This is a genomic window from Robertmurraya mesotrionivorans, assembly GCF_050971805.1.
Classification (GTDB): Bacteria; Bacillota; Bacilli; order Bacillales; family Cytobacillaceae; genus Robertmurraya_A.
The window spans coordinates 1-57,671 of the sequence record NZ_JBPCCH010000005.1 but is presented as its reverse complement, the minus strand read 5'-3'; the positions used below and the strand labels follow the sequence as shown (position 1 = coordinate 57,671).

Below are 57,671 nucleotides of genomic sequence, written 5' to 3'. Positions count from 1 at the left end.
ACACCTTGGGCTTTCCAAGAAGCGCCTGAGCGATTCCTAATCTTTGTCTCATTCCGAGTGAATAGGTTTTAACAGGATCATCGATTCGATCCTGAAGTCTGACTAATTTAACGACATATTCTAAATGTTTGGAATCGAAATTCGGTATCATCCGAGAAAAATGTTGAAGATTTTCCATCCCGGTTAAATACGGATAAAGCTCCGGATTTTCTACAATGCACCCTAGGTGACTCATAGCTTTTACAAAGTCCTTCTTTACATCATATCCACAAACATGAATGCTTCCTGCTGTTGGGCGGATTAACCCTACTAACATTCGAATAGTTGTAGTTTTCCCTGCTCCATTAGGTCCTAAAAAACCAAATACTTCACCGCTTTTAAGCTCAAAGTCTAGTCCTTTTATAATTTCTCTTTTCCCTATTCTTTTTCGTAAACCTTTAATAGATAAAGTTATCTCCGTCATTATAAAACTCCTACCATGTTATTAGTGATGCTACTCTTTCCGCAATTAATTGATACCCTTTGCTATTTGGGTGAAACTTGTCTGAAAACAAGTAGTCATTCACCTTAAGCTGAAATAAGTCAAAGGTTGGTACAAAAACTGAATTCGGGTATTGATCAAGAAGCTGATTGGTTGAATAATTCCAATCTCTTACAACAGCCGTTGTCGTTGCAGCATCCTCGAGGTCAATAAAGGGATTGTATAAGCCCACTAGAAAAATGACGGCATCTTGATTTATTGATTTAATCATATCAATGGTTTCTTTGAGGTTTTTTACATATTGGTCTTTTATAACCGATATCTCGTCTTGCTTTGGACTAACGAGGGTTTGTCCGCCTTGAAACAAGTCATTTCCACCGATTGTCATTAAAATGAAATCTGCATCTTTGATTTGATTTTGAATCGTTTCCCCTTTTACTTGAGTTAGAAGTTGATCTGAACGGTACCCTTTCACTCCATAGTTATGAAGAGTAAGCTTTTCATCTGTTTTTTCTTCTAATTCCTCAACTAAATAACCAATATATCCTTTTCCTTCTTCATCACCTGTTCCCCTAGTAAGAGAATCGCCAAGTGCAACAATGGTTTTTCCTTCCTTTTCGTTTACAATTCCCTCAACTTGAGTTTGTTGCCTTACAGTAGATTCTTTTTTACTCAATTGATTGTGAATGGTCCATGAAAACCCAAATAGCAAAACCAGGAATGCTCCAATTGATAGGAACGAGATAATGGTAACATACGTTTTATTCATAAATTTTCTCCTAATAGCAGTATCGGTCTTACTCATATTTTACTGACTGAAACTGCTTTGTTCAAATTTGACCTTCTTATTATAAAAAATCTTTACTAAATTATGGATATAATATCTAATTTTGGACAAATTAAAAAGGAAAGAAAGTTACCATTAAGGAGTATGAGAAATGGATTTAACGAACAATATGTCATTTGAAATGACAAAGAGTTTCATCCCAAATATCAGCAAATCTGACAAACTGAAAATTGTAGAGTTAACAAGAGATGGCGTCGTGATTCAAATGGAAAACTCTAACTGTAGGGGTGTTTTTCCACTTGATAGCTTTCAATATTGGATAAAAAAGGGTTCCCTTATCCATTTAGAGGAACAACAAAAATCATCATAAAAATAAAAAAATACTTCAATACGGAGACCATCACTTCCCCTTCAATAGTCTCCTAACCATCGTTAGAATAGGAAAAAGCCGTAAAAACTCATGGGAGTTAGTTATGTACTCCCACTGTTTTAACGGCTTCTCCAATTCTCATAGCCTAATAAATATTATGTTGTATCTTAATCTTAGCAAAAATTAGTAAAATGAAGGGTAAGTTAGGTTGACAATTTCATGAATTTTCATTTAGATACTCTTCATTTGTCTTTTTATCTTCAGCAACAAGGAAATGATTAACTACTTCAGGATAATCCTTCAACTCTTTTTTCCCTAAATCAGTAATGGTATACACACCTCTGCCTACTTTTACAAACCAGCCATAATAATTTTTTGAGAGAATCGAGAGTGTCTTCTCACCCGTCCCTTGTTGTCGGAGTGCCTTTGGAGTCATCTGTCCGTTTCTATCTAACAAACTGGCAATTTGTATACAGTTCTCTTTGTATGCGGTCATAATTTTTGTTTTTGAACTTCCACCAACATTGTAATTAACGTTTCTTCCCTTCATTTCCTCAATCAACTTTTTCCGGTTTCTTACATGATAATTTTTACTTCTCTGTCTGTTAAATGGTTGTGGGGAAAAACAGACTTCCATTTTTGCACCGCTTTTTAAAAAAGAAACAACAATTAACCCTAATTCGAGCCTTTTTAATAAGTGACAAAGATCGTGCCATTTCTTCGAGTTCATCTTATATTTGGGCTTAGGAATTGCTATATACACTTGATCCGTTAGCTTCTGCCTTTTTGTTGCCTGCATCAGGAGGTCAACCGTTAAGGATAATTTCAATTCGACAACGATTAATTCATCATCCTTTAGTGCCACTACATCACAATGATGAACTTCTCCATGTACCTCATAGCCAAGCTTTGTAAAAAACTTTTGTATCGGTTTATATAAATCTACTTCGTAGAGCTTCTTTTCCTTACTCACCATTCCCGTTCCCCTTCAAGCCCTTTTCCGAAAAGTATACCACACCGGGTAGGTGTCAGACACCCTTCGTGGACACTTTTCCCTTTTTGTCCTCCTCAGGTGGACAGTTTATTAAATAAAAAAACTCATATCAATTTGGTGTAATGAACATCTACCAAATCAATATGAGCTTAAGTAACTGCTTATTTACTTATTGTTTTACTACTTTCAAAATCTTTTCTAGTTTCCTCGTGATCTCCTAGGTACACATAATCCTTTTCCCAGAATTCTGCGTTTTCAATTCCGACTTTAACTGGGTCGAATACAGGGTCTTTTCCAGCTTTCTTTTGTTCTTCGTAATCACGAAGAAGTTTTAATGCTGGCTTCGTTAGTAGAACGATCGCAATAATGTTAAGCCACGCCATACTTCCTACCCCAATATCACCTAGCGTCCAAGCAAGACCCGCTGTCTTCACACTTCCGTAGAACACCATAAATAAGAACACAACACGTAATACATAGTCCATCCATTTACGGCTCTTCTTGCTATTTATGTAAGCAAGATTCGTTTCTGCCATATAGTAGTATGCCATGATTGTTGTGAATGCAAAGAACAATAAAGCAACTGCAACAAATGGACCACCAAATCCTGGCATTACTGACTCAACCGCAGCTTGAGTATATTGAGGACCAGGTTCTACTCCTTCTAAATTCATACGAATTGGGTCAGCCCCTTCAGGAGTAACATTGTACATGCCTGTAATTAAAATCATAAACGCTGTTGCTGAACAAACGAATAATGTATCAATATACACCGAGAAAGCTTGAACAATCCCTTGCTTCGCGGGATGCGAAACTTCAGCTGCTGATGCCGCATGCGGTGCTGTACCTTGACCCGCTTCGTTTGAATAAATCCCACGCTTTACCCCCCAAGCGATAGCAGATCCAAGTATTCCACCAAAAGCAGCATCTTGGCCAAAAGCACTTGAGAAGATTAATGAAATAACTCCTGGTAATTGAGAAATATTTAATACAATAATTGCTAAAGCTACAATAATATATCCTACTGCCATAAATGGTACGATAATCTCAGCTGTACGAGCAATACGCTTAACTCCACCAAAGATGATAACAGCTAAGACGAAAACAACAATTGTTCCCGTAATTGCTGGACTAATACCAAAAGCGTTGTCCATACCCGCGGCGATGCTATTTGCTTGAACTCCTGGAAGCAAAGCACCTGTTGCAAGCACCGTAACAAATGCGAATAAAACTGCATACCATTTCATTTTCAAACCTTTTTCAATATAGAAAGCAGGTCCCCCACGGTATTGACCATTTTGTTTTACTTTGTACACTTGACCTAGCGCAGCCTCAACAAACGCAGATCCCGCTCCTAAAAACGCAATTAACCACATCCAAAAAACAGCACCAGGTCCACCGTAAGCAATTGCAGTAGCCACCCCTGCGATATTACCAGTACCAACACGTCCAGATAGAGCTAATGATAAAGCCTGAAAAGATGTAATACCATTTTCTGATGAATGCTTTTGGAACATTAATTTTCCTACATCACCCAAATGACGAACCTGTAAAAATCTAGTCGCAAGTGAAAAATACAATCCTACTCCTAAGCATAAATAAATAAGTGCTGGACTCCATATAATTCCATTCAACCAGTTTACGAAATCTTCCAAATAAATTCCCCCTTTAGTATATTATTTTCTTATTATAATAAGAGTTGTCACAATTGAAAAGAATTATTTTTAATTTTTTAAATATTTCGATTTAGTATGTAAGATTATTTTACAATAGAATTTCTTCCCACTGTCCATTCCACACGGACAAAAATGCCCATTTTGTCTTTTTAGAGTGTCTGACACCCTCTCTGTGGTACACTATTGACGGAGAGTTAATAAGATAAACAAGGCGGAAAATAGTCTAGATAAAGGGGAGCAGTGGTTGAATATTTGTATCACCCACTAATGTAACTTATATGAAAGATCGAGCTATAAGCGGGCTATTGATTAATTGGAGAAATGTAGTTTTTGTTCTTATCATTTTAGGTATTTTTATTTTTCTGAAAAATTCTACTCTGTTTGAATCGATCCTTGAGGGTGACTTACAGAAGATAAAAACATTTGTTGGAAACAATCGAATCAGTATTTTACTATTTTCAACTTTTGTCATGATCATTCAAAACACCTTCACGATCATCCCATTACTAATAGTAATAACCATAAATATAACTTTTTTTGGCTTTTGGTTAGGATTTTTATGGAGCTGGTTAACAAGTATTCTTGCAGCCATCATTATCTTCTTCCTTGTTCGGTATTTATTTCAAAGCTGGCTTCTAAGTAAGGTAGATGAAAAGCTAGTAGAAAAAGTTGAAAATAAAGGATTTCTTTATGTGTTTGAAGCAAGAATAATTCCTTTTGTACCGACTAGCTTGGTGAATATATTAGCGGGGGTCAGTTCTATTAAGTTTTCTAGCTTTCTACTCGGAACCCTGATTGGAAATTTCATTTACTTTTTTGTTTTAGCACTTATTCCTGCTGGTTTTTTATCCTCCACTATTAACGAATATGTACTTGGGGGAATATTCCTCCTATTTCTCACCTTTTATTATGTTTACAGTAAAAAAAGAGCAGCAAAAAAAACTTCTTTTAAAATGGAGGAATAAAAAAGTCTATTCAATTGATCCTAGTTGTACTACTAGGATTTTTCCTGCGTTCTGAAAATTATCAAATTTCACATTAAAAAAATATTTATGTACAAAACTACTATAGTGTGTAGTATGATTGGACAATATTATTACAACGAGGGGGATTACCTTGCAACACGGCTTAAAAGAAAAAAGAAAACATCGTGGAATCCTACTAATCAGCTGCCCTGATAGACCAGGCATCGTTTCGAAGGTTTCAACGACATTATTTGAACATGACTGCAATATTATCGATTCAAACCAACATTCAACTGACCCAGAAGCCGGTCATTTTTTCTTACGAATTGAATTCGAATGTTTAGATTTAGAAAATAAAAAACGATCTATTGAAGACTCATTCGATCTTCTATCCGAAACATTTGATATGAAGTATTCCTTTAATTATGGAAGTGAATCACAAAACTTAGCCATTTTTGTTTCAAAGGAGAATCACTGTCTCCTCGAATTATTACTAGAATGGCAACGTGGTGATTTGTTAGGTGATATTAAATTAGTTGTTGGAAATCATGAGGATTTAAGAGAATATGTTGAGAATGTTAATATTCCTTTTTACTATCTACCATTTACTCGTGAAACAAAAGAAGAAGTTGAAAAGAAGCAATTAGAACTATTAAAAGAATATGAAATAGATACCATTGTTTTAGCAAGATACATGCAAATTTTGTCTCCCGAATTTATCGAGCATTATCCATATCAAATTATTAATATTCACCACTCTTTTCTTCCAGCATTTATAGGAGCAAATCCTTATAAGCGTGCCTATGAAAGAGGAGTTAAATTAATTGGTGCAACAGCCCATTATGTAACGGATGATCTAGACGAAGGACCTATTATTGAGCAAGATATCGAGCGCGTCAAACATCATCATGAACTTTCTGACTTAAAGAAAATTGGAAGTCAAGTTGAAAGGAAGGTACTATTAAAGGCGGTAAAATGGCATAATAGCCATAGAATTATTCCGTTTGGAAACAAAACAATCGTCTTTGACTAAAACACTTCACCAAAAAACCGGCACATATATACACATGCCGGTTTTTTTTCAATTATTCTACCAACGGATTTTCTCCCCTCTGAACTCCACTATATTTATTGTGGAGGATTAAGTAGGAATCCTTCTTGGCAAGCCGCTGTTCGGTTCGTACTTTTAAAATGGCTGTTTGCTGTTGCTTGTTAATTAATCTTGCGGCTTTCTTGTTAATGATAATGGATATCCCCGTTTTAAAGGAAACAAGGGACTGCAGATAACTATATTGTACAATGTCCTCAATATGTACAAGAGAGATCCATATACAGTGGTCACTAGAAGGAGATTGGGTTGGAAACCAATACATGTTCAACGGTGCACTAATAACTATTGGAACCATATGATAATTACCTAATACTGCTTTTGCCCCATTAATCGCCCCTTCTAAGGTAAATCCATAGTATTTCATGGTTTCCTCTAAAATTCTTTTAGGAGTTTTCGAAACGTAAAAGGATTTCTTTCCTTCCTGAACCATCGTACATACATTATCGTATGGATCGATTTCAGGAATCATAAACAGTGTTTCACTTGTTAAAATATAGCTATCAATTATCTTCATCAAGTACTCCTCCTACGGTCTCATATTACATAATGAGTTATTTATAGAAATATTATCCATAGCAAGTTCGTACTCTTCAATAGTTGTTTCTATAGTTTAAAAATTCGCCTTAATTCATGTTACATTTCCTAACATAGCCAATTTGACAAAATCAAATTAACCATTATAATATACTTTTTTCCTACTACTAAATTACTATTCCCACCAAATCATCATGTAAAAGAATGGATCATCTAATATAAGAAATAAGATTAGAGCTATTCACAAAACGTTCATAATTTCTCTTTTTGATTAATTAGTGATAATACTCACAACGTTTAGTAATTACAAAGTAGATTTTTACCTATAATAATGATAGTATCAATGGAAGAATAGGAAGTGAATACATATGATAAAAATTGAAATACCTAACCCAGATGTCGTAATTACTAAGAAGCGACAAGCAGGAGAGCCAGTTGAAGCAGTAATAAGCAGCGAATACGGTTTTACTGATTATCACAAAATCCCAAGAGATAAAGGTGGAATAATCCTTTTCTTTAATGCAAGCGATGATTTACTGTTTGTTGGTAAAGCAAGGAAGCTTCGCCCAAGAGTGAAAAAGCATTTTGAGGATCAAGTTTCTCCTATTAAAAAACATCGGGATGAAGTATACAAAATTGCTGTTATCACTGTTGAAGATGCGATGGAAAGAGAAATTTATGAAACATATATTATCAACACAGAACAGGCAAAATATAATATTGATAAAGTTTTCTTTAAGTAAAATAAGCAAAACAAACCCCTTCATTTCTAAAAATGAAGGGGTTTTTCTATTCCAGTTCTTCTTTATTATTTTTCTTTTTTACAAAGCGATAGGCTAAATATGCGATGTAAAGCGGAGTTGCTATGTAGATTAAATATGGGAATTGCTTATATGTACCTTTATAGATAACAAATAACAAACACCCGATAAAGAGAGTAACAATCGTCCCGTATTTCGGTAAAGGAATTTCCTTAAAACTTGGGATTCTTATCCGGCTTACCATTAAGAAACATAATCCTGTAAATACAACGGTTGTTATTACGTTCGGAATATAATTACCAAATAGCGTTAATAAGGCCAGAATTCCACCAGCTGCAGTAATTGGTACACCTATAAAATAATTTAAGCTAGATTTCGAGCTGCTTATATTAAATCTTGCTAGTCGATAAGCACCAAACAATGGGAATAAACCAGCAACCATAATCCCTAACTTACCAAGTTGATTTAAATATGTATAATACACTAAAAATGACGGAGCGACTCCAAACGTAACGATATCTGCTAATGAGTCCAGCTCTTTTCCCAGTGAGCTATCTGCCTTAAGCATTCTCGCTAAGCGTCCATCCATGCTATCTAACATCATTCCAATTAGTATTAAAATGGCCGCATTATTATATTCACCTTCCGCTGCAAAACCGATGGATAAAAAGCCGCAAAATAAATTTCCTAATGTAAACATATTAGGAATACTTTTTGTAAACCGCACTAGCTCCTTCAACCTCCTTCTGAGCCTTTAAATACATTACCAACCTATTATACCATTTTCTTCTTCTATTCCTAGCGGCTATAAAAGATAATGCCTAACATCCTTTTTGGAAGTTAGGCATTTCCACAAACAAGGTCATTTATTCAACTGAGAATTCAATTGACGAGCTATACGCCTTACCCGTCCTTGGTGTCATCCAAGCATTTAACGTATATTTTCCTTTACTTAACTCAACATCTTTCACGTTAATGTTATAAGATAGTTGGTCCCCTGGAGCGAGTACCTCTTTTCCTATCACTTGTAAAAAGGAGCTGACACTTGAAAATAAGAACACCTCTTCTCCGTTTGAATTTACTATTGAATAATCAAACCTTTGCGAGGAAGTAAAATCGAGTGTAATTTCCTTGCCTGAGTCATTTTTCACATGATACTGAAACAATAGAGGACTAACTTCAATAAGCTTTGATACTACTTCTCCTTGAACTGTATCCATATTTCCCTCCTCTTTACCTGATGATACTACCGGTTCTGCTTCCCTTTCAGCACCACACCCACCTAAAATAAAAATTGCTATTAAAAACACAAAGATTTTCTTCACATAAACACCTCATTTTGTAATCCTTTTACCTTATTAGTCGTCTTGATTTGTATTGAAGTTACAAACTAACACTGTTGGAATAAAATTATCTGTAGCTTGATTCTCTGTATTCCTCTTCCTTTTTTGAAAAAAACATGGTACTTTTACAGATAGAACTATCATGAAATTTTATTGGTACTTTTTTACTATTTTTTGTATATAGGAAGAACAGGAGAACACTCATTGAAAAAAATGGTTATTGTCTATATCTTTTTTTGTTTAATTTATGTTTTAGGTGATGTTTATATAACAGGTGATGTTACTTCTAATAAGTTTTCACACCTTTTAAAAGATATTCTATTTGTTATTTTTAATTTGTCCTTTTTCTTTATAATCGTTAAGAAAAGCCATAAATTAAAAACGGTAGAAAAAGAGGAACAACAATTATCTACATTGATTAATTCAATGGTTGACTTTGTTTGTTTTAAAGATGGAGAAGGACGTTGGCTAAAAACAAATAGCTTCGGACTAGAACTTTTTCAATTAGAACATGTGGATTATAAAGGAAAAACGGACACAGAATTGGCTGAATACAGTGAGTTTTACCGTGATGCCCTCATTTACTGTGAAGAATATTCAGACCGCATTGCCTGGGAAAGCCGAACGGTTACTAGATGCGAGGAAGTAATTCCTCTTCCTGATGGAGGAACAAAAACATTTGACACCATTAAACATCCATTGTTTTATGAAGATGGCTCGAGAAAAGGTCTAGTAGTTATTGGAAGAGATATTACAGAAAAAAAGCTTGCTGAAGAAAGATTAGTACGTTCGGAAAAACTATCTGTAATTGGAGAACTAGCTGCTAGTGTTGCCCATGAAATACGAAACCCACTAACTTCTCTTAAGGGCTTTGTTCAATTTATCCGTCCTGCTGATCAGAAAAACGACAGATATTACGAAATTATGCTCAGTGAACTAGAAAGAATAAATGATATCGTTAGTGAGCTCTTGCTTTTAGCAAAGCCTCAAAAAGTAAATTTTTCAAAAACCGATGTTAGTAACACGATTGAACATGTTATTTCCTTATTAGAAACGCAAGCAAATATGGTGAATGTAAATATAAACTTCTATAAAGTTCACTCTCCCACCATCAATTGTGAAGAAAATCAAATCAAACAATTGCTCATTAATATCATTAAAAATGCTATTGAAGCGTCTAGTAACGGCGGTACAGTGGATGTCATACTTGATGTAAATTCTGATGGGATGACAGTTATTCGTGTGATTGATAGTGGAGAAGGAATATCTGAGCAAGCGAAAAACCGTCTTGGTGAGCCTTTTTATAGTTCAAAAGAAAATGGAACTGGTCTTGGATTAACCGTTAGCTTTAAGATTATTGAGCAGCATGGTGGAGATATTTCCTACAGTAGTGAACCAAATAAAGGCACAACTGCAACCATTCTTTTACCCAGTTTTCCTTCACAGGTAGAAAATGTAATGACATCTTAGTATATTTTTGAATACTTCAACTCAAACTATATTTGAGCATAATTCATGCTCAAAACTTGTGCCGGGAGTGGATAGCCATGAGTAGAAACAAGCTATTGGTACCTGGGTCAGAAAATGCACTGAATCAGATGAAAGAAGAAATTGCCAATGAGTTTGGAGTTCAACTTGGTGCAGATACAACCGCACGTGCAAATGGCTCTGTTGGAGGAGAAATGACTAAACGCCTCATCCAAATGGCAGAGCAACAATTACGATCTTAATCGAAGAGAAGCTCAGGAAAATTATCCCTGAGCTTCTCTTTTTATAACTTAAAATGAAACTTTAAGAATGTTATGATAGTACATAGCCACGCAAAATTTAGAAATAATAACTTTGGAGAAGTTTGATGTTCAGGAGGAAATGATGGAAAATTACCCACTTTTAGAAGTTGAAAAGCTTGCCTTAAAAAAATTAAAAACATATAAACAAAGCATCCTGCGATATCTATTACGTAGTATGCTCGCAAGTATGTTCATTGGTTTTGGAGTAATTGTTGCCTTTAAAACAGGCGGCTATTTTTACAATGAGCATTCTCCTGTTGCATATCCAATGGCAGCTTTTACATTTGGAGCAGCTATTATCCTAATTGCCTATGGTGGTGGGGATTTATTTACAGGTAATACCTTTTATTATACTTATACAGCACTAAGGAAAAAAATGAGTTGGAAACATGTTTGGACACTTTGGGGGTTAAGTTACATAGGAAATATATTAGGTGCAACAGCATTTGCTTTATTAATTTATGTGACAGGTTTATTTGCGGAGGCTTCGGTAAATAGTTTTCTGTTAAGTGTTGTTGAGAAAAAGATGCATGTTCCAACAATGGAACTTTTCTTTAGAGCTATTCTTTGTAACTGGCTTGTTTGTCTAGCTTTCTTTATTCCTATGGGAATGAAGGAAAATGGTGCAAAGCTATTTGTAATGATACTATTTGTTTTTTGCTTCTTCATCTCTGGATATGAACACAGTATTGCTAATATGTGTACCTTTGCTATCGCACTTGTACTGAATCATCCTGGAACGATCTCTTTTTCAGGAGTCATTCATAATCTCATTCCGGTGACCATCGGCAATCTCATTGGAGGTAGTATCCTCATGGGGGCCATGTATTATTACGTTAACCTTCCTTTTCTTGATGATGAGCAATAGTACTCAGGTTATAACCTACTGTTTGAATAGGAGTTAATATGATATGACACATTATTTAACTGTTGGATCGGAATTGTTACTCGGTTTTCTCTTGCTTTTTCTATTAGCAAAATCACTTGGTAAAACTCAACTATCACAAATTACACCATTTGATTTTATTTCAGCTCTTATCCTTGGTGAATTAATTGGGAACGCCATTTATGACCATGAAACAAGCTGGGTGGAAATTGTATTCAGCACTATTGTTTGGGGCGGTTTAATTTATGGGGTTGAAATTATCACTCAGAAATTTAAAAAGACTAGAAAAGCGCTTGAAGGTGAACCAAATATCGTTATTCGGAATGGAATAATAAAATATGAAACGTTAAAAAAGGCTAAACTCGACATAAATCAATTGCAAAGTTTAGTTCGTCAACAAGGGTATTTTTCTCTGCAGGAAGTTCAGTATGCAATCCTTGAGACGAATGGAATTGTTAGTGTACTACCGAAATCCCAGAATAGACCACCCACTTTAGATGATTTAAACATCCAAGCAGAGCAAGCTTCTATTCCTACAACATTAATACTTGATGGCGAAGTCCTGTATGGAAATCTCCAAGAAGCAGGACTAAATGAACAGTGGTTAAAAACCGAACTATCGAAACAGAACTTTCATTCGTATAAAGAGGTTTTATATGCTGAGTGGAAAAAAAATCAGGAACTATTTGTAATGTCGTATCAATAAATCAGGCTTTGGTGAGCCTGATTTTTATTTTGTCCTCATCCCTTTTTGCTCTTATATTATGTAATCGTTTTCCTCTAAATATGAATGAATTGTGACATCGTGTCACAAAATTGTCGAAATTTAAAACAGATAAAGATATACTAAAAAACCCTTGATATATCAACATTCACCCTCATTTTTTCACCCTAACATTATTTTCCTTACTATTTTTGTCACAAATTAATCTCTTTTAACATGTTATTATCATCTACATAGTGGTAATTAGGAAGTAGATAGATTTTTACCTTAAGAAATAATGACAAAATGTCCATTGTGAAAACACGAACATTTTGTTATACAAAAATATCTTTTTGTGGTAAACTCTAATTTTCCTTGTGAAACAAAACACAAACCTGATTTCATATAAGAAGGAGATGAAACAATTGAAGTTGAAAATGCTATTTCTATCCCTTGTAACAGCCGTACCATTATTATTTTTAAGCGGTTGTGAAATGGTTGTATTTCAGCCTCAAGGGCCAGTAGCTAGAAGTATCATGGAGTTAATTAATTGGTCTCTAATGTGGATGCTTTTAGTAGTAGTTGTCGTATTTGGCTTATTTGGCTATATTGTTTGGAAATATAGAGAAAAGCCAGAAAACATGGGTTATGAGCCGCCAGAAGAACACGGTAGTACCGTATTAGAAATCGTCTGGACAGCTATTCCTATTTTAATCGTTATTGCTTTAACGATTCCAACAGTAACAACATTGTATGACTTAGAAGATGTTCCTGCAGGGTATGAGGAAAAAGAACCGATCGTTATTCACGTCACGTCTGCAGACTGGAAATGGATATTCTCATATCCAGAAGAAGGAATTGAAACCATTAACTACGTGAACATTCCAGAAGATACTCCTGTACTGTTTAAATTAACATCGGCTGGAACGATGCAATCTTTCTGGGTGCCAGCTTTAGGTGGACAAAAGTACTCAATGAATAAAATGGAAACGGAACTATATTTAGTTGCTGACAATCCTGGTTCATATATGGGTAGAAACACAAACTTCAACGGACGCGGATACGCTCAAATGGAATTTGAAGTACTTGCTCAGACCGATGAAGAGTATGATGCATGGGTAAAAGAAGTAAAAGAAACTGCTCCAGAGCTTACAGAAGAGAAGTACATGGAACTACTGAAACCAACACATCTTGGTCGTTTAACTTATTCCAACACACACTTAGCTTGGATCAACCATGCGGATCACGATTCTGAGCTTGTGACAGACCCTGAAGACTATCGTTACCATGGGTACCAAGGAAAGATTTTTGATCAAGAAGATGAAGAGTCAAATGAAAAAGATACTACTGATGTAGAAAATAATGAGGAAGACCATGGAGGTGACCATAGTGGGCATTAAGTGGGATGAAATTCTGATTACGGGAGATCCAATTATCCTAGGTTCACAGATTGCTATTTTATTAACTTCTCTAGGAATTATTGGTGGTCTTACGTATCTAAAAAAATGGAAATGGCTATGGCGAGAATGGATCACTACCGTTGACCATAAACGCATCGGAATTATGTATATCGTAGCAGCTGTTCTTATGTTCTTCCGTGGCGGTATGGATGGACTAATGATGAAAGCTCAAACATCTCGTCCAGAAATGGGCTTATTAGACGCACAGCACTATAATGAAGTATTTACGGCTCATGGTGTTATCATGATTTTATTCATGGCCATGCCATTCTTAATTGGTTTAATGAACGTTGTTATTCCGCTTCAAATTGGAGCAAGAGACGTAGCGTTCCCTCAGCTGAATGCATTAAGTTTCTGGTTATTCTTCAGCGGTGCGATGCTGTTTAATATCGCATTCGTTGTAGGTGGTGCTCCAGATGCAGGATGGACTTCTTACTTCCCTCTTGCAGGTAAAGAATTCAGCCCAGGAATCGGGAATAACTACTACGCAATCTCATTACAGATTGCTGGTCTAGGAACTTTGATGACTGGTATTAACTTTATCGTAACGATTTTAAAAATGCGTACAAAAGGCATGACATTAATGAGAATGCCTATGTTCACATGGACAACTCTAATCACTTCCGTTATTATTGTAGCCGCATTCCCTATTTTTACGGTTGCACTTGCGTTAATGACATTTGACCGCTTGTACGGTACACACTTCTTTACAGTAGCTGCTGGTGGATCTGACATGCTTTGGGCTAACTTGTTCTGGTTATGGGGACACCCTGAAGTATATATCGTTATCCTCCCTGCTTTCGGGATGTTTTCTGAAATTATTTCGACATTCTCTCGCAAACAGCTCTACGGTTACAAATCGATGGTCGTTTCAATCGTTGCCATCGCAGTACTAAGTATGCTTGTATGGGTTCACCATTTCTACACAATGGGATCTGGCGCTTTAGTCAACTCATTCTTCTCTATCACAACGATGATGATTGCCGTTCCGACGGGTGTAAAAATGTTTAACTGGTTGTTTACGATGCGTAAAGGTCGAATTAAAATGACTACGGCTATGCTTTGGTCTTTAGCATTTGTTCCTAATTTTGTTATTGGTGGAGTAACAGGTGTTATGCTTGCGATGGGTGCTGCTGATTATCAGTACCATAATACTTTATTCTTAGTTGCTCACTTCCACTATGTATTAATTCCAGGTGTGGTATTTGCAGTATTCGCTGGACTTTACTACTGGTGGCCAAAAATGTTTGGTTTTATGTTAAATGAAAAATTAGGAAAATGGCATTTCTGGTTGTTTGTAATCGGATTTAACGTAACCTTTATGCCAATGTTCTTCCTAGGTCTAAATGGAGCTGTTAGACGTGCTTATACCTTCTCTGTTGAGTCAGGATTTGCGCCTCTATTCTTACTGTCTGCAATCGGATCAGTTATCCTAGCAGCTGGTTTTGCAATGTTCTGCTACAATATTTATTGGAGCATTCGTTATGCGGACCGTAACATTTCAAGTGACCCATGGGATGCTAGAACACTTGAATGGGCAACAGCTTCACCTGTTCAACACTATAACTTTGCTAAACTACCAGAAGTGAAATCTTTAGATGCATTCTGGTATATGAAAAAGAATAATGAAGGTCTTACATTAAAAGACGAAGAAATAGAAGAAATTCATATGCCAAGCAACTCTGGTCTGCCGTTCTTAATGTGTGTGGCCTTCGGAATTGTTGGATTCTTCCTCATTTTCGAGTGGCATTTATTAGCTGCAATATCTGCTGTGCTTATTATTGCAGGATTGATTTATCGTTCATTTGATTACAATGATGGTTACCACATTCATAAGGACGAAATTAGAAAGACAGAAAGCGCTTGGAAGAAAATGGAAGGTAAGGTGAATAATCATGTCAGCTAATGTGAACACTTCCCTCCCATTAGAATATCAAACAGAACAAAGCCGTATGAATATTTTAGGGTTCTGGATATTCCTCGGGGCCGAAATTGTATTATTTGCTACCCTCTTTAGTGTTTACGGTGTACTTTACAAAAATTACGCAGGTGGCCCTACTCATCAAGATATTTTTATGATCAAAGAAGTAATGATTCAGACGGTCCTTCTTTTAACTAGTAGTTTTACGATGGGTGTTGCTATTTGGGAAATGCGCCGCAACAATAAGAAGGGCTTAATTGGTTGGTTTATTTTAACCCTGCTATTAGGTGCAGGATTCCTGTTCATGGAGATTAATGAGTTTATTCATTACGTTCATGAAGGTGCAACCATGCAAACAAGCGCTTTTCTTTCAAGCTTGTTTGTCCTTTTAGGAACACACGGTGCTCACGTTACCTTCGGGATTTTCTGGGCAACAATGGTTATCATTCAAATTGCTAAGCGTGGATTAACACCTGTTACTGCTAGAAAGACGTTTATTATTGGTCTTTACTGGCACTTCCTTGATGTTGTATGGATCTTTATCTTCACGTTTGTTTATTTAAAAGGGATGGTGTTATAGATGGAAAAAAGTACAGAACGTTTTCCGCTAGCTCACGTCTTTGGATTCGTATTGTCACTAGTACTCACATTCGTTGCTGCATGGGTGGCACTTGAGATGAACTTGTCCTTTACGATTGTCATGTGGATTATAGGGACACTAGCTGTCATTCAAGCAGGTCTTCAATTGTTCATGTTTATGCATATGACAGAAGGAGAAGATGGCAAAGTAAATATCATAAATATTGCATTTATGGTATTCTGTGCTGTTGTAATCGTAGTTGGTTCTATCTGGGTGTTAACATCAGGGCATGCTGCTCATTAATAAAAACAAAAATCCGGCTTAATAGCCGGATTTTTTTATTTGCGCAATTCTCCCATTAAGGAAATAAATAAACCAAAACCGAACACCAACATGGATGAAGCCATAATACTAATGCTAATAGAAAGTGTATAACTCATTGTGATACCGCTTTCAAAAAAGCTGTATAAAAACAACAATGCCCCCATTACTAAACCAAATTTAGCAATTGTACTAATTGGTCCTAACGCTCTACGTTGCATCTCATTCATATTATTTCATCCCCTTTATTTATATTTTAATAAAGTTCACAAATTTGTCAAATATTTTTTGAAAATTAGACACATTTAAGGCTTGTCTTACTTAAAAATTACATTCTTGTGAATGTTTTTCCCCTCCACTCGCATAAGATGTACAAGTTATCCCCTTTGGACAATCCTAGTGAGTGGAGTGATCATGTGATTTACCTAAGTTATATCGTTCTTGGCTTAACACTGGCTGCCCCAATTGGGCCTGTAAATGCAGCAAGATTAGATAAAGGTTTAAAAAATGGATTCTGGCATTCATGGGCTGTTGGAGCTGGTTCGATGATTGCAGATGGAATATTTATGTTAACCGTGTATATGGGCATTGTACATTTTCTTGACAATCCATTAATCCAGGTTTTTTTATGGCTTTTTGGAGGATTTATTCTTATTTATAGCGGGATCGAAAGTATTGTGACTGCTAACAAGTTCACCTTTGACTATCAGCGCAATAACGAATCTATTTTTCGTTGCTTTTTGATCGGATTTATCATGTCTATATCAAGCCCTCTCTCTATTTTGTTTTGGCTTGGTATTTACGGATCGGTCCTGGCAAAAACAGCATCAAGCTTCGGAACAGCTGATTTACTTCTGTATAGTTCAATGATATTTCTCGGACTTGCTCTGTGGGATGTATTTGTTGCCGGCCTTACAAGCCTTTTTCGGAAGTGGCTAAGTTTGAAGTACATCATTCTCACCTCTATCCTCTCAGGCGTATCATTATTAGGCTTCGGTCTTTATTTTGCGTTTCAAGGGATAAAAGTATTATTTTTTCAGGAGTAACTACATATGATTTCGAAATGAGGAATCAAAGGAAATTAACCATTAGGAAGGACGGGTGAATCATTTGAATTTTCCTCCTATTTTATCCGGTCCGATTTTGAGAAGAGTAGATGAATATCAAATTACCATATGGCTAGCAACCTCTAAGAACTATGACATAACAGCAAGCCTTTATATCACTGATCAAAATCATAAAATCCTTCCCATTTCAGTTAAAAACCACAAACTACCATTAGGAAAACAACTTTATATACACCTAATGACAATCAATCCATTGAAGAACGTCTTCCCCACCGATCAATTATTAGGCTATAATTTATTTTTTTCAAAGGGCAACCATACATTTGACTTGCAACAGCTAGGATATTTAGATCATAAAAGTCCTTCTCGGATCGTTTATTCGTCTTTAAAATACCCGTCCTTTTTTATAACAAGTACAGAATCCTCCTCGTTCTTGTATGGCTCATGCAGAAAAATACATGGCAAGGGCGAAGATTGCCTTCTTTTAGGAGATCAACTACTGGAAAAACACCAATTGGATTTTACAAAACGTCCTGCAGCTCTTTTTTTAACGGGTGATCAAATTTATGCCGATGATGTTTCAGAACTCATCTTTCCATTTATACGCAAAATCGCAGAGATATTGATGGGATACGAGGAAGACTTACCTACTATTGATAAACGAATAACAAACTACACTAATAGAAAACAGATTTCTAAATACGTTTGTAAATTCACGTCAAGAAAATCTAGTTATCACTTATTTACTCTCGGAGAATATGCAACCATGTATTTGTTAAGCTTTGGCCCAGCCCTCTGGAAGGACATTCTGCCTCAATTTAGTAATACCTCCAATAATGCAGACATTATAAACTTTGCAAACTCTACATTTTCAACCCAAAGACTACTAGCAAATATACCAACGTATATGATATTTGATGACCACGATATTACAGATGATTGGAATATAACGAAAAAATGGAAGGAAAATGTGGAAAACTCTCCACTTGGAAAACACGTCCTTGCAAATGCCTTAACAGCCTACTTTGCCTTCCAAGGCTGGGGAAATGACCCCTCGCGTTTTTCAAGTGACTTCTTCCTCCCTTTAGCTGAGTATGTAAATAACAAACACTACAATTTACACACTTATAAAAGGTGGATCAACTCCATAATTGGCTTTGGGCCTTGGACATACATCGCACCTACTAAACCAAAAGTGTTATGTTTAGATACACGCACAAGCCGAGAATGGAGTTATAGTAAGAATCAGTCAAGTAGGTGGATACCTCCTTCTACTTCAGGCCCTGAACTAGTCAATGAGCAGGGCTGGACCTTTGCTACAACCAAATTATTTGAAAGTGGTTGGCGAAAGAAAGATCCATTAGTCATCGTTTCCCCTGCCCCTCTGTATGGCATGGAGGTAATTGAATCTTTCCTTGAAAAGTATATTTCTCCATTAAGAAATAAAGGGATACCTGTGACGACTTCCTTTGATTTAGAGGCATGGAGAATGAACGGAAAAGGCGTGTATCATTTTTATGAAGTGCTTATGAAATTGGATCCCTCTGAAATAACGATTCTATCAGGAGATGCTCATATGGCATCTGCGGTAGAAGTATGGACACAATTCGGTAACCAAGAGGAAATCAAACTACTCCAACTTACAAGCAGCCCATTAAAAAATGAAACCTTTAGAGGCGTGTCTGGATTAGCACTAAAAGCTGCCATTGTTCTTTATACCATTTTTCAAACAGAAGACAGGATTGTCCGTGTTTGTGACGAAAAGCAAAATTTCCATTACGATTCAATTGCTGAAACCAAAGCAGTGACGTTAGCTGAAAGTATTCATTACCAATATGTAAATAAAAAGAGCATTACAGAGTTATCGAATAATCTAGGTTTAGTATCTTTTTCGACAGGGCAAACATATCATCAACTTTTAACAGCACATATAACAAAAAAGGATGAAGCATAACCGCTTCATCCTTTTTTGAACTACAGGGGAAGTAACTCAATCGTTTCTCTTTTCTTCAGATCTTCTACCATTTGGACCCACTGAGCAGGCTTATTTGATAACACACTGTAATATGTTGTAATAAAATCAACCACTAACTCTGAAGAAATCTCTTCAAGTTGATCATCTAATGGCATAAAGCATAAATCAAGACCGGCTACCGCTTCCCCATCATTTTTCCAAGAGGGGTGCACATATGTAAAGTTTAACTTTTTGTATCCAAGATGGGAAAGTACTTCCCTTCTTACAAACGGATCCATTGCTTTTACTCCGCCAAATTCGAAATCACCGCGCTGATAAGGATCATAAATCTCAGCAAACATTCCGAACAGTTCTTTCCCATTTTCTTTCGCTAATGCAGAAAGGTCCTTTAAACGGTTTTGAGCTAGAAAGCGTCCTAAACTAAGACCTTGGCGACCAATAATTGTAAAGTCTGTCATTGCAATGTTCCAGTTCGGATAGTAACGATATTCTGTTGAACCAACTACATCACCATTTTGTACCGCAACGAACACACGAATACTTGGATCTTCTAAAGGCTCCTTCCATAATTCAAATTCTAACACCTCTTCAGGTGGGAAAACTTCCTTCATTAACTCATGCATCTTAACAAACAAAGGATCTTCAATGCTTGTAATACGAACGTAATCCATTCCTGTCACTCCTTTTTAAAAATTTATTTCCAGTCAGTATAAAGATCTATTCTACGATCGCGCCATGTCGTAACTGAACCCTTTTCCCTCACTTCATAAAGAAGGTCTAAATCAAGGTCAGCGGTAACGATCATGTCATCATTAATTTCCCCCTGAACCATAATTCCTTGTGGTGGAAACGGAACATCATTTGGTGTGATAACCACCGCTTGACCGAAATTGCCACGCATAAAGTCAACTGTCGGCAAGGATCCAACTGTTCCAGTAAGTACGACATAGATTTGATTTTCAATGGCTCTTGCATGGCTTGTATAGCGTACACGATGAAACCCGTGACGGTCGTCTGTACATGACGGGCAAAAAATTACATCTGCCCCTTTTGCTTTTGCCATTCGAACGATTTCAGGAAACTCTATATCATAGCAGGTAAGCATCGCAATTCTACCTTTATCTGTATCAAACACTCGTAGTCCATCCCCAGCAGACATATTCCATTCTTCCACTTCAGTAGGAGTAATATGAAGCTTCGCTTGTTCTTCTACACGGCCATCTGGGTAAAACAAGTGAGCAACATTAAAGAGCTTACCCTGTCTTTCTAACACATGCGTTCCCCCAATGATATGCATTCCTGTCTCTGAGGCAAAATTTTTGAATAAATCTATATATTTTTCTGTAAACTTGGGAAGGTCATTTATGGATAAAGCTTTCCCACTTTCATCACCGATGGATAATAGTTGGGTTGTAAAAAATTCCGGAAAGAGTATAAAATCTGATCCAAATTCCTGTGCTGTTTTTATGTAGTGCTCACACTGAGCGGCAAAATCTTCAAATGATGAAATCGTATGTAAGTGATATTGAACAGCAGACACTCGATATTTCAAAAAGCAGCAGCTCCTTTACTGATTACATATCAAATAGTATGGATGAAATTTTAGAAAATCACAACTTTCACGCTCTATTTATTGTTATTATTTATAAATCGTAAAAAGCATCTTTACAGACCTTCATGAAAGTGCTAATTTATTAATAGTTTTATAAAGATAGTGTATACAAGAAAAACATAGGTGATTAGGAGTTTCGTAAAGAAGAAGAGGTGAATCTATGGACAGCCAAATCATTCGTTTTATTAGGGAAAGCTACAGCATGACCCAACGAGACTTTGCAAAACTTGTTAACTGTAGCTACTCACTTATCGCCTTAGTTGAACTAGGAAAACGCAATGTTACTAAAAATCTCGAAAATAAGATTGCAGAGGCACTTGATCTCGATCAAAAGCAAATTGAATCCATATCACTAATTGTTAAGGAAATGGGTAACGGTCTTCCTCCATTTATGTAATACACAAATAAACAGTGGCTTCCTCCCAGAAGCCACTGTTTTTATTGTTGTTGAAATTGTACTTGGTGCAGATTCGCAAATATTCCACCTTTTTCAATTAATTCATCATGAGTACCTTGCTCAGCAATTCCTTCCTCTGTTACAACGACTATTCGATTGGCATTTCGAATCGTTGCTAATCGGTGGGCAATGATAAGTGTCGTGCGATTTTTTGCAAGCTCAGATAGGGCTGTTTGAATAATCATTTCCGTTTCCGTGTCTAGTGCTGATGTAGCTTCATCTAAAATTAAAATAGGTGGATTCTTTAAGAACATTCTAGCAATCGCGAGTCGTTGCTTTTGTCCTCCTGAAAGCTTCAATCCTCTTTCCCCTATTTGTGTCTCGTATCCATTTGGCAATGAAGCAATAAAGTCTTGAAGATGAGATCGTCTCGCTGCATCTTCAATTTCTTCCTGACTGGCATGTAATTTTCCATAAGCAATATTTTCTCGTATTGTACCTGTGAAAAGAAACACGTCTTGTTGAACAATACCGATATTAGATCGAAGAGACTTTTTCGTCATGGATCGAATATCAATGCCGTCTATAGAGATTGCCCCACTCGTTACATCATAAAAACGAGGAATAAGTGAGCAAATCGTTGTTTTCCCTGCTCCTGAAGGACCAACGAATGCAACCGTTTCTCCTTCATTTATTTGTAAATTAATGCCTTGTAAAATGGATTTTGAGCTGTCGTAATGGAAATTTACATTCTTGAAGCGTATATTTCCCTTTAATGTATCCATCTCAATAGCGTCATCTTGATCCAAAACATCTGGAGTCGTGTCAATCAGTTCCAAAAAGCGTTTGAACCCTGCCATTCCCTTTGGATAAAGCTCCATAATCGCACTGATTTTATCAATTGGCTTAAATAGAACATTCACATACAAAATAAAACCTACAAGCTCTCCATACGTCAGTTCCCCTGAAAAGCTTAGCCATGCTCCATAAACCAACACAATAAGGACAAAGAAACGGGTCATCATATAAATGCCTGATAAACTAAAAGACATCACTTTATAGGCAGATAGTTTTGATAAACGAAAACTTTCATTATTTGATTTAAATCGATTAATTTCAAAAGCTTCATTGGTAAATGATTGTACAACCCTCGCTCCTGAAACACTATCCTCAACCCTTGAGTTTACGTCAGCAATATCACTATACATATTACTCCACGCTTTATTCATGCGAAGATTACAAAATGTAATTAACCAGATTAATAGAGGCACCATAAACACAGCAATCAGCGCCAGCTTGACATTAATAGTTAACATAATCCAAAACGCACCAATAAATGTCATACACGCAATAAAGATATCCTCTGGTCCATGATGAGCCAGCTCCCCAAGGTCGAATAAATCGTTAGTTATTCTACTCATGATATGACCCGTCTTTGTATTATCAAAGAATCGGAACGACTGTCTCTGAACATGGGTAAACAGCTGTTGTCTCATATCTGTCTCAATATTAATTCCTAGCATATGACCTAAGTAATTAACGATGTACTGTAAAAAAGTCGAGATAATATAAAACGCTAGCAATCCTAGGCTGACAGAAACAATCATTGACCAGTTTCCACTAGGCAAAAGAGAATCAATAAACCATTGAACAGCGAGCGGAAAAGCTAGCTCTAATATTGCAACAATTACAGCCGCAGTAAAGTCCATCGTAAACAACTTTTTATGTGGCCCATAATAAGTAAAAAATCGGCGAATCATAGATAGTCTCCTTATACAAAAGCTTTTGGCTATTATTTCTAGATACGAATTATTATAGAATAAGACTATTGACATAGCAACGAAAAAAGAGAGCATAATAGCTCCCTTCACATTTACTTTAATTCTAATTCTGAAATGAATTCATAGTTTTCTAAACTGTATGAACTTATTTTTGAATGAGATAGGGCATAAAGCTGTTCATCAATATATACCAAGCGTTGAATTTCATTGTCCCATTCCTCATACAGTTCTTTCCCCTTCATATGAGAGATCTTTGACTTCAAGGAGAAACCTTTATCGACACTTACATTATATACATAAGCACCTTGGAAAATAAATTTTTGCTCGTACTCATTTCCTTTCACACTCTCATACACATTGATTGGAAAAGCAAAGAGGCCATTTCCCCTATTATATAGCAATGCTTTATGATCGTAATTTAAAGGCGAATACGTTCCTCTTCCCCCTATGATCTCAGTAAACTTTTCTTTTGGATTACTAACATCGGTTATATCAAATAAGGAAAGTTTTACACCCTCTGTTAAAACTCTAGGCTCCTTATCTCCCTCCATAGTCACTAGCTTTGTATCGTAACCAAAACCAATAATATGATTCTCATCGTAAGGATGCAGATAATTACTGAATCCTGGAATTTTTAGTTCTCCAAGGATTGTTGGATTACTTGGCTCTGACGCATCTATGACAAATAAGGGGTCCGTTTCTTTAAAAGTCACAATATATATGCGATCACCCATAAACCTTGCTGAGTAGATTCTTTCTCCTTTTGCAAGATCAGAAAGCGCACCGACCTGTTTTAGATCTTTATCAAATACGATCAAGTGGTTTTTGGATGGCTTGCTTTCATCCCAACTATCTCCTTCGGTTGTTGCCACTCGGAAATAACCATTATGTTCATCCATGGAAAATTGATTTAGAACTGTTCCAACCACCTCTGTATTGCCTTGATAAGTAACATCTAACTGATTAATCCCAAATTTATATATCATTGTACTTGGTGTGAACGCTTCCTTTCGCTCTTCTGCTGATCTCCAGTTCGTAAGGGCTAAATAGAGGTTCTCTTTCGACATATACAGCTGACCTCCACTCCCCAGGTAAGTAGTAATTTTCGCTTCCTGGGAAGGTTCAGCAAGATCAAAAGCAGCAATAGTGGTAAAATTTGCTTCCTTTGATCCAGGAATATATTGTATTTCATCATAAGATGCAGAAGTTGCTTCCTCTTTATTTACAGAGTCTGAGTATCTTGGGCGTAAATCAACTCCATCCCCATCTTCCAATAACCAATATTGTGGAAAGTGATTTGCGATTAAATAAACCTTACTCCCTATCTTTCTAGCACTTGAAAGATATCCTTCCAGTGATATTTCTCTTTCCAAAGTTGGCTTTGTTGGATCCTTTACATCATAAACAAGAGCACTTGTCATTTCATTCATAGGTGCATACAAACTGTCTGCCGCTATTTTCTTTCCAACTGCTTTAGGCTCATAACTATAGCCTATTATTAATAACTGTCCTTTATCCAAGAACAATTGTGAAGGAGAAAATGACTGTTGAAATTGTATGGACGCCATATGTTCCATTTTTTCAGCTGATTTGGCAGAAATGATATTTACCCTACCATCTACTACTTGATATATATATTCACCGTCTGTTTTAACAATATCTGCTTCATCAATTCCTTGAACTTGAACATTTGTACTTGAGACCTCTTGGCCACTTGCTTTTGAACTTGTGTCAGAAGCAGCATTATCCATGGAGGATACCTCCGAAGCTTTCTCTTCTTTTATTCCAGTAAAAAACTTTTGATTTTGTTTTTCTTCTTTAATAATTTGATAAAAATACTTGTTTAACTGCGTTTTATCTTCAATAACGGGTAGAGTACCGTTAACCATCTCACCCACGAGTTCATTTCCTAATTCATACTTTGCTGCAAGACGTGTTTCTTTTGTGTACATGACAATCGATGCTAATAACAATCCAAGTAGAATAGAAAGTCCAATAACCCATTTTCTTTTCATAGCAACCACCTTTCTGAAAAGCGACTCTTTATATGATTGGACTCCTATGGTTACAAAAAGGTTACAAATTCAAAAATATGAAACAAAAAAGTGCGTTTGACCTAGGTTACTCGTCCAACCACCATGACCTTTTCTTCATAGGATAAATAGACAGTAATACAAGCTGTTCACTTTTTAAGTGGAGGTGAAAAAAATGGGCGAAAGCTATAACGGAGGTTTTAACAACGGATTTGCTCTACTTGTTGTATTGTTTATCTTGTTGATCATTGTCGGTGCTTCTTATTTTAACTACTAATAATTAACTAAAAAACACCTTTGCTTAACTGGTTTGCTTCTAAACAAAAAGACCTTGCTTCTATTTATGAAGCAAGGTCTTTTTTATTTAATCTATATATTTTAATTACATGTGTAACGAGTACCTTAACTATTGAATACACCGGGATAACAAAAATAATCCCCAACAATCCCATTAAATTTCCTGCGGTTAAAATCAGAACAATAATCGTTAACGGATGAATATTCAAGCTTTTCCCCATTACTTGTGGCGAGATGACATTGCCTTCTACTTGTTGAGCAATTACTGTTATGATGGCAACATAGACTAGCATGATGGGATCTTGAAATAACGCAACAAAAAGGGCAGGAACTACGGCTAAAAATGGGCCTAAAAAAGGTATGACATTCATTAACATTGCAAACAGAGCTAAAACTAATGAATAATCAAGTCTAATAATTAAATATCCAATATATAGTAAGATCCCAACACATAAGCTTACAATCAATTGTCCTTGAATATATGTAGAGATGGTTCTATCTGTTTCTTTTAAAATTTGTAATACATCTTGTTGTAAATCCTTTTTAAAGAAACTTGCCACTCTTGGTGCAAAATTGTTGCTATCCTTTAACATATAAAACAGGATAAAAGGAACTAGCACCAAATAAAAGATGGTATTAATAAAACCTCCAATAAATCCAAAGATAGAAAAAATCCCATTGGCAATATTACCGGTATTGTTTTTTATTTGTGTCTCCAGTTGATTACTTCCATCAATAATAGCCTGTTGAATAAATTCTGGAAACGTGTCACGATTTTCTTGTATATATTTGATTCCGTCAACAACTGAAGTTACCATGTTTGGTACATTGTTGATAAAAAGGTCTAATTGATCAGATATTATTGGTCCAATTAACCGAATGACGCCATAAAAGACTAGTGTAATCGCTAAATACGCAGAAAGAATTGCCATCCATTTTGGAACCTTTTTCTTTACTAACCAAAAAATTAGAGGCCTACATAGGTAAAATAATATTCCTGCAACTACAAATGGCAAAAATATCGTCTGCAGCAATACGATCAGAGGTTGAAATAAGAAAGCATTTTCCCTAACTAATAAAGAAATAATTAGTATGAAGATAATAGCGATCATCGCTTGAAACCATTTTTTATTTGTTAATGACATTTTACACTTCCCCATAATAATTGATATATTTGATGATAGCAGGAAATGAAATAAATGCCAAACATTTCTACCTTATGTTTTAACTACATGTAAATTCCCATTAATAGCAAATGTAATGCGGCCCGTTTCCTCTGAAACTACAATCATTATTGCGTCAGTTAACTCAGATAATCCCAATGCGGCTCTATGTCTGGTACCGAGCTTTTTACTTTGAAACGTTTGATTACTTACAGGTAAAATATTTCCCGCAGAGTGAATAAAATCATTTTGTATTAGAACTGCCCCATCATGCAATGGGTTCCCAGGATAAAATATAGTTTCAAGAAGAGTTTGACTAAATTTCGCACCTATTATGACGCCATTGTGTAGAATTTCTGTTAATGGCTGCTTTCTTTCAACAACAATTAATGCTCCGTGCCTCTTCTCTGAAAGTTTGGATGCAGCCTTTGCAATTTGGTTGTATTCCGTTGTATATGGTGATAAGTATGACTCTAAATAATAAGAGGATGCAACAGTTTGAGCGTCAGAAACAAGCTTAAGTAAAAGATCGAACTCAGAAAGAATACAACAATCTTCTTCAGAAATAGTGTCTTGTATTGATTTTGTTTTCTCCTGTATGGTAGACAACATAAGCTTTACATCCTGTTGATATCTTTTTTGTTCATACAACTTTCCCACCTCCTACAACATACTTGTGACATAAGAGACGCCCTAGTAATTATTACTAAGGCTAACCTTTAATGCACATATTTTTCATTCCCCACCATTTCTCTTTCGAAACGTCGTATAAGAAAATCTAGACCTTTTTTCAGTTCCATCTTCTCCATTGGCTTTCCATGGCCAGTATAAATGAGCTCTGGGTTAAGGTTCTGTATTTTCTTTATCGAATCAAAAGACTGATCCCAATCTTGAGTAAAATATGCTGGTGGAGCATGAATCTCTTTCTTTTGGGTTAAAACAGCTAATGCCGACTCCTGCTTCACGGTAATCAGTGCGTCACCCGCGATTACGACACGGTCCTTTTCACGAAACAATGAAATATGGCCTTCTGTGTGTCCAGGGGTATGAATCCAGTTCCAACCAGGCATTTCTGGAATGGAACCATCTGTTGGAAGCAACCGTATATATGAATGAATATTTATCGCTTTTCTTGGATAAAGAGGTGATAACAACGCCATAAGCCCTTTTTCTATGAACGGATGTGGTGGTGGATAATCTTTTTTACCTGTTACATACTCTTGTTCCTGTTCATGAATATATACAGGTACCTGCCACTCATTTAATAAGTAGGAAAGACCACCAACATGGTCAAAATGAGCATGCGTCAAGACGATAGCAATTGGTTTCTTTCCACCACCTAATACTTGTTCAGTAAAATGTTTAATATAACTCCCTGAGAAAGGAACGCCAGCATCAATTAATACCCAATCGTTCCCCTCAGCTCCACATCCACCTACTAGTGCTATATTTGCAATAGCTGTACGATAGCCGTAAATATCTTGCGTTATCTGATTTCTTCGTGCATCCAAGTTCATTCACCTCCTATGAATAGGATGTGATAGTTTCACCATATTCATGTGAGGAGATTGATTACAATTTTTTATGATACGTCTGCAGTTTTGGATGCTTGAATTAAATGTTCAATTTCAGTTAATTTCTTTTCATGGAAGTATTGGACAATTTTACTGCCAACAACTACTCCATCGCAGTAAGAACCTAATTCTACCACTTGTTCAGGAGTGGATATCCCAAATCCAGCAAGCACTGGGATAGGACTTACGCTCTTTATATCCTTTAAGTATTCGGAAACACTATTATTAAATTCTGTACGAGCACCTGTTATTCCTGTAACTGTGACCGCATATAAGAAACCTCGACCTTTCTTTGCGATTTCTTCTATTCTTTCAAGAGGGCTTGTTAAAGTAACTAGACGTATTAACTCAATATTTGCATCTTGTAAGTGAGGAGCAATTAATTGTTCCTCTTCAATTGGCAAGTCAGGAATAATACAGCCGTCTATTCCAGCCTTAACCGCGTCATGAATAAACGAACCAATTCCGTAAGCATAAATCGGGTTCATATAAGTCATTAAAATAAGTGGGGTTGATACAATCGGACGAATTGTTTGAATCGCTGACAATACTTCCTTTAAGGTTGTACCCGATTGTAATGCTCGAATCCCAGCTTCTTGAATAGCTGGTCCATCTGCTACTGGATCTGAAAAGGGAATTCCAATTTCTATTGCCGTTGCTCCGCAATTTTCTAAAAAGATCAATTGATCCATTAACTGATCTAATCCTCCGTCCCCTGCCATCAGATACGGCACAAATGCCTTCCTATTGTTCTCTTTTAGGCTATGGAACGCCTTTTCAATGCGATTCATTATTACAATGCCTCCTTCATATTTGCTTGAATAGTTTGTACATCTTTATCTCCACGACCTGAAAGGCAGACGACAATTGACTCATTTTCTGTCATTGTTTGCGCATGTTTTATGGCATATGCTACTGCATGTGCGCTTTCAAGAGCAGGAATAATTCCTTCAAGCCTACACAACAATTTCAATGCTTCTAATGCTTCTTGATCAGTAATGCTTTCGTACTGCACTCTTCCGATATCTTTTAAGTAACTATGTTCTGGCCCCACTCCAGGATAATCTAAACCAGCAGAAATGGAATGAGCCTCTTGGATTTGGCCAGCATTATCCTGTAACAAATACATAAGAGCACCGTGTAATACTCCTGGCTTTCCTTTTGTTAGTGAAGCTGCATGCTGCTCCGTATCAATCCCATGACCAGCAGCTTCTACACCTATTAGCTGTACTTCACTATCCTCAATAAATGGATAAAACATCCCCATCGAGTTACTCCCACCACCAATACATGCTACAATTGCTTCTGGGTTTTTACCAAATTTCTCATTATATTGCTGCTTCGTTTCCTTTCCGATCACACTTTGAAAATCTCTTACCATCATCGGAAACGGATGTGGTCCCATTACAGATCCTAAAATATAGTGAGTATCTGTCACATTTGAAACCCAATAGCGCAGTGCTTCGTTACATGCATCCTTAAGCGTTCGGCTTCCGGAGGTAACAGATACTACCTTTGCACCTAGCAACTCCATGCGAAACACATTCAGTTGCTGTCTTTTAATATCTTCCTCTCCCATAAATATAACGCACTCCAGATTTAATAGAGCACAAACCGTTGCAGTAGCTACCCCATGCTGACCAGCACCGGTTTCAGCAACAATTTTCTTTTTTCCCATTCTTACTGCTAACAGCGCTTGACCGACCGTGTTATTAATTTTATGAGCGCCTGTATGATTTAAATCCTCTCTCTTTAAATAGATTTTTGCACCTTTCGCATGCTTTGATAAATTTTCAGCAAAATATAAAGGTGTTTCTCTTCCTACATACTCTTTTAGTAGGTAGGCTAGATCCTTTTGGAAGCTTTCATCATTTTTTGCTTCCTCATAAGCCTTGCCTAGCTCTAAAACTGCTTGCATTAACGTTTCTGGTACAAATCTGCCCCCGTATATACCAAAATGGCCTTTTTCATCCGGCATTACATATGTCGTCATTTACAACTCTCCCCTGTTCCCATTTTTGCTTCCTTAAGAAAATGAATCATTTTCTCATCGTCCTTTTTGCCATTCGTCTCCACTCCACTACTAACATCAACCATATATGGCTGAAGTGACTGAATAGCTAACGAGACATTATTGATGTTAAGCCCACCTGCTACAATAAGCTTCTTCCCTTTTATAGCCATTGAGTCCACGACCTCCCATGGAAACGTCTCCCCGTTACCACCTCGGTATTTTCCTTTAGGACTATCTAAAAGAATATATTCACATGGATATTCCTGAATTTTCTCACAATCCTTCTTTGATGATACACCTAATGCCTTGATGACTGGTACTGAAAATTTTTTACAAACATCAGAATTTTCATCACCATGAAGCTGAACCATTGTTAATCCTGTCTTTTTAACAATATCTTGGATGGTATCTACATCCTCATTTACAAACACACCAACTTTTAATACATGATCTGGAAGGGTGTCAATAATGGTTTTGGCTTGTTCAATCGTTACCTTTCGTTTGCTTTCTGCAAAAACAAAACCAATTGCATCTGCTCCTGCTTCCACAGCAACTTTTGCTGCATGTATGTCAGTGATTCCACATATTTTTACTTTCAATTAGAAGCCACCCTTCTTAACGGAAGCTTCATCGACCGTAATGCTTCTTCCGGCTTTTCATGCCTCATAAACGTTTCACCTACTAAAATACCTGAAGCACCAGCCGCTACCACTCTTCTTACATCCTCTGTAGTAGCGATACCACTCTCACTTATTAAGTATCTATTGGACTGAATAATTATAGGTGCTAATTTTTCTGTTGTTGCTAAATCGACTTCAAATGTTTTTAGGTTCCGATTGTTTACACCAATTAAGACGTTATTAGTAGTTAACACTTTTTCTAATTCTGCCTCATTGTGTACCTCCATGAGTACCTCAAGACCTTTGCTAGTGGCGTAATGATATAGCGAATGCAAAGTCTCTAAATCTAAAGCAGCAGCTATTAACAAAATAAGATTAGCACCCGCATGCTTTGCGTAATCAATTTGAATAGGATCAATAATAAAATCTTTGCAAAGAATAGGTGCCGTGATCGTCTTTCTCACTTCTTCCAAGTCTCGGAAATCTCCTTTAAAGAAAGTACGATCTGTCAAAACACTTACCGCATCTGCACCTGCTTGAACATATTGTAGGGTCTGTTCAGACGGATCACAATCTAAATTAATTGCTCCTTTGGAGGGAGATGCTCTTTTAAACTCTGCAATAATTTTCACTTCTTCCGCTTGTTGTAACTTTTGAATAAAAGACACATGCTTTCTGTCAACTTCCTTTAGCACTGGTTGTTCTTTTAAAATAAGTACTTCCTTCTGTTTCTCAGCAATAATCCTGTCAAGAATCGTCTCCATACTTACACGACTCCTTCCTTTTTGAATTTTTTCCCTTTTGCAATTAGACTTTCAAGTTTCTGTTTCGCCGAACCGCTATCAATACTCTCTTTTGCTTTTGCGATCCCTTCTACAATGGAATTCGCTTTTCCACTTGCATAAATCCCAATCCCTGCATTGAACAACACGGTATCTCGGCAGGCTCCTTTTTCTCCATTCAGAACAGATAATAATATTTCCCCATTTCTCATGGCATTTCCACCGATAATTGCTTCGTTAGGGTATGAAGATAAACCAATCTCTCCAGGGCTAATTATCTTTTCTGAAATCGAACCGTTATCAACAATGATTAAATGATTTTCCCCTTGTAATGATGCTTCATCCATAAATCCTGCTCCGTTTATTACAACAGCCCTTTTTCTTCCTAAGGTATGAAGAACCTCACCAAAGGTCTGAAGCAAATCTCTTCTATATATTCCTAGTAATTGATAATCAAGTTCCATTGGATTTGTTAATGGTCCAATTAAGTTAAATATCGTAGGTATTTTTAACTCTCTTCTCACTTTCATAATGTTTTTTATTTTTGGATGTACATGTGGAGCAAATAAAAAGCTAATCCCAACCTCTTCTAAACATTCTTCTGCTTCTTCAGGGGTTAAGGTTAAATTAATACCTAAATACTCCAGAACATCAGCACTTCCTGTTTTACTAGAGATACTTCTGTTTCCATGCTTTGCAACTGGAATACCAGCGCCAGCAATAACAAATGCAGAGGTAGTACTTACATTGAAGCTTTTCGAACCATCCCCACCTGTGCCACAATTATCCATTACATTCTCCACTTTTTTGGTAAAGGTGAGTGAATTTTCACGAACTGCCTGAACTAAACCAGCAATTTCCTCCACCGTTTCTCCTTTTGTCTTCAATCCGATAAGAAATGCAGCAATTTCACTATCAGTTACTTCGTCGGAAAAAAGTTTCCTTACTGCATCTTTCATCTCTATTTGCGACAATGATTTGTTTTCAGACAGTTTTTGTAGATACTCTCTCATTTAGAAACTCCTCTCCAATTGATGTTAGGAATGCTTGAATTAGTTTCTTCCCACTTTCTGTCCCAACTGATTCGGGATGAAATTGAAACCCATATAAAGGTGCCTCTTTGTGTTTAATCGCCATAATCTCGCCATCATCAATGGAAGTAGCAAGTACTTGTATCGTGTTTGGAAGTGTCCCTTTTTCAATAACAAGGGAATGATATCTCATTACCTCCAAAGGTTCTTCAAATTCTTTAAAAAGCTCTGTCTTCTCATGAGAAATCTTCGAAATTTTACCGTGCATAATTTCTTTCGCTTTTGAGACCGTCGCTCCAAAAGCATGACCAATTGCCTGATGTCCTAAACATATGCCAAGGATAGGTATCTTTGTGTATAACTGTCGAATGACTTCAATACATATCCCAGCTTGTTCTGGGCGTCCTGGTCCTGGAGAAATCACAATTGCTTTTGGAGATAGCTCAATAATGTCTTCTACTGTGAGACTATCATTTCTTTTTACAACCATTTGTTCTCCCAGTTCACCTAAATATTGATATAGATTGAAGGTAAAGGAATCATAATTATCAATTAGTAAAATCATTTTTCAACCTCCAAGAAAGCTTTCATTTTGTGAATGGTTTCTTCGTATTCTTTTTCTGGAACCGAATCATACACAATTCCTGCCCCAGCTTGAATATATGCCTTTGAATCCTTAACCACCATTGTTCGAATAGCAAGAGCAAAGTCGATATTTCCGTTAGCAGAGTAATAACCGACTGCTCCTGAGTAAATGCCCCTCTTGACATCCTCAAGTTCGTTTATGATTTCCATCGCCCGAATTTTTGGTGCTCCTGAAACGGTACCTGCCGGTAGGCATGCAATCAATGCATCGATTGGATGAAACTCTCTCTTCAACGTTCCTTTTACTTCTGACACAATATGCATCACATGCTTGTATTTCTCGATATCCATGTACTTGCTAATCTGCACACTACCAAATTCACAAACTCTACCTAAATCATTTCGGCCAAGGTCAACGAGCATTCGATGCTCAGCTAATTCTTTTTCATCTTGAATCAATTCCACACTCAGTTGCTCATCTTCCTCCGGAGTTTTCCCTCTAGGTCTCGTTCCTGCAATTGGATTCGTGTAGACGGTTTCCCCGACTGCTTTCATCAAGCTTTCTGGTGATGCCCCTGCGACCACATACTCATCAAAATCGAAATAATACATATAAGGCGAAGGATTCTGAACTCTAAGTTTACGATAAAATGAAAAGGGATCCCCCTGTATTGTTGCTCTCATCCTTTGGGAAAGGACGACTTGGAATATATCGCCTTCTACAATGTACTCCTTTGCTTTTTTCACTCTATCAATGAACTCTTCTTTTGAGATTGATGCTTCATAGGAAGAAATGGAAACTGGTGAAGGTGCTTCTTCCCTTTCGTTTAAAATCTGATTCTTTGTTTCTTCGACCAAACCTTTTATATTCTCCAAAGAAGATTGTTCGACGATCGGAATTCCAACAATGAACACCTTTTGAGTTAAATGGTCAAAAACAACGATTGTTTCAAATAATAGAAAATGAACTTCTGGGATGATCATTTCGTCTCTCGGTATTTCACCGATTTCCTCGTAATAACGAACGATGTCATAGCTTACAAAACCTGCAGCACCGCCAATAAAAGGGATTTCTTTCATAAAATCATTTTCAATATTCGGTACAATCTTTTTCAGCACCTCGAGAGGGTTAGCTCTGAGGGTTTCACTGCTTTGTTTTTTTATAAGGATCGTGTTATTTCCGCTGCCCTTTAGCTCCACTGCAGGATTAGCTGCTATAAAGGAATATCTGCCTGAGTGCTCGTGCTTTAACGAGCTTTCTAATAAACATTTCTTCACACCTTTGAGTCGCTGAAATATAGAAATGGGTGTTAACGTATCACCAAGAATTTCTTCAATAATAATGTTTTGAACATTGGCGTTCATGGTTTTTCCCTCCTTATAAATAAAAAAAGTCCCCTATACGCAGAAAACTACGTATAGAGGACGAATATCATCGTGGTGCCACCTCAGGTTCAGAGCATATATGCTCCCTTAAGTTCCTTGTAACGGTGGAATTCCGTTGGTCCCTACTCCACGTTCAAGACCACTCTCATAAGTCCATTCAGCCAAGGGTTTGATCGGTTCTCAGCAATCCCGACTCTCTGTTTCAAACAAACTTAGCGTACTACTCTTAATCGACGATTTTCTTTTATGAAATACAAAAAGGGCTTCTCTCCTGAAAAAGGACGAGAAACCCGTGGTGCCACCTTTATTAGCTAAATTTATTAGCTCACTTTACAGATATCTTTGCTTTTTATGAAGCAACAAATATCTGTCTCTTGTAACGATGAGACTTTCGCCAAGGCCTACTACTTTTTATAAAGGTTCGGTTTGGAGGCTCCGAAGTCCATTCCCTAATACTTCCACACTGATTTGCACCAACCATCAGCTCTCTATAGTTTCTGTAAAAGGTACTACTCTTCATCAACGCCGTAGTCTTTAATTGTTTATTATCATATAAGATTTACCTAAAAAAGTCAATAATAAAAACTGAAAATTTTTAAAAATGAAATTAAACGGTTTTTGCTAACAGTTTTTCTACATTTTCTCTCCACACATGTGCCAATTCATTTACTTCTAATAAGTCTTTTAAACCCTCTCTATTTTTCTTATCATGAAGGAAAATTTGATTGGCATAAATGATAGAAACTTTTTCTTGAGTTCTTTCTAACAATTCAAGCTTCCCTTCACTATGTACGGTTCCTTCCTGCAGCACCTTAAAGAAATAACCCGTATAGTTTGTCTCGACAATTCTTTTTAAAAAGAGATCTATATCATTGAACTTCGAAATTTTGGAGCAAGGAACACGACCTTGCGTGACTTGAACAACAGCATTCCCAAGGGAATATACATCTCCTATGTAAACATCCCTTTCAAGCATACCTGTTACACATAGGTTTTCTCCAAGGGCTGGTGGGGAAAGCTTAACTCCAAACTCCTTTTCCCATTGCTTATAATGTTCAAAAGAATAAACACATACCGCCCGCTCTGGTCCCCCATGGTATTCTAAACTTGCGACACCATCTCCAACAAATCCATCTTTTGTTAACTCGGCTACAGATACCTTTCCTTTTCCAATTCCTGAGCTTTCGTTTTTCCCTTTCCACATAAAAGCTTTCGGTTTACCAACACTAAGCGTTATTATTTCTCCCATCTTGTCACCCCATACACTTCATCTAATGATACATATTTTAGCCTACAATGTTTGGAAAATCCATTTTTATGTAATGAAAAAAACTCATGAGTTTTGATTCTTAGGTCCATATTATAGTTATGCGAGTAATTACCTAATTAGGTGAAAAGGTCCCTTTCTTATAAAAAATGAATGAAGGCGGGTCGAAATGTCAAATTCTTATAAATCTAGAAACGGGAAAAAATATAAAAAAAATAAAAAGAAGGGGGATGGTAAACACCATAATCAAAGGTGGGCAGTGCTTTCTTTATCATCTATTCCTCTCGTTATGACACTTGGTAACTCCATGCTGATACCGGTACTTCCCGTTATGGAAAAGAAAATTAATATTTCTCCCTTCCAAACAAGTATGATTATTACTGTTTATTCAATTGTTGCTATATTACTGATCCCAATCGCCGGTTATCTTTCTGACCATATTGGAAGAAAAAAGGTAATAATCCCAAGTCTTTTCATCGCTGGAATCGGGGGGCTTATTTCTGGATGGGCCTCTTGGAAGATCGATGATCCTTACTGGATAATTCTACTGGGCAGGGCTTTGCAGGGTGTTGGTGCAGCAGGGGCATTCCCTATTGTTATGCCACTGATTGGAGACATGTTTAAAAGTGAGGAAGAGGTTAGTAGCTCTCTTGGCGTGATTGAAACATCAAACACTTTGGGAAAAGTATTAAGCCCCATCCTTGGAGCCTTTTTAGCAAGTTTTTTCTGGCATCTCCCATTCTGGGCTATCCCTGCATTTTGTATCATATCTATTCTTTTAACTCTCTTTCTCGTTCAAAATCCAAAGAAGAGAACTGAACCAATTCCATTTAAGAAGTTTTTCCAAAAGGTAAAGAAAATCTTTATTCAAAATGGTCGTTGGCTCTATACCGTATTTATTGTCGGAGTTATTCTCATGTTTGTATTATTCGGAGTATTATTTTACCTTTCAGATATATTGGAGAAGCAGTATAACATTAAAGATGTGAAAAAAGGTTTGTTTTTAACAATCCCACTCGGAGCACTATGCCTTGCATCGTATATTACAGGAAAAATGATTAAAGAAAATAAAGTTTTGATGAAGTGGATTACCTTCGTCGGAATCGTTTTACTAGCCATTAGTACGGCTTCTCTAAGCTTTTCTAATAATTTATGGTTTATGATATCGATGTTTACCATTGGTGGCATTGGAATAGGTGTTGGACTTCCTTGCTTAGATGCATTCATTACAGAAGGAATCGAGATGGAGGAGAGAGGCACGATTTCCTCTATCTACAGTTCAATGAGATTTATTGGCGTAGCAGCTGGTCCACCTATCATGGCGATTCTTCAAAAACATCTCCAAGCTTCCCTATTTTATATACTAGCTGGTATAAGTGCGATTGGTTTACTTGTGATACTATTTGGAATAAAACCCGAGAAAAAAAGTGCTTAAAAAGAAGTCGTACTGCTTCCAGTACGACTTTACTTTTTTATTTAACCAGTGGTACCCACTGACCTTGACGATTTATTCTTGAATTGGTTTCTTTACTAGCCCAAGTAATACTCCTGACACGATCGCTCCAGCAACGATAGCGATTAAATACATAAACCATCCGCCATCAACTAACGGCACTACGAATAATCCACCGTGTGGTGCACGTAATCCAATACCAAACATCATTGTTAATGCCCCAGCCACCGCTGAACCAGCCATTAGTGAAGGAATAACACGAAGTGGATCAGCCGCCGCAAAAGGAATAGCTCCTTCTGTGATAAAAGATAATCCCATAATATAGTTAACTTTACCTGCTTCTCTTTCTTGTTTTGTAAACTTCTTGCCAAAGAAAGTAGTAGCAATCGCAATTCCAAGTGGAGGAACCATACCTGCTGCCATAACTGCAGCCATTGGCTCATATACCCCATTTGCTAACAACCCAGTTCCAAATACATACGCAGCCTTATTAATCGGTCCACCCATATCAAATGCCATCATTAAACCTAGTACTAATCCTAGTAATACTGCATTTCCTGTACCAAGACCCGATAACCAATTAGTAATTCCTGTATTAAGCGCTCCAACTGGACCATTTACGATATAAATCATTGCAAAACCTGTAAGAGCAATACCTAGTAAAGGATATAAAAGAATCGTTTTAATACCTTCAAGAGATGATGGTAAACTTGTTAACAGCTTTTTCAGACCAACAACAATATAACCTGCTAAGAAACCTGCAATAATTCCACCTAAGAACCCTGCACCACCACTATTAGCTAATAAACCTCCAACAGCACCAGCTGCAAAGCCAGGACGATCAGCGATACTCATTGCAATAAACGCTGCTAAAATGGGAACGATAAACCCAAATGCACCACTACCACCACCGATTGTCATTAATGCTTCTGCAATTGGGTGATAAGAAGGATCTTCTGGATTAAAAGCGTTGTAACCGAACATGAAAGAGATTGCAATTAATATTCCTCCACCTACAACGAATGGAAGCATATTAGATACACCACTCATTAGGTGTTTGTAAATTGTAGCACCAACACCTTGACCTTTTTGCTCAGATGAAGTAGAAGAGGCATTCCCACTCCCCTTGAAAATTGGGGCATCTTGTTTTAGAGCTCTTTCAATAAGTTCCTTCGGTTTACGAATTCCGTCCGCTACTTTTGTTTCAATAACATGCTTACCACTAAAACGATCGGTTTCAACATTTGTATCCGCTGCAACAATTACAGCAACTGCTCTTTCAATTTCTGCAGGCGTTAAGACGTTCTTTGCTCCGCCAGAACCTCTTGTTTCAACTTTAATGTCTACACCTAGTTCAGCGGCCTTAGCCTTAAGAGAATCAGCAGCCATATACGTATGCGCAATTCCAGTTGGACAAGCAGTAACAGCAACGATAAATTTCTTTTCCCCAGACATCGTTTCCTCGTCCCCTTCCTCTTCCTGGTCGTACTGATCGATAATGTTCAAAACATCTCTTTCTGTATTAGCGTTTAATAATGCTTCTCTTACTTCATTTTTCATCAAGATAGATGAAAGTCTTGCGAGCGCTTCCAAATGAGTATTATTCGCCCCCTCTGGAGCTGCAATCATAAAGAATAAATGTGCAGGTTGACCATCCAGTGAATCGTAGTCAATTCCATTTACCGACTTACCAAACGCAATTGAAGCTGATTTAACTGCCTTCGTTTTTGCATGAGGAATGGCGATTCCTTCGCCAATTCCTGTAGTACTTTGCTCTTCACGCTTTAAAATGCCCGCCTTAAATTCTTTTGCATCCTCTAGCTTTCCAGCGCGATCTAATACATCAACGAGCTGATCAATCGCTTCAGACTTTGTTGAGCCTGAAAGGTTTAGATGAATGGTTTCTTTTGTTAAAATCTCAGTTATTTTCATCTCTTTTTCTCCTTAGAACTTTGTAATGTTAACGCTTGTATATAGTGTTTCTATCATTTCTTCCGTTGCTAAACCAATTGAAAATGCAGTTGCACTTCCAGATGCAACACTGTAACGAAACGCTTCCTCAATCTCTTTCGTGTCTTCGTATTTGGCTAGAAAGCCGGCCACCATTGAATCTCCTGCTCCAACAGAACTTTTCACTTCACCTTTTGGTACATTTGAAAGGTAAGCAACCTCACGATTTACTAACACGGCTCCTTCTCCTGCCAAGGAAACAATGACATTTTCTGCTCCCATTTCTACAAGCTTACGAGCATAAGGAACCACTTCTTCTGCAGTTGAAAAACTTGTATTAAATAATTCACCAAGTTCGTGGTGATTTGGCTTAATAAGAAAAGGTTTAAACGGTAGAACTTTCTTTAATAAATCTCCTTCTGCATCTACAACAAACTTTGTTTGGTTTAGATGGCAGATAGACACTAGTTTCTCATACGTACTTGACTCCATACTTGATGGAATGCTTCCTGCTAATACTAGAGTATCTTCTGAAGTTAATTGAGATATCTGATCCTGAAGCTTTTTAAAATCTGCTTCTGTAATGGTTGGTCCTTTTGCATTGACTTCTGTTTCGCTATTGGATTTCAACTTTACATTAATTCTCGTATCTTCATGAACCTCAACAAATTTTGTTTCAATGTCTTCATTCTGCAAATAATTCTTAATGTAAAGTCCTGTAAAACCACCAACAAAACCTAAAGCTTTACTAGGTACACCCATTCTTTTTAGTAATCTTGAAACATTTATTCCTTTTCCACCAGGAAATTTCGACTCATTTTTTGTACGATTCAAATCACCCAGTGTTAAGTCTTCTACCTCCACAATGTAATCCAGGGAAGGATTGAGTGTTACGGTGTAAATCATTCTTTCACAACCTTTATTGTCGTTTTGCTCATGTATTGATCTTGGAACTCACTGTTCAGATCATCTGTAATGATCGACGCTTCATGTAAGTCAGCAATTTTAGCGAATGCTATTTCTGAAAACTTCGATTCATCACTTAATACAAATGCTTCTCTTGAGAGAGAAATAGCTGATTGTTTAATCATTGCTTCTTCTTGATCAGGTGTGGTGTACCCAAATTGAGTATGGATTCCATTCACTCCCATAAAGCATTTGTCAAAACGGTATAGCTCTAAACTTGTTAGCGCTCCTCGACCAATAATGGCATTCGTCTTAGGTTTTGCATACCCACCGATTAGATACATTGGGATGTCTCTATCTAGTAAAGGTTTTACATGCATAAGTCCGTTTGTCACGACCACAATGTTTTTTGGTAAGTAAGGAATCATTTCCATTACTGTTGATCCTGCATCAAGAAAAATACAATCTCCTTCTTCCACTAAGTTAGAGGCATACTTGGCAATTCTTTTCTTTGGTTGAAGGTTTTTGGTGGCTTTTTCGACCATGCTCGGTTCTTGTAGCTTTCCCTGTAACCTGGCAGCACCACCATGTATTCTTTTTAAGAACTTATCATCTTCTAGTTGTGTTAAGTCCCTTCTAATCGTTGACTCTGATGAATTTGTTAAATCTACTAGGTCTTGTATTTTCACAACACCTTTTTCTTTTAATTGCTGCAAAATCAAGCGATGGCGCTCTGGTGTTAACAATGCATCACCTCATTAAAACGCTTTCTTTTTTTATTTCTTGAGTCTAGAGTACTATAACCCCTCTCGAAAATCAATCACTTTCTATCAAAATCTTTCTCAAATTATCAAAAACTATCAAAATTTCGACAAAATTCTACCATTTACCTATGAGAAAATGAAGGAATTCACTTAAAAACATTCACATGTTTTACTAACTGTTTGGGGAAAGTAGTAAATGAATTAGATAAGGAGGCTATAATTATGGATTCTAGAAGAGTAAAGCAAATATTATCATCATCAGCAGATATTCACGTGGAGTATAACGGTGCTTCTGTGTGGATTGACGAGCTGCATGAAGACGGGAAGACCGCAACCGTTCATTTGCGTGGACCATTGGAAGAAAGATCCACGGTTGATATATCTGAACTAGAAGAAGTATAATAAAAAACAACCAAAAGGACTTCAACTTATGAAGCTTTTTGGTTGTTTTATTTTACAGATTTTTATTAGGTCAAAAAAAAAAGCATCCATTCAAAATGTTGGATACTCCAATTATTTTCCTTCGGGTTGAGCCTGATTGCGCTCATTTTGGACCTTTTCATACCATAAGTGGGCATGCGAGAGCATTGTGAATAATAAAAAGAAATTCATTGCCCATACACTCACGAATGGTGCAATACCTCCAATTTCAATTGAGTGCCAACCTTTTAACTTCATCACTAAAAATGTCTCCAAAAAAACTAGAAAAAAACCACCGATCCCAGCAATAATTGTTCGAAGCATGTGACACCTCCACGATCTATACTGAATTTTGTAATAATTATAACAGTCTGTCACAAAAAGTTCAAATATTAAAAAAGGTTGAGCATATTTCTATGCCCAACCCCACTTCTTAACGATTTCTACCTGTCATATTTCCATTATTTCCGCCAAGACCGTTACGATCCTTATTGTTATCGTCATCATTAAGATCTAAATCTAAGTCATTGTCGTCATTATCATCATTAAAGATGTTGTTATCCCGATCATTTCGATCATTGTCCAGGATATTGTTATTTCGATTGTCTCGATCATTGTCAAAAATATTATTATCACGGTCATCGTTATCGTTATTAAAGATCCCATTTCCACGGTTACCGTTATTGTTGTCTAAGATTCCGTTATCATCATTTTGGTTGTATCTAACCGGTCTATAATTGACATCATCGTCGTTGTTTAAGTTGTTATCGTCCACTCCACAAGCGGACAATAAACCAAGTGTCATAAATGATGACATCGCTGTAAGAAGTACTTTATTCTTTATCATTCGTGTGACCCCCCTGATTTCATTTAGTGAAGCATCTTTAATTTGCTCTCTTCCAGGGGTTTTTAACCTACATTCCGCTTATTGTTTACTGACACATGCTCCAATATAAGGTATTCAACTTTTTGAGATATCGGGCAAAATAAAAAAGCCACCACAGTGACTTTATCACTAATTTTTCAGCTTATAAAACGTTTCAATAAAGCAGCGTGGCTCTTCTCTCACCTTATAAGGAAACAATCCTTGATTCGTATGTAAATATAGAATACCTAACTCTTTTGTCAATTTTCTAAAAGAAATATCATGAACATCCGAAAATGAAAAAGTGGAAGCAATTGTAGTAATCTTATCTTCATACATCTTTAATAATTGCTCTTCGTGTAAGACTACCTGAGTACCATCTACAATTTTTCTTGTTACAGTAAAGTATTGCTGAGTCATAATCACAAGGAAATGTACTCCTTTTTATTAATAATCATTACATTTTTATTTTCATTTACTCATTGAAAAGGTAAAATAGTACATATTTTATCTTATTGGAGGATTTACCATGCTGAAGATACGCGAAGCACATATTAATGATTTACCTATCCTTTTATCAATATATAATGAAGCCATCGTAAACACAACTGCCACCTTTGATTTGGAACCTGAATCATTAGAGAAGAGAAAAACTTGGTTTGCCAAATACGGTGGTAAATATCCACTAATTGTTTCTGAATGGCATGGTGAAGTGGTTGGTTATGGGAGCTTAAGTCCATTCCGTGAAAAACCTGCATACAATTCAACCACCGAATTATCAATCTACATATCTTCAGCGGCAAGGGGCTTAGGGATTGGCACTGCACTAATGTCTGAGTTAATTGCTAGAGCAAAAGAACACGGATTCCATACAATGATTGGAGGGATAACGGCAGGAAACGAAGGAAGTATTGCCTTACATAAGAAGTTTGGATTTACATTGGCAGGACATTTTAAAGAGGTTGGGTTTAAATTCGATGATTGGCAGGATGTTCTTTTCTATCAACTCATCCTTCCAACCGAGTAGGAGAAAAACTCTGAGAAAGGCTAGGACTAGCCTTTCTCTATCATATTAATATGACTTACTTGGGTTGTTTAACACTTCTATGATTTTCGTTGATTGCTTCATTTCACTATGACATAAGGGGCAGCTTGGGCTTTCGGTGCTTTTAAAATTGTCACGAATCCAACACTTGCAACTTTCTGATGAGCAAACCCACACCTTTGTTTCTTCTTTCACAACTTCTTCTTGATTTTTTCTTCCGAATCCCATATTTCCCCTCCTAAAAGTAGCTAAATAATAAAAAATCCAGCTATTATAAAAAAGAAGACCAATCTATCACCCTTTTTATAATAATTGGATTTTCTATTCCGCTTTTTATCCATTAATTAGATTATACCACTGTTGTGAAAATTTGTATAGAAAACATTTTCCCAATAAATACTACGAAAGTGTATATACTAACATTACATTGTATAAGAAAGGAGACTACTAATGGATTATAGAAAGCAGAATAACTTCCAAATTCCTGATAAAAAGCAAACGAATAGTTACGGGATTGAAGAGGAGATGAGTCTTCAATCTATTCAATTTGCAACAACTCTTAATACTTACCTAAATGAACGAATAGATTCGGAATACCAAGAGAACGACTAACCCCTATTCCCTTCAACATAACCCTGTTGAGGGGACTTTTTTTCTGAATTCACATTTATCTTTTTGTCGTACAAGCAATCCTTCATGAATACAATGTGTACGAGCAGTTGTATTTGATTGGAGGGAATTTGCTTTGGGTGTATTTTTCAGTTATGTGCTACTAGGTTTATCACTTGCTGCTCCAATTGGTCCCATTAATGCTGCACAAATGGATAAAGGCATTAAACATGGCTTTTTGAACGCGTGGGTGCTAGGCCTAGGGTCTGTAATAGCAGACATTTTTTATATGCTACTCGTTTTTTTAGGATTTTCTCAGTTTATTGAAATTCCTATAGTAAAAATATTTTTATGGTTATTCGGATTTTTTGTATTGGTCTACACAGGTGTGGAGGGGTTAATAGGTGCTGGAAAAATTGTACTTAGCAATGGAAACAGGGATGCATCTTTATCCAAATCCTTCATCACTGGGTTTTTCATGTCCATTTCTAATCCGCTAACTATTTTATTTTGGTTAGGTATATATGGGTCAGTATTAGCAAAAACGGCAACCATGTACGAACACACAGAGCTATTATACTTTAGCAGTGCCATCATTTTAGGACTTGTCATTTGGGACGTGTGTATGGCAGCAGTTGCAAGTAGCTTTAGGAAATTACTCACAACAAAACTGCTAACAATAATCACGATCATCTCTTCTATATCCTTAATTGGTTTCGGCTTATATTTCGGGTTTGAAGCGTTAAAAATCTTTATGAACTAATCTAAAAGCCCCTAATAAAAAGGGGCTTATTGCCGTTTACGATAGTGTCGATGGCTTTTTATCTTACCATTGTGTGTGTTGATTTTTCTCTTTTTAGCCCGATCTTTCACAAAATGGGAGATGATGTCAGCGCAAATGATTATAAGCACGATTAACAGACTGACAAATAATCCAGGTCGGGAAGAAGCATGTAATAAAGTGCCTGAAATGGCTAAAAGGATAAGCCCCATCCCAATAAACCTTTTGATATGGTCCCAGCGAGAAAAAGTAATGAGACGCGGAGCTGAAAATAAAACTAGGATCCAATTGTATAAAAGCATTAGTCCAGCTGCCGTTGTAATATATTCATAAATGGAATCCGGCATCAAACGTGCAGTGACTATGGAAGCAACTAAACCTGATATCGTGACCATTAAAGCTATTGGAGGTACTTTTAATTTCCCTTGCTTCGCTAGTAATTTTGGAGCATCATGGTCGTCTGCCATTGTTACTAACATCGTTGTTATAGCGAATAACGATGCTGCCATGGTCGAGAAACCCGCAATAATAAGAGCCCCATTAAACACATGAGGGACAAACCCTAAGTTGGCATATTCATGAAGAGCACTAACAAATGGACTTTTTTTATCGGAATGTTCTTGCCACGGAATCATTGTAACAGCTAGAAATATTGATATGAGGTAAATGATCGTTAAGACGATGAGCATGATTTTCCCTGCTTTTGGAGCATCATCTTTGTTCTTTAAACGTGTGGCCATAATCCCCATAATCTCTATTCCGCCAAAAGCGTAAAATCCGAAAATTAGAGCAGACCATAAGCCTTTTAATCCATTTGGTAATATTTCATTTTTGGTATTAGGGAAATGATCAAACCCCTTTTGACCGTCAATAACCCCAGTTAAAGCAAGAATTGCAATAATTATAAACATTAAAATAGCTGAAATCTTAATCACACCGAGGAGATTTTCTATTTTTTCGAACCCTTTATTACCTAGAAGAACAACAACAATACCTAGAACGGCATAAAAAGCGGAAAATACCCATAAAGGGATATTCGGAAACCAAAATTTCGTAAAGATTGAAAGAGCTGTAAGTTGACTTCCAGTAATGAGCATTTCTGACATCCAATATACCCATCCACTTGTAAACCCAGCCCATGGACCAAATGCCTTTTTCGCATATGCCCGAAATGATCCTTTTTGAGGGTCTTGAGCGGACATTCTTCCGAGTGAGTCATAAACAATATAAGTCCCTATCCCTGCAATTAGAAAAGCCAATAGGACCACTGGACCAGCCATTTGAATCCCGATGCTTGACCCTAAAAAGAAGCCCGTACCGATAATACACCCGACTCCAATTAAGGATAACGCATACCAGGAAAGTCCCTCTTCGTTTCCTTTTGTCTTTTTATCCACATAATTCTCCCCTTTCATTACCTATTGTTCGATGAACAGGAAAGAGTTATGTATCTATAAACAAAATGTTTTTAAGTATGATTAGAGAGGTACCCTTCCTGTATAAACAGGTAAATAAATAAGAAAGCGGGTTCCTAAAGGACTGCTTTTAACATTCATTGTTCCATGATAGTTTTCAATAATTTTTTTTGAAACAGAGAGACCTAATCCAGTTCCCTCATCCTTTGTCGTAAAAAAAGGATCAAATACATGTTGGAGTAAGTTAGGGGCTATTCCAACACCATTATCAACAAATTCAATGAATATATTTGGCCCTATCAGTTCTGTTGAAATTGTGATTTCCATTGTGCTATCATTTTTGGCTTGCAAGGAGTTTCGATATAAATTAGAGAAGACCTGAAACAACTCTTCTCGATCACCTACAAAGAAACTATTTGCAGATGCCTCACTAATTTTATATGTAATATCAACATTATGAAGCAGTGCATCACTGTTGAGAAAATGACCAAGATAATCGATAAAGAAATCTTTTACCTCCAAAATCTCTCTCTTAACCGTACCAGGCTTCGAAATACGCAGAAAATCGGTTATAATCTTGTTTGCTCGATCAATCTCTGGAATAAGAAGTGACTGAAACATCTCCGCAGTCTCCTGATCTACTCTCCCCTGTAGTAATTGTAAATATCCTCTTACAGTCGTTAAAGGATTTCGAATTTCATGAGCAATTCCTGCTGCTATTCTACTAGCTAAAGTTTGTTTTTCTGCTTCCTTAATATGATTTAAGAAGCGAAATACACCTACAACACGTTCTATCCTTCCTTCTGAGTTTTTAATAAGTCTTGTATTAATAATACCGTAATTTTTATCTAATATTTCTTGATTGACAATTGGCTTACCTGTTCGTAACGTTTCAAGCATTTTGATTTGTTCATCCGGAATCTGGAGTAGCTCTCGCAAATGCTTGCCAACTACACTTTCTCGATCCACATGTAAATCGATAGCGGCCTGCGCATTGCAAAGAGTAACTATCCCCTCAGAATTAATAAACACAATATGATGTGGAACTACATCTAATATCTCATTTAAAAATATCTCAATTTCTTCAAAAGGAATCATAGGAGTAGAAGTAATCTTTAGCTCTCTAGTTGTTGCAGTTGAATCTTTATTAAAATCAATGTTCTCAATCTTATTCTTTATAAGCTCCATTCTTAATTCCGGGTCAGTATATGTAAAAGAAAAAGGCAATAAAGACACAAACCTTTTGTAAAAAGACAATTCTTGCTTTAATTGTTCCATTTCCTTTAAGTTATGATTAATTGTCAAATGAAACTCTCCTAGCATATAACGTTCTTTCCTATTATTATACGCTTAGTTCCATTTGATGAAAACTGCTTTTCCATCCTACAAAATAAGGGTATACTAAAAAAAGTTACAATCAGGAGGTAAAAGATGAATTATACAGAATATACAGTTGAAAGAGTTGAAGACCCATTCAACATATTATCAGGAAATCGATATGAATTCTTGATCGATTTTAATGTGGACGAAGAGGATGAATTGTTCCGAGAACAAGGGCTAAAGTTGAAGGTCCTATATGTTGTAGACGAGAATGGTCCACGTGTTTCACATTATCACATATTAGAATCTGACACAGAAAAAGTGTTAGAATTTGACTTAGAAGATGAAGAGTTAGTAATGCTTCAATCATTTTGTAAAGAGCATTACCTAGAAGCAGAAGAGGAGTAAAAAGAGCAATCGCTCTCTTTACTCCTCTTCTACTTTCTTGCCATCTTCAATAATGTGATACATTAAATGTGCTAAATGGTGAATGGGCCCATACTCTTCTTCAGCCTCTTCCCGCTCAACACCCTCTTCATTGTACTCTAAATCATTTAATTGAAGTGCTGCAAATTGATAAAAATCCTTAAGCTCAAACGAATAGCAACCACTTGGTTCTTCACTTTCTTCTTCATAGTGAAGAACCAAATACGATTCTTTTCCTTCTTTATCAACTGCATCAAAATAAACAAAAAACCCGATATTTGTATCTAATTCGAATAAATGACGCGTACCACCTTCTGTTGCTAGGTGAAAATCTTCTTCATTCAATTTATTAACTACCATCTTATCCACTTGATCTTCTTTATGAAAATTTACTGTGAATGATTTCATATTGAACCTCCTATTTGTTTCAGGCACAAAAAAGAGCTCTAAAAAGAGCTCTATTGGATCCATTAGATTTTATTAACATTAACAGCTTGTGGTCCACGCTGTCCTTGTTCGATATCAAAGCTAACTTCTTGACCTTCATCAAGAGACTTGAAGCCTTCGCTTTGAATTGCTGAGTAATGTACGAATACATCCTCTCCACCTTCAACCTCAATAAATCCAAAACCTTTTTCTGAGTTAAACCATTTTACTTTACCAGTTGCCATGTAAAAAATCCTCCTAAAATTCAAAAGCTCTTATTAATGATACCATGTATCACATTTATATATTGCCTATTTTTTTGAATTTCAATCATAAAAATAGAAATTATTTTTGTTTTGCTGGTTTTCTGTTACGAGATCCTCTATCATCTCTACGATCTTTGCTTCGGAAATCCTTGCTTCTTCCGCGATCATTCGAGCGTGTACGGTCTCTAAAACCAGACTTCGGTTTACGTGAACGAATTGGTTCTACCGCTGTTAGTTTGATTGGAGTAACATCAGGTTCCTTAGTTAAAAGCTTTAATGTTGCAGCTAGTACCGTTACAGAATCAATATCTTCTAATAACGACTCAGCGGCACGTTTGTAATCAGAGTAATCATTATTTTCAATTACCTTCATAATTTTGTTAATTGTAGCTTCTTGGTTTCCAGCGATTACATCTTTATAAGAAGGAATTGGTTTTTTAACCATCTTTTTCTTTGTTACTTGCTCAATAATTTTCAAATGATCAAGTTCGCGTGGGGAAACGAATGTATAAGCTAGACCTTTCTTCCCAGCACGTCCTGTACGACCAATTCGGTGTACATAGCTTTCTGGATCCTGCGGAATATCAAAATTGTACACGTGTGAAACCCCACTAATATCCAGACCACGAGCAGCTACATCAGTTGCTACCATGATTTCAATTGTTCCATCCTTAAAGCGACGAATGACTTGGTCACGTTTTGACTGCGGAATATCACCATGGATTCCTTCAGCTGAGTAACCACGCTTGATCAACCCTTCAACTACTTCATCTACACGCTTTTTCGTACGGCCAAAAACAATTGCAAGCTCTGGAGATTCAATGTCGAGTAAACTAGTTAATACATCAAACTTTTGCTTTTCATGTGTTTCAAGATAAAATTGTTCAATATTTGTGACTGTCATTTCCTTTGCTTTCACTTTTACAAGCTCAGGATTTTTCATGAATTTTTCTGCAAGAGTTTGAATTCTCTTGGGCATTGTCGCTGAGAAAAGTAATGTCTGACGTTCCTCAGGAATATCACTTAAAATTCTTTCGATATCTTCGATGAAGCCCATATTTAGCATTTCATCTGCTTCATCTAGAACAACCATTTTAATATTATTTAGACGAATTGTTCTTCTGTCTAGATGGTCAATTAGTCGTCCAGGTGTTGCAGCAATGATCTGTGGTCGGTTTTTTAATGATCGAATTTGACGATTAATATCTTGACCACCATAAATCGGAAGTGTACGAATTCCTTTTACTTGCCCAATTCGGTTTAATTCTTCAGCTACCTGAACTGCTAGTTCACGTGTAGGAGCTAATACAAGACCTTGAATACCCTCTTGTAAATCCATCTTTTCTAGTAATGGAACACCAAACGCTGTTGTTTTTCCTGTTCCTGTTTGTGCTTGCCCAATCATGTCTCTTCCTTGAAGAGCGATCGGAATCGCTTGTGCTTGTATCGGTGTTGGTTCTTCAAATCCCATATTTGATACTGCTTTTTGTAATTCACTACTTAGACCAAAATCTGAAAATGTTGTCAAAGTTATTTTTCCTCCTTAATTTTAAACACCTATATCATTATTTTGTACTTAGAATTATATTTTAAAGTTTTTTTTGTAATTTTTTTTGAGTGAAGGAATGATCGCGAGAGAATAAAACGGAGTTAATTATCATGGTTTCATTCCAAAGAAAAAGGTGATGCTTATATCAATGCATCACCTTAAATGACTCAATATATTAAGCTTTTTGAACGTTAGAAGCTTGTGGTCCACGGTTGCCTTCAACGATTTCGAAAGTAACTTCTTGGCCTTCTTCTAAAGTTTTGAAGCCTTCTGATTGGATTGCTGAGAAGTGTACGAATACATCTTGACCTTCAGCTGATTCGATGAATCCGAAACCTTTTTCTGCATTAAACCATTTTACTTTACCTGTGTTCATGTGTAAAACCTCCAAAAAATTGTTCACCATAAGTACTAAATATATAGATCAAAAACGTAAAAAGCCGTAACAAGCAAGGAAGGGAAGAAAATCGACCACATCCTGCAGTTACGACCACTTAACCAAAAATATATACCGAACTTTATAGCGTTATATTCATATTAATCGAATATGAAGAATAAGTCAAGAAGATTAAATGGATTGAACTACTTCATTTTCTACTTTTGACTGCAACGTGCGTTCTGCTGAATCAACTGTATGTTTTAAAAGCATAGCAATCGTTACTGGACCAACCCCACCAGGAACTGGTGTAATAGCGGATGCTTTCTCAAAACAAGAATCGTATTCTACATCTCCAATGTTTCCTGGGTTATAGCCAGCATCTAAGATCACAGAACCTTCCTTCACCCATTCACCCTTAATAAAGTTAGGCTTACCAACTGCAGCAACAACAATATCAGCTTGTTTCACAATGTCTGGTAAGTTGTTAGTATATGAATGGCATGTAGTTACGGTTGCATTTTCATTTAAAAGGAGTGCTGATACTGGTTTACCAAGAATAGGACTTCTCCCTACAACTACTGCATGCTTTCCTTGTACCGGAATTCCGTATTCCTTAATAATGGTTAAAATAGCAGCTGGTGTACAAGAAGGAAACACACCAAACCCTAATGCTGTTTGTCCATAACCAAAGCTAGTAACACCGTCAACATCCTTTTCAATGCTGATTGTATCGAACGCTTTTCTTTCATCCACTTGCTTAGGTACTGGGTGCTGAAGTAGAATGCCATTTACATTTTCATCGTTATTTAATTCAGTAATTGTGGCCAAAAGCTCCTCAGTAGTTGTGGTAGCAGGCAAATGAATTTTTTTCGATACAATCCCTAATTTCTCACATGCATTTCCCTTCATCTTCACATATGTGGCAGAAGAAGGATCATCACCAACGAGAATGGTAGCCAAACAAGGAGTAACTCCCGCTTCCTTGAGCTTTTCCACTCTTTCCTTAAGAGAATTTTTGACTTTGTTTGCTACCATCTGACCATCCAAAATAACAGGTTTCGTCACGTTAACCCCTCCATATATTAGAAAAAGAGACAGACCTACGCCTTCTCTCTGCCCAGACGACCGGCTTAACAGCGACGCAGCTCCCCTGTGGTTGCTTCCACATTTGTCGTCAGTTACTGCGATTTTTTATAAACTTTGTTAATTCATGCTTATTATATTCTTAAAACACATATATTTCAACCAAAATAATATATCAACGTTCGGGTTTTTCTTATGTATATAGAAAACGGACAACTATTGTTGTCCGTTAAGAAAACTCTTTTGAGATATAATTGGCTGTAGTAATTTACCTAAAACAATGAAAGCCCTACCTCTCTTCCATCCTTACGGTTCCTAGACCGCGCCAGTGTGAATCAGGCCCTGTAATTCTTCAGGGAATGACACTCTTGTAAACTTAACTCTAAATCATTTGTTTGGAAATGAGTAAATAAAGTGAAAATACGAAAAAAAAGAAGGATTGTTGGGGAAACCGTCTAATGTAATTTTCTAATGGTATCATGGAATACCATTCTGAAGAGTATCAATTGTATTACAAACATATTTCTTGTTGAAGTTTATTTTATTGTATAAATAACAATCCACCTCAAAAGAGCAACAGAATTCATTGTATAACATTTTTTTACTTTTGTCAAAAAAGCTCCCCATAAGGAGAGCTATGCTAGCTTTTCACTAGTTTGATCATCAATGGGAACAGTTGCATATAACACTTCAATTTCCAATTCCTTTTGATACTTCTGTTGGATCTCTTTATTCCAGTCAAGTTCTTCAGCCATGAAATCCAACACTTGGTCTTTATATGTTTTTACCGTATTTATATCAAAAAGAAGGGCCCCAGTTCTCCGATTGAAAAAGTCAATAGGTGAATACGCCATTTCATGATCGATTGCGTACTTTAATTGCGCAAATAAAGTTACAGGGATTTGATATTTTCTTGCTTCCTCTTTATTTTTTTGGATAATCTCCAGTAGGAAAGGCACGTTGGAGCCATACATTTTTATCAATTTCGTTGCTTCTTCGGGTGATAATCCTACTTCATTTCCCTTTTTGACTTGATTAGAAATATACATATTAAATCCTGTACTCCCCCCAACATCGCCTCCAGAAATAGGATAATCCTTGGTGCGACAACTTGAGAACTCCTCTCCTGATTCTTCATTATATTTTTTTGCTAATAAGTCAACAACTGTCTCCGCCATTTTTCTATAGCCTGTTAACTTTCCACCTGCAATTGTAATCAACCCTGACTTTGATTCCCATATTTCGTCTTTTCTTGAAATTTCAGAAGGATTTTTTCCTTCCTCCCAAATTAATGGTCTAACTCCAGCCCAATTCGATTCAATATCATCAGCTGAAATCTGAACCGTAGGAAACATATAGTTGATACTAGCAATAATATAGTCTCGGTCGCTTTTGGTCATTCTAGGTTGGACAATGGACTCGTCATAGAATGTATCAGTCGTACCTACATAAGTTTTTCCATCCCTAGGAATAGCGAATACCATTCTACCGTCAGGTGTATCAAAGTAAATGGCCTGCTTGAGAGGAAATCTTTCTTGATTAACAACAATATGCACACCTTTGGAAAGCTTTAGCACTTTCCCAGCTTTGGATCGGTCAAGTTCTCGAATACTATCTACCCAAGGACCAGCAGCATTAATCACTTTCTTTGCCAGAATTTCATATGATTCACCAGTAATGAAATCACTTACCTTCGCGCCGACAATTTTACCATGCTCATAGACGAGTTTTTCGACCTTTGTATAATTGACCGCACATGCACCGTTGTCTACAGCTGCCTTCATGACTTCGATTGTAAGCCTTGCATCATCCGTACGATATTCGACATAGTAACCGCCACCCTTTAACCCATCCTGCTTCACAAGCGGTTCCTTTGTTAAGGTTTCATTTGCTGAGAACATCACTCTTCTCTCTGATTTTTTAACTCCCGCTAAAAAGTCATAAACACGTAACCCTACAGAGGTACTAAACTTCCCAAATGTCCCGCCTTGATGAAAAGGAAGCAGCATCCACTCTGGCGTAGTTACATGTGGGCCATTCTCATATACAATGGCTCTTTCCTTACCAACCTCAGCCACCATTTTCACATGAAATTGTTTTAAATACCGCAATCCACCATGAACAAGTTTTGTTGAACGACTGGAAGTACCAGCAGAAAAATCTTGCATATCAACAACCGCTGTTTTCATTCCGCGAAGGGAGGCATCTAGTGCAATTCCAGCACCTGTGATTCCACCACCAATAACTAAGACATCATAATGTTTTGTTGAAAGTTCAGTTACTAGATATTTTCTTTGTTTATTTGAAAATCTCATCCCTGTTTCCCCCTACTTCTTATTAGAGTGAATAAAAAAGACCACAAAATGCACTATCCTTAAAGATAATGATTTTGTGGTCTCTCCGATTCTCCAACCTGAATTATTAACTTGCTATTATTATACCAAACTGTATGTCACTGGTAAACATTAATCACATCAATATATTATTTAAATGCCATTGCTGCATGAACAGCCTTTTTCCATCCAGAATAAAGCTCTTCTCTTTTATCAGAATCCATTTTCGGTTCAAAAGCACGGTCCACTGCCCATTGCTTAGCAATATCCTCTCTGCTTTCCCAATAACCAACCGCTAATCCAGCTAAGTAAGCAGCACCTAGTGCGGTCGTTTCATTTACTTTTGGTCTTTCCACTGGTACGTTCAAAATATCCGATTGGAAGCTCATCAAGAAGTCATTCTTAACAGCCCCGCCATCTACTCTTAACGCTTTAAGTTCAATACCGGAATCCGCTTCCATGGCAGAAAGAACATCCTTTGTTTGATAAGCTAAAGATTCTAGAGTAGCACGGACAAAATGCTCTTTTGAAGTTCCTCTTGTTAACCCAAACACCGCACCACGAACATCGCTATCCCAATAAGGTGTACCTAATCCAACGAAAGCTGGAACAACATAAACTCCTTCCGTTGATTCTACTTTTGACGCGTAGCTTTCACTATCCGCAGCATTCTTTAACATTCTAAGTCCATCTCGAAGCCATTGAATGGCAGAGCCCGCTACAAAGATACTTCCCTCTAACGCATACTCAACTTTTCCATCAACACCCCACGCTAACGTAGTCAGTAAGCCATTGTCTGATTTCACTGCCTTTTCACCCGTGTTCATGAGCATAAAGCAGCCTGTTCCATACGTATTTTTAGCCATCCCTTCACCAAAACAAGCTTGACCAAACAAGGCAGCCTGTTGGTCTCCAGCAATCCCCGCAATCGGAACCTCTTGCCCAAAGAAATGATAATCAACCGTATGTGCATACACTTCTGAGGACGGACGAACTTCAGGAAGCATGGATTTTGGAACTGATAAAATTTCAAGAAGCTCCTCATCCCATTTCAAATCGTAAATATTATACATTAATGTACGAGACGCATTCGAGTAATCGGTAACATGAGCTTTCCCACCAGATAACTTCCATACGAGCCACGTATCTATTGTTCCAAAAAGGAGTTTCCCTTGATCTGCCTTTTCACGTGCACCTTCTACATTTTCGAGAATCCATTTTACCTTTGTTCCTGAGAAATAAGCATCGATAAGAAGACCTGTTTTATCACGGAAAAGATCATTGTATCCTTTTGCTCTTAACTCATCACATATTCCACTTGTTTGTCTCGATTGCCAAACAATTGCATTGTAGACTGGAAGACCTGTTTCCTTATCCCAGACTACAGCTGTCTCACGTTGGTTTGTTATCCCCAATCCAGCAATTTGCTCAGGTTTTACATTCGATTCGGACATAACACTCGCAATAACAGCTAATATAGACCCCCAAATTTCGCTCGCATTATGTTCGACCCAACCTGGCTTAGGAAAAATTTGAGTAAATTCCTTCTGAGCTACGTGGACGATTTCTCCCTCTTTGTTAAACAAAATCGCTCTCGAGCTTGTTGTACCTTGATCCAAAGATAAGATGTACTTTTCCATTAAAAGTTCCCCCTAATAATAGATTAAATTTAAGCTGCTTGTGAGGCAGTCGAATTACTTGATTGTTTTTTACCAAAAACATATGATAATGAAAGAACGACTATTGAAGCGCCTACTACCGGCCAAGTGTAGGAACCTGCTTCTCCTAGAAAGACTGTTTCGTAGAAAACTGCTCCTAATGCACCACCAAGAATTGGGCCAACAACTGGAATCCAGGAATAGGCCCAGTTCGAACCACCCTTACCTGGGATGGGAAGTAGAAAATGCGCAATTCTTGGACCTAGATCACGAGCGGGGTTAATCGCATACCCGGTGGTTCCTCCAAGTGACATCCCAATTACCACAATTAAAAGACCCACTGCAATTGGATTAAGTCCTTCTGTGAAATTATTTGCTCCGATAAATAATAATCCTAATACTAAAATAAAAGTACCGAACATCTCACTAAATACGTTTGAGAAAGTATGAGGAATTGCAGGACCAGTTGCAAATACACCTAGCTTCGTTCCAGGGTCTTCTGTACCTTTCCAATGAGGAAAATAATGTAAGAATACTAAACTAGCTCCTATTATAGCACCAAGCAATTGAGCAATTATGTAACTCGGTACATCTGCCCAAGGAAAACTTCCATTCACCGCAAGCGCAACCGTTACAGCAGGATTTAAATGTGCACCACTAATAGAGCCTACTGCAAAAACAGCCATGGTTACCGCTAGCCCCCACGCTAGAGTAATCACAATCCAGCCAGGATTGTTAGAGTAACTCCCCTTTAGAGAAGAACCCGCTCCAATTCCCGCTCCAAACACAATCAAAATCATTGTTCCAACCACTTCTCCTAAAAACGGCGACATACACATACCCCTTTCTTTTTTATAAATTTCAAGCCAACACTTTGAAACATCAAAAAAGACCCACGACAGAATACACCATTTAGGCAATCTGCGTGAGTCTCCTATTCTCCGTCACAAATGATTAACTTGTATTTACAGTATATAAATGTTTGAAAACGCTGTCAATAACTATATGAAAAAATTGCTAAAATTCACAAACATTTTAGTAGATTAGTATAAGTTCCATAGTTCCTTTTTTGAAGTTGTTATAGACGTAGCACCTGCCTTTAATGCATTATCCACCTCATCAAACGTACGAATAAGACCCCCAGCAAAAATGGGAGTATCAAGTCTATTTTTTACTTCTTTTATCATCCAGGGCATAGCTCCTGGAAGGACTTCAATATAATCTGGCTTCGTTTTATTCACTAGCTTATAGCTCTTTTCTAGTGCATGGGAATCAATTAAAAAAATTCTTTGAACTGCAATTACCCCTTTTTGTTTTGCTTTTAAAATGACACTTGATTTGGTAGAGATTATTCCATACGGCTTAATTTCCTGACAAATATATTCTGTTCCATAATCATCATTTTTCAGACCATGAATCATATCAACATGGTAGATCATGTCCTTCCCATGTGCCTTAGCTAATTGATTAATATTTTTCAACTGGGCGATATGCGTTTCAAGGAACACCCCTACTCGATACGAGCTTTTTAAGAATAACTCAAAATCCTTTAAATTTGATGATGCTGGCAATATTTTTTGGTCCATCCTCTCACATCCTTATCTATTATCTTATTTTGTATATACGTAATTCTCAAGGACTTTTTATGCAAATAAGAAAAAGTCAACCTTTGTTTAAACTGTACCCGATAGAGTAGACACTGAAAAAAGGTCTGCCCTATCGGGTACTTTTATGTATAATGAAAAAAAATGTGGGA

Annotated in this window: 63 protein-coding genes, 1 riboswitch and 2 other annotated features (1 of these 66 running past the window's edge); of the genes, 22 read left to right on the top strand and 41 right to left on the bottom strand. The window is 36.8% G+C overall.

Annotated features, from left to right (window positions below; all coding sequences use genetic code 11):
• Together ACRX5O_RS10610 and ACRX5O_RS10605 are read right to left on the bottom strand one after the other, a co-directional pair.
• Positions 1-463 carry the 5' portion of an ABC transporter ATP-binding protein gene (locus tag ACRX5O_RS10610; RefSeq protein WP_433905926.1) on the bottom strand. It extends 446 nt beyond the left edge of the window, so the window shows 463 of its 909 coding nt (coding positions 1-463); it begins with the start codon at positions 461-463; the stop codon falls past the left edge of the window.
• Positions 464-473: 10 nt separating this feature from the next.
• Complete coding sequence (locus ACRX5O_RS10605) at positions 474-1,250, bottom strand: SGNH/GDSL hydrolase family protein (RefSeq protein ID WP_433905925.1); 777 nt, start codon at positions 1,248-1,250, stop codon at positions 474-476.
• A gap of 169 nt (positions 1,251-1,419) precedes the next feature.
• Between ACRX5O_RS10605 and ACRX5O_RS10600 the strand changes: the two genes are divergently transcribed.
• Positions 1,420-1,638, top strand: coding sequence for a hypothetical protein (locus ACRX5O_RS10600; RefSeq protein WP_433905924.1), 219 nt, complete (start codon positions 1,420-1,422; stop codon positions 1,636-1,638).
• A 217-nt stretch (positions 1,639-1,855) separates the two neighbouring features.
• Here ACRX5O_RS10600 and ACRX5O_RS10595 read toward each other — a convergent pair whose 3' ends face one another.
• Together ACRX5O_RS10595 and ACRX5O_RS10590 are read right to left on the bottom strand one after the other, a co-directional pair.
• Positions 1,856-2,614, bottom strand: coding sequence for a DUF2161 domain-containing phosphodiesterase (locus ACRX5O_RS10595; protein WP_433905923.1), 759 nt, complete (start codon positions 2,612-2,614; stop codon positions 1,856-1,858).
• A 179-nt stretch (positions 2,615-2,793) separates the two neighbouring features.
• Positions 2,794-4,287, bottom strand: a complete 1,494-nt coding sequence (locus ACRX5O_RS10590) for an alanine/glycine:cation symporter family protein (protein ID WP_433905922.1) — start codon at positions 4,285-4,287, stop codon at positions 2,794-2,796.
• A 299-nt stretch (positions 4,288-4,586) separates the two neighbouring features.
• Between ACRX5O_RS10590 and ACRX5O_RS10585 the strand changes: the two genes are divergently transcribed.
• The gene (locus ACRX5O_RS10585) at positions 4,587-5,273 is read left to right on the top strand and encodes a TVP38/TMEM64 family protein (RefSeq protein ID WP_433905921.1); all 687 of its coding nucleotides are present in this window, start codon (positions 4,587-4,589) and stop codon (positions 5,271-5,273) included.
• 151 nt (positions 5,274-5,424) lie between these two features.
• Positions 5,425-6,306: a formyltetrahydrofolate deformylase gene (gene purU, locus ACRX5O_RS10580; protein ID WP_433905920.1), complete on the top strand. Its 882-nt coding sequence runs from the start codon at positions 5,425-5,427 to the stop codon at positions 6,304-6,306.
• A gap of 52 nt (positions 6,307-6,358) precedes the next feature.
• Here purU and ACRX5O_RS10575 read toward each other — a convergent pair whose 3' ends face one another.
• Positions 6,359-6,898, bottom strand: a complete 540-nt coding sequence (locus ACRX5O_RS10575; protein ID WP_433905919.1) for a competence protein ComK — start codon at positions 6,896-6,898, stop codon at positions 6,359-6,361.
• 388 nt (positions 6,899-7,286) lie between these two features.
• Here ACRX5O_RS10575 and ACRX5O_RS10570 point away from each other — a divergent pair, with 388 nt between their 5' ends.
• Positions 7,287-7,661 (top strand): nucleotide excision repair endonuclease, encoded by a 375-nt coding sequence (locus ACRX5O_RS10570; protein ID WP_433905918.1) that lies wholly within the window; start codon positions 7,287-7,289, stop codon positions 7,659-7,661.
• 46 nt (positions 7,662-7,707) lie between these two features.
• Here ACRX5O_RS10570 and pssA read toward each other — a convergent pair whose 3' ends face one another.
• Positions 7,708-8,406 (bottom strand): CDP-diacylglycerol--serine O-phosphatidyltransferase, encoded by a 699-nt coding sequence (gene pssA / locus ACRX5O_RS10565; protein ID WP_391557261.1) that lies wholly within the window; start codon positions 8,404-8,406, stop codon positions 7,708-7,710.
• A 139-nt stretch (positions 8,407-8,545) separates the two neighbouring features.
• A complete protein-coding gene (locus ACRX5O_RS10560; RefSeq protein ID WP_433905917.1) occupies positions 8,546-9,004 on the bottom strand; it encodes a BsuPI-related putative proteinase inhibitor in 459 nt (152 codons plus the stop codon).
• A gap of 231 nt (positions 9,005-9,235) precedes the next feature.
• On the opposite strand from ACRX5O_RS10560, the gene ACRX5O_RS10555 reads away from it, so the two are divergent.
• The 8 genes from ACRX5O_RS10555 (at position 9,236) to qoxD (ending at position 16,665) form a co-directional block, all read left to right on the top strand.
• On the top strand, positions 9,236-10,492 hold the full coding sequence (locus ACRX5O_RS10555) for an ATP-binding protein (protein ID WP_433906107.1): 1,257 nt from the start codon (positions 9,236-9,238) through the stop codon (positions 10,490-10,492).
• Positions 10,493-10,569: 77 nt separating this feature from the next.
• Positions 10,570-10,752 carry an alpha/beta-type small acid-soluble spore protein gene (locus tag ACRX5O_RS10550; protein WP_119708747.1) on the top strand — a complete coding sequence of 61 codons (183 nt, stop codon included), beginning with the start codon at positions 10,570-10,572 and terminating at the stop codon, positions 10,750-10,752.
• Between the two features lie 142 nt (positions 10,753-10,894).
• The gene (locus tag ACRX5O_RS10545; protein ID WP_433905916.1) at positions 10,895-11,680 is read left to right on the top strand and encodes a formate/nitrite transporter family protein; all 786 of its coding nucleotides are present in this window, start codon (positions 10,895-10,897) and stop codon (positions 11,678-11,680) included.
• A gap of 43 nt (positions 11,681-11,723) precedes the next feature.
• On the top strand, positions 11,724-12,404 hold the full coding sequence (locus tag ACRX5O_RS10540; RefSeq protein ID WP_433905915.1) for a DUF421 domain-containing protein: 681 nt from the start codon (positions 11,724-11,726) through the stop codon (positions 12,402-12,404).
• A gap of 413 nt (positions 12,405-12,817) precedes the next feature.
• Positions 12,818-13,801 carry a cytochrome aa3 quinol oxidase subunit II gene (gene qoxA, locus ACRX5O_RS10535; RefSeq protein WP_433905914.1) on the top strand — a complete coding sequence of 328 codons (984 nt, stop codon included), beginning with the start codon at positions 12,818-12,820 and terminating at the stop codon, positions 13,799-13,801.
• Positions 13,791-15,767 carry a cytochrome aa3 quinol oxidase subunit I gene (gene qoxB, locus ACRX5O_RS10530; protein ID WP_433905913.1) on the top strand — a complete coding sequence of 659 codons (1,977 nt, stop codon included), beginning with the start codon at positions 13,791-13,793 and terminating at the stop codon, positions 15,765-15,767. The genes qoxA and qoxB overlap by 11 nt, the downstream gene beginning before the upstream one ends.
• Positions 15,757-16,362 (top strand): cytochrome aa3 quinol oxidase subunit III, encoded by a 606-nt coding sequence (gene qoxC, locus ACRX5O_RS10525; RefSeq protein ID WP_119708751.1) that lies wholly within the window; start codon positions 15,757-15,759, stop codon positions 16,360-16,362. Before qoxB ends, qoxC begins: the two co-directional genes overlap by 11 nt.
• Entirely contained in the window at positions 16,363-16,665 is a 303-nt protein-coding gene (qoxD, locus tag ACRX5O_RS10520; RefSeq protein WP_433905912.1) for a cytochrome aa3 quinol oxidase subunit IV, read from the top strand.
• A 35-nt stretch (positions 16,666-16,700) separates the two neighbouring features.
• Here the strand turns inward: qoxD and ACRX5O_RS10515 are convergent, their stop codons facing one another.
• A complete protein-coding gene (locus ACRX5O_RS10515; RefSeq protein WP_433905911.1) occupies positions 16,701-16,913 on the bottom strand; it encodes a hypothetical protein in 213 nt (70 codons plus the stop codon).
• A 186-nt stretch (positions 16,914-17,099) separates the two neighbouring features.
• Here ACRX5O_RS10515 and ACRX5O_RS10510 point away from each other — a divergent pair, with 186 nt between their 5' ends.
• On the top strand, positions 17,100-17,729 hold the full coding sequence (locus ACRX5O_RS10510) for a LysE family translocator (protein WP_433905910.1): 630 nt from the start codon (positions 17,100-17,102) through the stop codon (positions 17,727-17,729).
• A gap of 55 nt (positions 17,730-17,784) precedes the next feature.
• Entirely contained in the window at positions 17,785-19,704 is a 1,920-nt protein-coding gene (locus tag ACRX5O_RS10505) for a metallophosphoesterase family protein (protein WP_433905909.1), read from the top strand.
• Positions 19,705-19,724: 20 nt separating this feature from the next.
• Here the strand turns inward: ACRX5O_RS10505 and ACRX5O_RS10500 are convergent, their stop codons facing one another.
• Together ACRX5O_RS10500 and ACRX5O_RS10495 are read right to left on the bottom strand one after the other, a co-directional pair.
• On the bottom strand, positions 19,725-20,396 hold the full coding sequence (locus ACRX5O_RS10500; protein ID WP_433905908.1) for a GNAT family N-acetyltransferase: 672 nt from the start codon (positions 20,394-20,396) through the stop codon (positions 19,725-19,727).
• A gap of 23 nt (positions 20,397-20,419) precedes the next feature.
• Positions 20,420-21,277 (bottom strand): carbon-nitrogen hydrolase family protein, encoded by an 858-nt coding sequence (locus ACRX5O_RS10495; RefSeq protein ID WP_391557251.1) that lies wholly within the window; start codon positions 21,275-21,277, stop codon positions 20,420-20,422.
• Positions 21,278-21,497: 220 nt separating this feature from the next.
• Between ACRX5O_RS10495 and ACRX5O_RS10490 the strand changes: the two genes are divergently transcribed.
• Positions 21,498-21,734 (top strand): helix-turn-helix domain-containing protein, encoded by a 237-nt coding sequence (locus tag ACRX5O_RS10490; protein ID WP_119708758.1) that lies wholly within the window; start codon positions 21,498-21,500, stop codon positions 21,732-21,734.
• A gap of 41 nt (positions 21,735-21,775) precedes the next feature.
• Here ACRX5O_RS10490 and ACRX5O_RS10485 read toward each other — a convergent pair whose 3' ends face one another.
• Together ACRX5O_RS10485 and ACRX5O_RS10480 are read right to left on the bottom strand one after the other, a co-directional pair.
• A complete protein-coding gene (locus ACRX5O_RS10485; RefSeq protein WP_433905907.1) occupies positions 21,776-23,494 on the bottom strand; it encodes an ABC transporter ATP-binding protein in 1,719 nt (572 codons plus the stop codon).
• Between the two features lie 113 nt (positions 23,495-23,607).
• Positions 23,608-25,530 (bottom strand): beta-propeller domain-containing protein, encoded by a 1,923-nt coding sequence (locus tag ACRX5O_RS10480; RefSeq protein ID WP_433905906.1) that lies wholly within the window; start codon positions 25,528-25,530, stop codon positions 23,608-23,610.
• 193 nt (positions 25,531-25,723) lie between these two features.
• Between ACRX5O_RS10480 and ACRX5O_RS10475 the strand changes: the two genes are divergently transcribed.
• Complete coding sequence (locus ACRX5O_RS10475; protein WP_119708760.1) at positions 25,724-25,825, top strand: YjcZ family sporulation protein; 102 nt, start codon at positions 25,724-25,726, stop codon at positions 25,823-25,825.
• A 64-nt stretch (positions 25,826-25,889) separates the two neighbouring features.
• On the opposite strand, the gene ACRX5O_RS10470 is transcribed toward ACRX5O_RS10475, so the two are convergent.
• The 11 genes from ACRX5O_RS10470 to ACRX5O_RS10420 all read right to left on the bottom strand — a co-directional run bounded on the left by ACRX5O_RS10470 (position 25,890) and on the right by ACRX5O_RS10420 (position 36,249).
• Positions 25,890-26,990, bottom strand: coding sequence for an AI-2E family transporter (locus ACRX5O_RS10470; protein ID WP_433905905.1), 1,101 nt, complete (start codon positions 26,988-26,990; stop codon positions 25,890-25,892).
• A gap of 72 nt (positions 26,991-27,062) precedes the next feature.
• Entirely contained in the window at positions 27,063-27,668 is a 606-nt protein-coding gene (cdaS, locus tag ACRX5O_RS10465) for a sporulation-specific diadenylate cyclase CdaS (protein ID WP_433905904.1), read from the bottom strand.
• Between the two features lie 59 nt (positions 27,669-27,727).
• Positions 27,728-28,519 carry an MBL fold metallo-hydrolase gene (locus ACRX5O_RS10460; RefSeq protein WP_433905903.1) on the bottom strand — a complete coding sequence of 264 codons (792 nt, stop codon included), beginning with the start codon at positions 28,517-28,519 and terminating at the stop codon, positions 27,728-27,730.
• 71 nt (positions 28,520-28,590) lie between these two features.
• A complete protein-coding gene (trpA, locus tag ACRX5O_RS10455) occupies positions 28,591-29,373 on the bottom strand; it encodes a tryptophan synthase subunit alpha (protein WP_433905902.1) in 783 nt (260 codons plus the stop codon).
• A 2-nt stretch (positions 29,374-29,375) separates the two neighbouring features.
• Positions 29,376-30,575: a tryptophan synthase subunit beta gene (trpB, locus tag ACRX5O_RS10450; RefSeq protein ID WP_433905901.1), complete on the bottom strand. Its 1,200-nt coding sequence runs from the start codon at positions 30,573-30,575 to the stop codon at positions 29,376-29,378.
• Positions 30,572-31,195 (bottom strand): phosphoribosylanthranilate isomerase, encoded by a 624-nt coding sequence (locus ACRX5O_RS10445; protein WP_433905900.1) that lies wholly within the window; start codon positions 31,193-31,195, stop codon positions 30,572-30,574. Before ACRX5O_RS10445 ends, trpB begins: the two co-directional genes overlap by 4 nt.
• Positions 31,192-31,980 (bottom strand): indole-3-glycerol phosphate synthase TrpC, encoded by a 789-nt coding sequence (gene trpC, locus ACRX5O_RS10440; RefSeq protein ID WP_433905899.1) that lies wholly within the window; start codon positions 31,978-31,980, stop codon positions 31,192-31,194. The genes ACRX5O_RS10445 and trpC overlap by 4 nt, the downstream gene beginning before the upstream one ends.
• Before the next feature lie 2 nt (positions 31,981-31,982).
• Positions 31,983-33,011 carry an anthranilate phosphoribosyltransferase gene (trpD, locus tag ACRX5O_RS10435; protein ID WP_433905898.1) on the bottom strand — a complete coding sequence of 343 codons (1,029 nt, stop codon included), beginning with the start codon at positions 33,009-33,011 and terminating at the stop codon, positions 31,983-31,985.
• The gene (locus tag ACRX5O_RS10430) at positions 32,983-33,594 is read right to left on the bottom strand and encodes an anthranilate synthase component II (protein ID WP_433905897.1); all 612 of its coding nucleotides are present in this window, start codon (positions 33,592-33,594) and stop codon (positions 32,983-32,985) included. Before ACRX5O_RS10430 ends, trpD begins: the two co-directional genes overlap by 29 nt.
• Positions 33,591-34,979, bottom strand: a complete 1,389-nt coding sequence (trpE, locus tag ACRX5O_RS10425) for an anthranilate synthase component I (RefSeq protein WP_433905896.1) — start codon at positions 34,977-34,979, stop codon at positions 33,591-33,593. Before trpE ends, ACRX5O_RS10430 begins: the two co-directional genes overlap by 4 nt.
• Before the next feature lie 53 nt (positions 34,980-35,032).
• Positions 35,033-35,243 (bottom strand) — a binding site (T-box leader).
• Between the two features lie 31 nt (positions 35,244-35,274).
• Positions 35,275-35,532: a binding site (T-box leader), on the bottom strand.
• Between the two features lie 75 nt (positions 35,533-35,607).
• The gene (locus ACRX5O_RS10420) at positions 35,608-36,249 is read right to left on the bottom strand and encodes an MOSC domain-containing protein (RefSeq protein WP_433905895.1); all 642 of its coding nucleotides are present in this window, start codon (positions 36,247-36,249) and stop codon (positions 35,608-35,610) included.
• 187 nt (positions 36,250-36,436) lie between these two features.
• On the opposite strand from ACRX5O_RS10420, the gene bcbE reads away from it, so the two are divergent.
• Positions 36,437-37,702 (top strand): bacillibactin exporter BcbE, encoded by a 1,266-nt coding sequence (bcbE, locus tag ACRX5O_RS10415; RefSeq protein ID WP_433905894.1) that lies wholly within the window; start codon positions 36,437-36,439, stop codon positions 37,700-37,702.
• 72 nt (positions 37,703-37,774) lie between these two features.
• Here the strand turns inward: bcbE and ACRX5O_RS10410 are convergent, their stop codons facing one another.
• The 3 genes from ACRX5O_RS10410 to ACRX5O_RS10400 are packed head-to-tail and all read right to left on the bottom strand — an operon-like array spanning position 37,775 to position 41,322.
• Positions 37,775-39,652 (bottom strand): PTS fructose transporter subunit IIABC, encoded by a 1,878-nt coding sequence (locus tag ACRX5O_RS10410; protein WP_433905893.1) that lies wholly within the window; start codon positions 39,650-39,652, stop codon positions 37,775-37,777.
• Between the two features lie 12 nt (positions 39,653-39,664).
• Positions 39,665-40,576: a 1-phosphofructokinase gene (gene pfkB / locus ACRX5O_RS10405; protein WP_433905892.1), complete on the bottom strand. Its 912-nt coding sequence runs from the start codon at positions 40,574-40,576 to the stop codon at positions 39,665-39,667.
• Positions 40,573-41,322: a DeoR/GlpR family DNA-binding transcription regulator gene (locus tag ACRX5O_RS10400; RefSeq protein WP_433905891.1), complete on the bottom strand. Its 750-nt coding sequence runs from the start codon at positions 41,320-41,322 to the stop codon at positions 40,573-40,575. The genes pfkB and ACRX5O_RS10400 overlap by 4 nt, the downstream gene beginning before the upstream one ends.
• Positions 41,323-41,562: 240 nt before the next feature.
• Between ACRX5O_RS10400 and ACRX5O_RS10395 the strand changes: the two genes are divergently transcribed.
• A complete protein-coding gene (locus tag ACRX5O_RS10395; protein WP_119708775.1) occupies positions 41,563-41,742 on the top strand; it encodes an H-type small acid-soluble spore protein in 180 nt (59 codons plus the stop codon).
• Between the two features lie 111 nt (positions 41,743-41,853).
• On the opposite strand, the gene ACRX5O_RS10390 is transcribed toward ACRX5O_RS10395, so the two are convergent.
• The 3 genes from ACRX5O_RS10390 to ACRX5O_RS10380 form a co-directional block, all read right to left on the bottom strand.
• Positions 41,854-42,084, bottom strand: a complete 231-nt coding sequence (locus ACRX5O_RS10390; protein WP_433905890.1) for a hypothetical protein — start codon at positions 42,082-42,084, stop codon at positions 41,854-41,856.
• Between the two features lie 109 nt (positions 42,085-42,193).
• Positions 42,194-42,607 carry a hypothetical protein gene (locus ACRX5O_RS10385; RefSeq protein WP_433905889.1) on the bottom strand — a complete coding sequence of 138 codons (414 nt, stop codon included), beginning with the start codon at positions 42,605-42,607 and terminating at the stop codon, positions 42,194-42,196.
• A 168-nt stretch (positions 42,608-42,775) separates the two neighbouring features.
• Entirely contained in the window at positions 42,776-43,051 is a 276-nt protein-coding gene (locus ACRX5O_RS10380; protein ID WP_433905888.1) for a hypothetical protein, read from the bottom strand.
• Positions 43,052-43,154: 103 nt separating this feature from the next.
• Here ACRX5O_RS10380 and ACRX5O_RS10375 point away from each other — a divergent pair, with 103 nt between their 5' ends.
• A complete protein-coding gene (locus ACRX5O_RS10375; protein ID WP_433905887.1) occupies positions 43,155-43,652 on the top strand; it encodes a GNAT family N-acetyltransferase in 498 nt (165 codons plus the stop codon).
• 45 nt (positions 43,653-43,697) lie between these two features.
• Here ACRX5O_RS10375 and ACRX5O_RS10370 read toward each other — a convergent pair whose 3' ends face one another.
• On the bottom strand, positions 43,698-43,898 hold the full coding sequence (locus tag ACRX5O_RS10370) for a cold-shock protein (RefSeq protein WP_251515172.1): 201 nt from the start codon (positions 43,896-43,898) through the stop codon (positions 43,698-43,700).
• A 222-nt stretch (positions 43,899-44,120) separates the two neighbouring features.
• Between ACRX5O_RS10370 and ACRX5O_RS10365 the strand changes: the two genes are divergently transcribed.
• On the top strand, positions 44,121-44,282 hold the full coding sequence (locus ACRX5O_RS10365; RefSeq protein WP_433905886.1) for a hypothetical protein: 162 nt from the start codon (positions 44,121-44,123) through the stop codon (positions 44,280-44,282).
• 133 nt (positions 44,283-44,415) lie between these two features.
• On the top strand, positions 44,416-45,042 hold the full coding sequence (locus tag ACRX5O_RS10360; RefSeq protein WP_433905885.1) for a LysE family transporter: 627 nt from the start codon (positions 44,416-44,418) through the stop codon (positions 45,040-45,042).
• Between the two features lie 26 nt (positions 45,043-45,068).
• On the opposite strand, the gene ACRX5O_RS10355 is transcribed toward ACRX5O_RS10360, so the two are convergent.
• Both ACRX5O_RS10355 and ACRX5O_RS10350 read right to left on the bottom strand, forming a co-directional pair.
• Entirely contained in the window at positions 45,069-46,475 is a 1,407-nt protein-coding gene (locus ACRX5O_RS10355; RefSeq protein WP_433905884.1) for an amino acid permease, read from the bottom strand.
• A 63-nt stretch (positions 46,476-46,538) separates the two neighbouring features.
• Positions 46,539-47,780 (bottom strand): two-component system sensor histidine kinase NtrB, encoded by a 1,242-nt coding sequence (locus tag ACRX5O_RS10350; RefSeq protein ID WP_433905883.1) that lies wholly within the window; start codon positions 47,778-47,780, stop codon positions 46,539-46,541.
• A 126-nt stretch (positions 47,781-47,906) separates the two neighbouring features.
• Between ACRX5O_RS10350 and ACRX5O_RS10345 the strand changes: the two genes are divergently transcribed.
• Positions 47,907-48,203, top strand: coding sequence for a DUF6509 family protein (locus ACRX5O_RS10345; RefSeq protein WP_433905882.1), 297 nt, complete (start codon positions 47,907-47,909; stop codon positions 48,201-48,203).
• An 18-nt stretch (positions 48,204-48,221) separates the two neighbouring features.
• On the opposite strand, the gene ACRX5O_RS10340 is transcribed toward ACRX5O_RS10345, so the two are convergent.
• From ACRX5O_RS10340 to ACRX5O_RS10300, 9 genes are all read right to left on the bottom strand, one after another.
• Positions 48,222-48,629: a cytosolic protein gene (locus tag ACRX5O_RS10340; protein WP_433905881.1), complete on the bottom strand. Its 408-nt coding sequence runs from the start codon at positions 48,627-48,629 to the stop codon at positions 48,222-48,224.
• A 62-nt stretch (positions 48,630-48,691) separates the two neighbouring features.
• Positions 48,692-48,892 carry a cold-shock protein gene (locus ACRX5O_RS10335; RefSeq protein WP_066047955.1) on the bottom strand — a complete coding sequence of 67 codons (201 nt, stop codon included), beginning with the start codon at positions 48,890-48,892 and terminating at the stop codon, positions 48,692-48,694.
• 100 nt (positions 48,893-48,992) lie between these two features.
• Positions 48,993-50,441: a degradosome RNA helicase CshA gene (gene cshA, locus ACRX5O_RS10330; RefSeq protein WP_433905880.1), complete on the bottom strand. Its 1,449-nt coding sequence runs from the start codon at positions 50,439-50,441 to the stop codon at positions 48,993-48,995.
• Positions 50,442-50,637: 196 nt separating this feature from the next.
• Complete coding sequence (locus tag ACRX5O_RS10325; RefSeq protein ID WP_119708787.1) at positions 50,638-50,838, bottom strand: cold-shock protein; 201 nt, start codon at positions 50,836-50,838, stop codon at positions 50,638-50,640.
• Positions 50,839-51,030: 192 nt separating this feature from the next.
• A complete protein-coding gene (locus tag ACRX5O_RS10320) occupies positions 51,031-51,876 on the bottom strand; it encodes a bifunctional 5,10-methylenetetrahydrofolate dehydrogenase/5,10-methenyltetrahydrofolate cyclohydrolase (protein WP_433906106.1) in 846 nt (281 codons plus the stop codon).
• Between the two features lie 73 nt (positions 51,877-51,949).
• Positions 51,950-52,033: riboswitch (ZMP/ZTP riboswitch) on the bottom strand.
• A 526-nt stretch (positions 52,034-52,559) separates the two neighbouring features.
• A complete protein-coding gene (locus tag ACRX5O_RS10315; protein ID WP_433905879.1) occupies positions 52,560-54,239 on the bottom strand; it encodes a glycerol-3-phosphate dehydrogenase/oxidase in 1,680 nt (559 codons plus the stop codon).
• Between the two features lie 167 nt (positions 54,240-54,406).
• The gene (gene glpK, locus ACRX5O_RS10310) at positions 54,407-55,897 is read right to left on the bottom strand and encodes a glycerol kinase GlpK (RefSeq protein WP_433905878.1); all 1,491 of its coding nucleotides are present in this window, start codon (positions 55,895-55,897) and stop codon (positions 54,407-54,409) included.
• A gap of 29 nt (positions 55,898-55,926) precedes the next feature.
• Positions 55,927-56,748: an MIP/aquaporin family protein gene (locus ACRX5O_RS10305; protein WP_433905877.1), complete on the bottom strand. Its 822-nt coding sequence runs from the start codon at positions 56,746-56,748 to the stop codon at positions 55,927-55,929.
• 210 nt (positions 56,749-56,958) lie between these two features.
• Entirely contained in the window at positions 56,959-57,501 is a 543-nt protein-coding gene (locus tag ACRX5O_RS10300) for a glycerol-3-phosphate responsive antiterminator (RefSeq protein ID WP_430773266.1), read from the bottom strand.
• Positions 57,502-57,671: the final 170 nt, after the last annotated feature.

Coding starts and splice junctions, on each gene's coding strand:
- ACRX5O_RS10605 (WP_433905925.1), bottom strand. CDS start 1,250: ATGAATAAAACGTATGTTACCATTATCTCGTTCCTATCAATTGGAGCA.
- ACRX5O_RS10600 (WP_433905924.1), top strand. CDS start 1,420: ATGGATTTAACGAACAATATGTCATTTGAAATGACAAAGAGTTTCATC.
- ACRX5O_RS10595 (WP_433905923.1), bottom strand. CDS start 2,614: ATGGTGAGTAAGGAAAAGAAGCTCTACGAAGTAGATTTATATAAACCG.
- ACRX5O_RS10585 (WP_433905921.1), top strand. CDS start 4,587: ATGAAAGATCGAGCTATAAGCGGGCTATTGATTAATTGGAGAAATGTA.
- ACRX5O_RS10575 (WP_433905919.1), bottom strand. CDS start 6,898: ATGAAGATAATTGATAGCTATATTTTAACAAGTGAAACACTGTTTATG.
- ACRX5O_RS10570 (WP_433905918.1), top strand. CDS start 7,287: ATGATAAAAATTGAAATACCTAACCCAGATGTCGTAATTACTAAGAAG.
- ACRX5O_RS10555 (WP_433906107.1), top strand. CDS start 9,236: ATGGTTATTGTCTATATCTTTTTTTGTTTAATTTATGTTTTAGGTGAT.
- ACRX5O_RS10550 (WP_119708747.1), top strand. CDS start 10,570: ATGAGTAGAAACAAGCTATTGGTACCTGGGTCAGAAAATGCACTGAAT.
- ACRX5O_RS10545 (WP_433905916.1), top strand. CDS start 10,895: ATGGAAAATTACCCACTTTTAGAAGTTGAAAAGCTTGCCTTAAAAAAA.
- ACRX5O_RS10540 (WP_433905915.1), top strand. CDS start 11,724: ATGACACATTATTTAACTGTTGGATCGGAATTGTTACTCGGTTTTCTC.
- qoxA (WP_433905914.1), top strand. CDS start 12,818: ATGAAACAATTGAAGTTGAAAATGCTATTTCTATCCCTTGTAACAGCC.
- qoxC (WP_119708751.1), top strand. CDS start 15,757: ATGTCAGCTAATGTGAACACTTCCCTCCCATTAGAATATCAAACAGAA.
- qoxD (WP_433905912.1), top strand. CDS start 16,363: ATGGAAAAAAGTACAGAACGTTTTCCGCTAGCTCACGTCTTTGGATTC.
- ACRX5O_RS10515 (WP_433905911.1), bottom strand. CDS start 16,913: ATGAATGAGATGCAACGTAGAGCGTTAGGACCAATTAGTACAATTGCT.
- ACRX5O_RS10500 (WP_433905908.1), bottom strand. CDS start 20,396: ATGGATTACGTTCGTATTACAAGCATTGAAGATCCTTTGTTTGTTAAG.
- ACRX5O_RS10490 (WP_119708758.1), top strand. CDS start 21,498: ATGGACAGCCAAATCATTCGTTTTATTAGGGAAAGCTACAGCATGACC.
- ACRX5O_RS10485 (WP_433905907.1), bottom strand. CDS start 23,494: ATGATTCGCCGATTTTTTACTTATTATGGGCCACATAAAAAGTTGTTT.
- ACRX5O_RS10480 (WP_433905906.1), bottom strand. CDS start 25,530: ATGAAAAGAAAATGGGTTATTGGACTTTCTATTCTACTTGGATTGTTA.
- ACRX5O_RS10475 (WP_119708760.1), top strand. CDS start 25,724: ATGGGCGAAAGCTATAACGGAGGTTTTAACAACGGATTTGCTCTACTT.
- ACRX5O_RS10470 (WP_433905905.1), bottom strand. CDS start 26,990: ATGTCATTAACAAATAAAAAATGGTTTCAAGCGATGATCGCTATTATC.
- trpA (WP_433905902.1), bottom strand. CDS start 29,373: ATGAATCGCATTGAAAAGGCGTTCCATAGCCTAAAAGAGAACAATAGG.
- trpB (WP_433905901.1), bottom strand. CDS start 30,575: ATGACGACATATGTAATGCCGGATGAAAAAGGCCATTTTGGTATATAC.
- trpC (WP_433905899.1), bottom strand. CDS start 31,980: ATGGAGACGATTCTTGACAGGATTATTGCTGAGAAACAGAAGGAAGTA.
- trpD (WP_433905898.1), bottom strand. CDS start 33,011: ATGAGAGAGTATCTACAAAAACTGTCTGAAAACAAATCATTGTCGCAA.
- ACRX5O_RS10430 (WP_433905897.1), bottom strand. CDS start 33,594: ATGATTTTACTAATTGATAATTATGATTCCTTTACCTTCAATCTATAT.
- trpE (WP_433905896.1), bottom strand. CDS start 34,979: ATGAACGCCAATGTTCAAAACATTATTATTGAAGAAATTCTTGGTGAT.
- ACRX5O_RS10420 (WP_433905895.1), bottom strand. CDS start 36,249: ATGGGAGAAATAATAACGCTTAGTGTTGGTAAACCGAAAGCTTTTATG.
- bcbE (WP_433905894.1), top strand. CDS start 36,437: ATGTCAAATTCTTATAAATCTAGAAACGGGAAAAAATATAAAAAAAAT.
- ACRX5O_RS10410 (WP_433905893.1), bottom strand. CDS start 39,652: ATGAAAATAACTGAGATTTTAACAAAAGAAACCATTCATCTAAACCTT.
- pfkB (WP_433905892.1), bottom strand. CDS start 40,576: ATGATTTACACCGTAACACTCAATCCTTCCCTGGATTACATTGTGGAG.
- ACRX5O_RS10395 (WP_119708775.1), top strand. CDS start 41,563: ATGGATTCTAGAAGAGTAAAGCAAATATTATCATCATCAGCAGATATT.
- ACRX5O_RS10390 (WP_433905890.1), bottom strand. CDS start 42,084: ATGCTTCGAACAATTATTGCTGGGATCGGTGGTTTTTTTCTAGTTTTT.
- ACRX5O_RS10385 (WP_433905889.1), bottom strand. CDS start 42,607: ATGATAAAGAATAAAGTACTTCTTACAGCGATGTCATCATTTATGACA.
- ACRX5O_RS10375 (WP_433905887.1), top strand. CDS start 43,155: ATGCTGAAGATACGCGAAGCACATATTAATGATTTACCTATCCTTTTA.
- ACRX5O_RS10370 (WP_251515172.1), bottom strand. CDS start 43,898: ATGGGATTCGGAAGAAAAAATCAAGAAGAAGTTGTGAAAGAAGAAACA.
- ACRX5O_RS10365 (WP_433905886.1), top strand. CDS start 44,121: ATGGATTATAGAAAGCAGAATAACTTCCAAATTCCTGATAAAAAGCAA.
- ACRX5O_RS10355 (WP_433905884.1), bottom strand. CDS start 46,475: ATGAAAGGGGAGAATTATGTGGATAAAAAGACAAAAGGAAACGAAGAG.
- ACRX5O_RS10345 (WP_433905882.1), top strand. CDS start 47,907: ATGAATTATACAGAATATACAGTTGAAAGAGTTGAAGACCCATTCAAC.
- ACRX5O_RS10340 (WP_433905881.1), bottom strand. CDS start 48,629: ATGAAATCATTCACAGTAAATTTTCATAAAGAAGATCAAGTGGATAAG.
- ACRX5O_RS10335 (WP_066047955.1), bottom strand. CDS start 48,892: ATGGCAACTGGTAAAGTAAAATGGTTTAACTCAGAAAAAGGTTTTGGA.
- ACRX5O_RS10325 (WP_119708787.1), bottom strand. CDS start 50,838: ATGAACACAGGTAAAGTAAAATGGTTTAATGCAGAAAAAGGTTTCGGA.
- ACRX5O_RS10320 (WP_433906106.1), bottom strand. CDS start 51,876: ATGGTAGCAAACAAAGTCAAAAATTCTCTTAAGGAAAGAGTGGAAAAG.
- ACRX5O_RS10315 (WP_433905879.1), bottom strand. CDS start 54,239: ATGAGATTTTCAAATAAACAAAGAAAATATCTAGTAACTGAACTTTCA.
- glpK (WP_433905878.1), bottom strand. CDS start 55,897: ATGGAAAAGTACATCTTATCTTTGGATCAAGGTACAACAAGCTCGAGA.
- ACRX5O_RS10305 (WP_433905877.1), bottom strand. CDS start 56,748: ATGTCGCCGTTTTTAGGAGAAGTGGTTGGAACAATGATTTTGATTGTG.
- ACRX5O_RS10300 (WP_430773266.1), bottom strand. CDS start 57,501: ATGGACCAAAAAATATTGCCAGCATCATCAAATTTAAAGGATTTTGAG.